Origin of the sequence: Microtetraspora niveoalba (genome assembly GCF_001570405.1) — a bacterium.
Classification (GTDB): domain Bacteria; phylum Actinomycetota; class Actinomycetes; order Streptosporangiales; family Streptosporangiaceae; genus Microtetraspora; species Microtetraspora niveoalba.
Genome location: NZ_BBYM01000008.1, coordinates 56781 through 114451, shown reverse-complemented (window position 1 = coordinate 114451; position 57671 = coordinate 56781). Strand labels below are relative to the sequence as shown.

Below are 57671 nucleotides of genomic sequence, written 5' to 3'. Positions count from 1 at the left end.
GCGGGCGCCTGCCCTGCTCCGCGAGCAGCCCGCCCAGGAGGCGCAGGCCGAGGTCGAGCATCCGGCTGCCCGGCGCGTCGGCTCCGAGGCGGATCGCGACCTCGGCCCGCGCGGCGTCCCCTCGGGGCGGGACGACCCTACGGCCGAAGGCGCGCCGCCAGAGCTGCTCCCTGCGCCGGCGGCCGAGCAGGGCGAGCAGTCCCGCCGCCGCCAGCGACGCGGCGGCGAGACAGTCCACCAGGTCGAGACCGGCGTCGTCCTCCTGCGCGTGGCGTCCGGACAGGGACGGCTCCCGGCCGCCGGGCTCGGAGCGCTCCCGGCCCGGGCGGGAGGGCTCGCCGCGGGAGGCCGCGTCGCCTTCGGCGTCGCCCGTCCTGCCGTTCTCCTTGCCGTCTTCCGTGCCGTCTTCCGCCGCGGGCCGTTCGGGCTCCGCGCGCCTCTCGCGGGACGGGTCCGACACTTCCGACGGCCGGTCCGATCGCGGGTGCTCCGCGGTGGTTTCGCCGGGTCGTTCGGGGAGGGCGGGCGGCGGCAACCGGAAATCGTCCTTTCCCGACGCCGCGTCACCGCCCGCGTCCCTCCCGGTCTCCCCGTACGGGTCACGGCCGGCGGCGCCGCGGTCCAGGTCGTCGCTCAGGTCGCCGCTCGTGTCGGACGGCATCAGGGGGTGGTGTTCCAGGGTGACCGGCCGGTCCTCGTCCACCGGGACGACCAGGACGTTCCGCGCGTCGTCCGGCATGTCGAGGACCCATCCGGGCCTGATCAGGTCGGCCATCCGCAACCGGCTGCCGTCGGGCTGCTGCTTGTGCTGGTTCAGCCGGAAGATCTCGGGATAGCGGCGGCCGTCCCCGAGGCATTTGTCGGCGATCTCCCACAGGCTCTCGTGGTGCCGCCCGTGGGGCGGCTGCACGACGTAGACCTTCTTCACCTCGCGGGCCTGAAGCGGCGGGCGGTCGCCGGGCGTGACGACGGGCGCCGACAGCGTGGCCGCCTGCGGGCGGATCGACGGGGGCGCGCCCGCTCCCGTCACGGGCCCGAGCACGGGGGCGGCCACCGCGGCCGCCGTGAACAGCAGCAACACCGCCGAGACGAGCCGGTTGGCGAGCGCCTGGGTGCCGCCGGACAGGGGCACCCGCGCGGGCATCCCCACCCGGCGGATCCCGGCGTACACCTCCACGGTCACGCAGACGAAAAGCTGCAGCCAGGCCAGCCACACCAGCAGGACGAGGATCGCGATGACCGTCTCGGGGCCGACGTCGCTCGTGAGCAGGTCGAGGTCGCGCAGCTCGGGCCGCAGCGGCGGCCCGGCCAGCCGGATCAGCGCGTACGGCACACCGCCCACGAGGGCGACGAGGGCCAGCAGAGCCGCGATCCCGGCGAGGACGTCGCGCGGCGTCCGTCGCGGCGGGATGCGGACGGGACGCCGGGAGGCGGCCCGGCGTCCCGGCCGCCGATGCTGGTGGGAGTCGGGACGCCGGAACGCCACGGGCCTCCCCTGCCCACGGTCCGCTGATCGCGCGGACCACTCCCGATCCTCACTCGACGGCCGGGCGGATCGCTCCGCCTCACCGCCCGTTGACCGCGTGGACCGCTCCCGGTCGCCACCGGGTGACGGTGTGGGCCGTTCCCGGTCGCCGGCGGGCGGACGGGTGGACCGGCTCTCGGGCGGCGCGGGATCGCGGGAGGGTGGGAACGCGGGCGGCAGAGGCGTCCGCTGCCCCGGCGAACGGCCGCCGCCGGGAGGCCGCCCCCCGTGTGGCGGGCGGCCCGCTCCCCTGGGGCGGCCCGGCGAGTCCGAGCCGCGCGGCCATGAGTTGCCGTCACCTGTCATACGTCCCCCGCGTCCCCCACGTCCGGCCCGGCGGTGGCGGTGGCCGCCGCCTCCGAGCCGCCGAATCCGAGCATCGACAGGAAGACGGCGTCCCAGCGGACGCCGACCTCGACGGTCACCTCCGCCTGCCCTCCGCCGATCTCGCACCGCCTCATCCGTACGCCCCGGTCGTCGTGGGCCGCCACGATCTCGCGCGCCCGGCCGCACACTACGCCCTCGTCGGAGAGCAGCCGGACCCGGCCGTCGGCCCGCAGCGCCTCCACGTCGATCTGGTCGGCCGCCGCACGGGCCCCCTGCTCCGCCACGTCGGCCGCCCTGAGGCGGGCGTTCATGGCCGCTCCGCCGTCCACGAGCAGCCCCGCGAGCAGGAACACGGCCACGGAGAAGACGACCACGAAGACCGACATCGACCCCCGGTCGCCCGGCCCCCGGCCTCGCGCCCCTCTCGCGACCGCCGGACCGGTCCCGGCGTGTACGGACGTCCCGCCCGGCCGGGGCCCCGACCGCCCGATGGCGTCCGCCCCGGACCGCGCACGGGTGCTCATTCCACCCTCCGGAACTGCTCCAGCGGAGCGACGGAGGTCCCCTTCATCCGCCGGGACGCGCCGAAGCCGAGGAAGTCGAGGTCCAGCTCGCACATCACGGCGACGTGGACGACTCCGCCTTCCTCCCACTCCGTGCCCGCCAGGCCGACCTGGGGGTCGCACTCGCCGGAGAGCACGGCCGCGGCGGTCTCGGCCGCCGCCGACTCGGCCTCGGCCCGGGTCCGCTGTACGGAGGCGGCGCGGGCCGCGTCCCTGGCCGCGCCGTTGACCTCCCCCTGCGCCTCGACGATCCGGCCCGCCCCCACCACGAACATGAGGAAGAGCAGGAGGACGGGCGCGAGCATCACGGTCTCCGCCGTCATCGACCCGGTGTCCGGGGGGCGGCGGCGGGCCGCGCGGGGAGGCGGAAGCCGTACGGGCCGGGTCACTGGCAGCCGTCCGAACCGTCGTCGGGGCGGAAGCACTCGACCGGGCCGCCGAAGCTCGCCGTCACGGTGAAGGCCAGCTCGGGCAGCAGCGGCACCACCTGTACGGCGCTGCCGGTGACCTCCACGCCGCGCTGGTCGCCACGCTCCCAGGCACGTGCCGTCGCGCCCTGGAGGACGCGGGGCCCGACGGCCCGCACGATCTGCTCGGCCTTGGCCTCGGCGTCGCCCTGCCAGCTTTCCGACGTCCCGGCGGCGCGGGCTATCCTGGCCCCTTCCCTGGCCGCGGCGTCGGCCACCTGCCGCCCGTGGAACCAGAGCGCGACCTGCACGACCAGCAGCACCACGGCCAGCACGACCGGCATGATCATGGCCAGCTCGATGACCGTCGCCCCGCGCTCGCCCCCATGGCCGCCATGCGGGCGGCGCCGGGCGCGCCGTGGCGAAGGCGTGGAGCGGGCCGCGCGCGCGGGCGGCGTCCTTCCGGCACGAGCACGGGCGTCGCCCGTCACTGGTCGCCTCCGGTGAAGACGCCTCCCCCGTCGCCGCCACCGCCACCACCGCCACCGCCACCTCCGAAGTTGGAGGTGATGTCGGCCTCCCTCTGGGAGACCAGGTTCTTGATGAGGGTGGCCAGGCCGAGGGCGACCCCGGCGATGATCGCCGTGATGATCACCCATTCGACGGCCGAGGCCCCCTTGCTCGGCGCGTTACGGGCGCGCTCGATCCGCACGTGCAGCATCGCGATCAAATAGGTGAGCATCTACGCCCCCAACATCTTCATGGCCGCCGGGAAACTGAGAAAGACCACGAAACCGGCGCACAACAGGAGCTGGGCGACCAGCATCGACTGGGACCGCTCCCCCGCCTTGCCCTCGACCTCGGCGAGCTCCCGCCTCCGGAGCGTGGCGGCGCGCGCCGTGAGCGAGGAGCGGACCTTGGCGCCGTCGTCGGCGACCAGGCCGAGCGCGGCGGACAGGTCGCGCAGCTCGTCCACGTTGATCTCGTCGCCGAGCTGGCCGAGCGCCTGCCACGGCGTGATGCCGACGATGCGGGCGTTGCCGAGCGCCTCGCGGATGCGTTCCATCGCCCAGTTGGCGCCCGTACCGGGGGTCCCGCCGGGGCTGCCGACGGCGACCGCCATCATCAGCGCCTCGGGGACGCCGCGGCCGCCCGCGAGGTTCATCGCGACGAGGTCGAGGAACGCGCCGACCGCGTGCCGGAAGTCGCGGCGGCGCACCCCGGCGTCGCGCCGGATCTGCATGTCGGGCAGCAGGAAGAAGACCGCGGAGGCCGCCAGCGCGGACCAGAGCGGGATGCTCAGCGACAGGCCCCACCCCATCAGCGCGAGCCAGCCCACGAGGAGGGGGAACACCAGGAGCCCTGCCGCCGCGAGCAGGACCTTCGTCGCGAGGAAGCCCTCGAAGGACTTGCCGAGCAGCGCCAGGTCGGCGCGGACGGACCGCGCCTCCCACCCCCTGGCGGCGTAGAGGCGGGCGAGCCGCAGGCCGAGGTCGCGGCGGAACGCGCTGACGTGCTCGTCGGGGGCGATGAGCGGCGCCTTCTGCTGGGCCGCTCCGGCGCGGGCCAGGTCGAGGGCGGTCAGCCGGGCGAACAGGCCGGGCCGGGGCGGGAACAGCGCGCGGAAGAGCAGGAAGAGCCCCAGCCCCAGTACGGCTCCCGCCAGCGCGGGCTCGGTCATCGCACGCCTCCCGTCCGGAGCGGATGGTCGCCCCGCTCGTCCCCGTGGTCGTCCGCGTCCCGACCGCCGTCGCGCAGGCTGCCGCCCGTGGCCGACGCGTACGGCGCGAGGATCCGGGCGGGCTTGTCGAAGCGGGCCAGCCGGCGCATCCACGCGAACCCCGCGCCGAACAGTCCCGCGACCACGACGAGGACGGCCTGGCCGAGCAGGGTGCCGTACTCGGCGACGTACGAGCGGTTGAAGACCACCAGCGCGGCGGCGAAGGCGAGTGCCGTGCCGACCACGATCTGGACGCTCTTGCGGGTGGAGCGGCGCTCGGCCTCGACCCGGCGCCGCATGTCGAGCTCCTCGCGGGCGGACACGGCCAGCGCGGACAGCACGTCGCGCAGGCCGGGACCGCGCAGCCGCGAGTTGAGGATCAGCGCCGCGACGACGAGGTCGGCGGAGGGGTCGTCGAGCTCGTCGGCGAACAGGCGCAGCGCGTCGGCGAGCGGCATGCGGGAGTGCAGCCGGTCGACGAGGGCGAGCAGATGGGGCCGGAGCATGGGCGCGGCCGCCCGGATGGAGGAGGGGATGGCCTGTTCGAGCCCGGCCGCTCCGGCGATGGTGTCGCGCAGCGACTCGGTCCACGCGGCGAGCCCTTCGAGCCGCCGCATGGCCGCCCGCTCGTCGGCCGCCCCGCCGGTGAGGCCGCGCCAGGCGAGGACGAGGAGCACGGCGCCCACGCCCATGACCGGCCACCCCGTCACCAGCAGGACGACGACTCCGGTGATCACGGCGATGGCGGTGCGGGTGGAGAGGGTCCGGAGCAGCTCGCGGCGGGCCGCCTTCCGGTCGGGCCCGGCGGGCCGGGGGCGCAGGCCGTACAGGGCGAGGAAGAGGAGGAACAGGCCGCCGCCGGTCAGCGCCCCGGCCGTCAGCACCAGCGGATCGAGCAGTCCGGCGGGCATCAGCGCCACACCTCCCGGGTGGGGTCGTAGCCGTGCGCCGCCAACTCGTCCAGGCAGGAGATCGGGGCGTGCGGGACGACGCGGTCGCCGGCGGCGGTGAAGACCTCCGAGGACAACACCCGCCCGTCGCAGCCGGTGACCTCGCGGACGCTGGAGACGAAGCGCCGGAGCGTTCCGCCGCGGTGGTAGTCGTTGCGCTTCTCGATGAAGACGACGAAGTCGATCGCGCCCGCGATCAGCATGTGGGTCGCCTCGATGGGGAGCCGCTCGTCGGCCTGCAGCGCGTACGTCGCGATGCGGTTGAAGACCTCCATCGAGGAGTTGGCGTGGATCGTGGACAGCGAGCCGTCGTTGCCCTGCGTCATCGCGTTGAGCATGGTGACGATCTCGTCGCCGAGGACCTCACCGACGATCACGCGGGAAGGGTTCATGCGCAGCGACCGCCGAACCAGCTCGGCCATGGTGATCTCGCCCCGGCCCTCGGAGTTGGGCAGGCGCTGCTCGAACGCGACCACGTTGGGGTGCAGCTCGGGGAACTGGTCGAGGCCGAGTTCGAGCGCGCGCTCGACGGTGATGAGCCGCTCGCCGGTGGGGATCTCGTTGGCGAGGGCGCGCAGGAGGGTCGTCTTCCCCGCGTTCGTCGAGCCGGCGATCATGATGTTCTTGCGCGCGGCGACGGCGGCGGCGAGGAACCGGCCCAGCTCGGGGGCGAGCGTGCCGTTGCCCACCAGGTCGCTGAGGAACACCTTGCCGAGGCGGGCCCGGCGGATGGACACGGCGGGCCGTACGGTGACGTCCATGACGGCCGACAGGCGGGACCCGTCGGGCAGGCGCAGGTCGAGCTGCGGGTTCGCGGTGTCGAACGGCCGGGACGACAGGCCGGAGTACGCCGCGAGGATCTGGATGAGCTCGATCAGCTCCTCGTCGGAGTCGGCGACGGGCTCGTGGGCGACCTCCTGGCCGTCGGCGTAGCTCACGAACACCCGGTCGCAGCCGTTGATGTCGATGTTCTCGACCTCGGGGTCGTCGAGGAACGGCTGGAGGCGGCCGACGCCGAACAGCGCGGCGTGGATGCCGGCGGCGAGCGCCTCCTCCTCTTCGGCGCTGGGCGGGGTGCGGCCGACGCCGATCTCGCCCCTCGCGTACTCCTCCAGGACCTGGGCGATCAGGGCGCGGGCGAACTGCCGCTCGTCCTCGCCGCTCATCGGGGGGATGCCGCTCGCCTGGTCGAGCCGCCGCTGGTGGGCCAGCCGGTCGCCGACCTCCTGGCGGAAGCGCTTGACCAGCGCGTGGTCGACGCCAGCCCGTTGCCCGCTCATCGGCCCGCCCCGCTGCGGTCGGCTCCGCCGCGCTCCGGCCGCGCGTCCCGCTCCCGCGGATCCCACTGGTTGTCACGCGGGTCCCGGGGGTCCCGCGGGGCGAGCAGCGCGACCAGCCGTCCGGCGAGCTCGCGCGCGGTGCGGATCAGCAGGCTGCGGTCGAGCCGCCCGCCCCACTGGCCGCGCAGCAGCTCGGCGCCCTTGGGGTCGTGCGCGAGGCCGGCGACGAAGGCGACGTCCCACGGCGCGACGATGCGCCGGACCTCCTCGACCGAGGCGCGGTACGACCGGGGGTCGGCGATCACGACCACGACGGGCCGCCCGTCCATCAGGGCCAGCCGTTCGCGCAGGTGGGCGACGTGGTCGAGGCTCGGCCGGGTGAAGAGCACGACCTGGGCGGCCTCGGCGACGAGTTCGCCCATCTGCGGGTGCCCGCCGAGGCGGCCGCAGTCGGCGAGCACGTCGGCGTGCGGCAGCGCGGCCAGCGACCGGCCGAGCGGCCCCCACAACCAGGTCAGGCCCCCGGCCTGCTCACCGTGGGTCAGCCCGGTGAGGACGTCCAGGCCGCCGACGAGCTTCTGCGTGTGCTCCTGGATCTGGTCGGCGTGCAGCCCGCGCCTGGCGACGGCGCCCAGGCTGAGCAGGCCGCGTGCGGGGTTCAGCACGCCGCCGTCCTCGGCGGGCAGCCGGTAGGCGAGGTCGCCGCCGGACGGGTCGCACTCGGCCAGCAGCACCGGGCGCGGCCAGACCGCCCCGAGGGCGGTCGCCGCGGTCGTCACTCCGGGCGCCCCCTTGTCGGCGGCGAGGACGATGAGGGCCACGTCACCCGGCTCCCGGGAGCACGACCAGCGCGATCTCGCCGCTGGAGGCGTACGCGGCGACGGCGGGCGAGACGGACGCGTCCACGACCACCGAGACCAGGCCGCCGCCGGACCTCCCGGGGGCGCCGATGCTGTGGACGCGGGCGGCGGGCGCGAGCACCCGCTGCTCGGCCGCCCCCTTGCCGCTCGCCGGTACGTAGATCACCTGGACGACGTCGCCCTTGCCCATGCCGACCGGGGCCTGTCCGGCCCGGAGCGAGAGGCCCACGATGGCCTTGCCGGGGCCGAGCTCCTCGCTCGATTTCGTGACCATGGGGGTGGTCAGCAGCGTGCCGGGGAGCAGGGTGACGGCGGCGTAGGTCTTCACCACCTCGGCCCGGTAGCGCCAGGGAACGTAGTCGATGCCGGTGTCGGCGATCTCGACCTCCTTGATGGCGGAGGCCGGGACGAGCTGCCCCGCGCCCACCCGCTGCACGATGCCCACGGCCGAGACGCGGTCGCCGCTGCGCAGGACGAGGAGCGTGGTGGCCAGCGCCCCGCCGAGGATGAGGAGGACGGCGAGCGCGGCGAGCGCGGGCTTGCGCTCGCGCGGCGGCACGGGAAGCCCCCGCGAGGCCGGTCCGGACAGCCCGGGCCGCTCGTTCGCCGGTACGCGTCCGTCGGAGGCGGGCTTGTCGCTGATCCTCATGGGTGGGGGACTCCCAAGGACGATCGCTTCCGCTACTGAAATGAGGGCCGGATTAACGGTCGCGCCTTCATCCGCAGTATTGGTCAGTTCGAATTACAGAATTGACACCATTATGGACACCAACGCGCTGCCGTGTGGCCGGAAACCGGCCTTCCATGCTTATCCGTTAGGAATACCGGTGTCAATGCCCGATTGATCGATGCTTGTTTACCATTATCACTTTCCTGTGGTTGAATTTCGTGATAAGAAGCACTCTGTCCGCATAGATCGCATCGGTCCCACATGCCGGTACGCGCCTCGGCCGTACGGCGGGGAAAGGCGTCCGGTGTTTCCAGGGGAACGAGGAGATAACCGGGGACGGCCCCGCTACGTTGTCCTTGGCGCCCCGTCCTCGGCGGAGCCCTTTTCACGCGGCGCCGCCTCCGAGGGACACTCCCCGGGAAGGGGGCCCTTTCCGGTTCCGGAGCGCCGGCCGTCCGGCTCTACCGGGAGGGTGACACCGGCTCGTCGCAGGAGTTCCGGCAGGAGCGCCGCGCGGGAGTCGGCGGCGCCGTCACCGGATCCCGGCGGGGAGTCCCGGCTCGGGCCGCTCCCGCGATCTTCTCGGCCACGAGCCGGTCCGGCGGCGCCCTGAGCGAACGGGTGACGCGACGGCGACCCGCCTTCTCCCCGGAAGGCGGCCCTTGGGAGTCTGGGAATGCGGATCATGCTCACCGTCGTGGCCGAGCACGGCCACCGCGAGGTGATGGTCGAGGGCGACGAGTCCACCACGGTCGGGGCGCTGGCCGCCGCGCTCGCCGGGCCGCCCCGCCCGTCCAACGTCGTACGGCTGCCGCCCGCGCGAGCGCCGTACGACCTGGACCGGGGGCGGCGGCGCCGGGCCGAGGGGCCGAAGCTGTGGGTGGACGGGCGGCCGCTCGACCCCGCGGCGCGGGTCTTCGGGCTGCTCCGCGACGGCGACCTGGTCGCGCTCGACGGAAACGCGGCGGCGGCGACGATGGCCGAGGAGCCGGACGGCGTGATCGAGCTGCGGGTGGCCGGCGGCCCCGGCGCGGGTTCGGTCCATCGGCTCGGTCCCGGCCTCCACACCGTGGGATCCGACCCCGGGTGCGCGATCGCCGTTCCCGATCCGGCGCTGCCGCCGCACGCGGCGACGATCCGGGTCGCGCCGGACGGGGTCGGCGTCGAGCCCGCGTACCCCGCCGCCGGGCTCGAACTGGACGGCGAGCCCGTACGCGAGGCGACCCCGTGGGCCCGCCGCCGCACCCCGCCGGGCCCCGCGAAGGCGTACGGCCGGTCCACCCGGCGCGCCGCACGCAAAGCCGGGAAAGCGAAGGAAGCCGGAAACACCGGGGACGTTCGCGGGGACGGCCGCACCGGGAGATCGGGCAGAGCCGGTCGGACGGGCGACAGCGCGACAGAGCCCCGGGGCGGGAGAGGCCGCGGGGAACGAGCGGCGGGCGGGCGCGGGACGGCGGGCACGGGCGGCGGCGACGGGGAGGCACGATCGAGGGACGCCCGCCAGGCCCTCCTGACCTGCGGCGGCTCGGTGTTCTCCATCGGACCGGTCGAGCCGCCGGACGCCCACCTGGACGCGCTCCCCGACGGCGGGCTGGCCTACAACCGGCCGCCCCGGCTCCGCTCCCCCGAACGGCTCCGGCGGCTGGAGGTGCCCGCCGAGCCGAAACGCCCGGAGGGCGCCCGGCTGCACCTGCTGGCCGCGCTGCTGCCCGCGGTGTTCGGCGTGGGCATGGCCGTGGTGTTCCGCCAGGTGTACTTCCTGCTGATCGCGCTGATGAGCCCGTTGATCATGCTGGGCCAGTGGGCGAGCGACCGCAGGCACGGCAGGAAGAAGCACCGCCAGGCCGTCCGGGCGTACCGGGAGCGGCGCGCGGTGTTCGAGGCCGAGGTGGCGGAGGCGCGCGAGGAGGACGAGGCGGCCCGCAGGGACGCCGCCCCCGACCCCGCGGAGATCCTGCTGACCGCGACCGGGCCGCGCCGCCGCCTGTGGGAGCGGCGGCTGCACGACCACGACAGCCTGCGGCTCCGGGTCGGGCTGGCCGACCTCCCGGCCGACGTCGGGTTCGTCCCGGAGCGCGGGACACCCGCCGACGCCGAGCTGCCCGAGCCGCCGCTCTCCCGGAACGTGCCGGTCGCCCTCGCGATGCGCAGGCTCGGCGTGGCGGGCGTGACCGGCCCCAGGGAGGCGGCGCTCGGCTCCGCCCGCTGGCTGGTCGGGCAGGCGGCGGCCCTGCACAGCCCCAGGGACCTGGCCGTCGTCGTGCTCTGCGCGCACGCGGACGCCGCCGAACGGTGGGGCTGGGTCCGCTGGCTCCCGCACTGCGCCGCGGAGGGGGCCTCGGGCGGCCCTTCGGGGGCGGCCGGGGACGCCGCCCTCGCCCCCGGCTCGGTCGCCCTGGTCGGGGCCGACCCCGAGGCCGCCGCCCGCCGGGTCGCCGATCTCGCCGCGCTCATCGGCGAGCGGCTCGACCCGGCCGACCCCGCCGCGCCCGGCACCGGCTCGTACGGCCCCGGCTCGTACGGCACGGGCTCGCGCGGCGGGCCGCTGTCCGGCGGCCCGGCGGGCTGGGGCGACCTCGGCCGACCGGGGAGCGCCCGGCCGGAGGAGGCGGCCGAGCCCGCGTTCGCGACCTATGACGAGCGGCCCTGCGACGTGCTGGTCGTTCTCGACGGCGCCCAGGTGCTGCGCGGCCTGCCCGGGATGCCGCAGGTGCTCAGGCAGGGCCCCCGGGCCGGGGTCTACACCGTCGCGATCGACGACGACGAGCGGCTCCTGCCGGAGGAGTGCGCGACCGTCGTGTCCTGCGAGCCGGACGGCTCGCTGCGGTTGCGCGGCGGAGGGCTGGATGCGATCGGGCCGATCCGGGCCGACCGGGTGTCGGTGTCGTGGGCCGAGCGCCTGGGCCGGGCGCTGGCCCCCCTGCGCGACGTGAGCCGGGACGACCAGACGTCGGTGTTGCCGGAGTCGGTCCGGCTCCTCGACCTGGTCGACGCCGACGGCGTCGCGGGCCGGTGGGGCCGCTCCACCCGTGCCGTCATCGGCGTGGGCCCGGACGGGCCGTTCGAGATCGACATCAGCCGGGACGGCCCGCACGCGCTGATCGCGGGGACCACGGGCGCGGGCAAGTCGGAGCTGCTCCAGACGCTGATCTGCTCGCTGGCCGTCGCCAACCGGCCCGACGAGATGACGTTCGTGCTCATCGACTACAAGGGCGGAGCCGCGTTCAAGGAGTGCGTACGGCTGCCGCACACCGTGGGCATGGTGACCGACCTGGACGGCCACCTCACCCAGCGGGCCCTGGCGTCGCTCGCGGCCGAGATCCGGCGCAGGGAGCGGCTGCTCCTCGCCGCCGGGGCCAAGGACATCGAGGACTACCAGTCGTCGCGCGATGCGCCGCTGCCCCGGCTGGTGCTGGTCATCGACGAGTTCGCGGCGATGGTGTCCGAGCTGCCCGACTTCATGGACGGCCTGGTCGACATCGCGCGGCGCGGCCGTTCGCTCGGCATCCACCTGGTCCTCGCCACCCAGCGTCCCGGCGGGGTGGTGACCGCCGACATCCAGGCGAACACGTCGCTGCGGATCGCGCTGCGGGTGACCGACGCCCGCGAGTCCGCCGACGTGATCGACGCGCCCGACGCGGCGCACATCTCCAAGGCGACACCCGGGCGCTGCTACGTGCGGTCCGGCTCCGCCCAGCCGGTCGCCGTACAGGCGGCGCGGATCGGGGGGCGCACCCCCGACGGCCGTGACGGGGCCGGGAACGGGAACGGCGGCGCCCTCCGGGTGATCGACCTGCCGTGGCGGGCGCTCGGCCACCCACTGCCCGCCGCCGCCGAAGGCGCGGCGACGTCCGGCACCGACCTCGCGCTGCTGGTGGACGCGATCGACGCGGCGGCCAGGGGCATCCCGCGCCGACCGAGCCCGTGGCTGCCCCCGCTGCCGGAGACGGTGACGCTGTCGCCCGAGCGCGGCGTGGACGGGAGGCCGCCGGAGCCGGGCGGCGTCCCGTCGCTTCCCTTCGGGCTGACCGACCTGCCGTGGCGGCAGGCCAGGGGGCCGCTCGCCCTGGACCTGGAACGCGGCGGCCACCTGCTGATCGCCGGTACGGCGCGCAGCGGGCGCTCCACCGCCCTGCGCACGATCGCGGGGTCCGTCGCCGCGTGGGCCTCCCCGGAGGACGTCCACCTGCACGCGATCGACTGCGGCTCGGGGGCGCTGCTCCCGCTGGTCGGCCTGCCCCACTGCGGCGCGGTCGTCACCCGGGACCAGCTCGACCGGGTCGAGCGGCTGCTGTCCCGGCTGCGCGAGGAGGTGGGCCGCCGCCAGCAGCTCCTCGCCGAGGCCGGGTACGCGTCCCTGGCCGAGGCCCGGGCGGCCTTCGCCGCCGGCGGCGTTTCCGATGACATGTCCGGAGGCGTTTCCGGTGACATGTCCGGAGGCGCTTCCGGTGACATGTCCGGAGGCGCTTCCGGTGACATGCCCGGCGACATGTCCGTCGGCACGGGCGGGGGCGGCACGGGCGACCGGCCGAGCCGGGCCGGGGCCGCCGGATCTGGAGGAACCGCGCGGTTCGGCGGGGCGGCCGGGGCGACGCCGGTCGGCCGGCTCCCGTGGCTGGTGTTGCTGCTCGACCGGTGGGAGGGGTACGTCGCCGCGTTCGAGAACTACGACTACGGGCGGCTGCTCGACGCGCTGCTGCAACTGCTGCGGGAGGGCCCGGCCGTGGGGCTGCGCGCGGTCGTCACCTCCGACCGCTCGGGGCTGCTCGGCCAGATCTCGACGGTGTTCGACGAGCGGCTCGTGCTGCGCCTGGCCGACCCCGCCGACTACGGGCTGGCCGGGCTGCCGGTGAAGGACCTGCCGTCCTCCCTCCCGCCGGGCCGGGCGCTGTCCCTCGGCGAGCACGGGCTGGTGGAGAGCCAGATCGCGCTGCTCGCCGACGATCCGTCCGGTCCCGCGCAGGTGGCCGCCCTGCAGGCGCTGGCCCGTACGGCTCCCGCCCGGTTCGGCGGCGATCCGGAGCGGTGGGGCACGTGGGCGTGGCGGTCCGCGCCGCCGCTCCGCGTGGACGCGCTGCCGGTGCGCGTGACCGCCGCGCAGGCGGCGGAGCTGGCCCCGGCGTTCGAGGCGCCGTCGCCGCTGTGGGTGCTGCTCGGCGTGGGCGGGGACGCGCTCGAACCGCTGGGGCTGGACCTCCTCGCCCAGGGCCCGGGGGCCGTGGTCGGCGGCCCGGCCCGCTCCGGACGCTCGTCGTGCCTGGTCACGGCGGCCCGCTCGCTGACGGGGCGCGGAACGCCGGTGCTCGTGGTCACGCCCCGCCGCAGCCCGCTGCGGGAGATGAGCGGGGCTCCCGGTGTGCTCGCCGTACTGGACGGCAACGCCAGGAACGTGGCGGGAGGCGAGCCGGACGGGTTCGGAGGGCTGCCGGGCGCGCAGGATCCGCGGACCCTGCTGGAGGGCAGGCGGGAGTACGTGGTGATCGTGGACGACGCCGAGCTGATCTCTCCGGACTCGCCGCTCGGTCTGGCCCTGGAGGAGATCCTGCGCACCGCCAGGGACGGCGAGCACGCGCTGCTGATCGCGGGGGCGACGGGTGACCTGGCGACGGCCTACCGGGGGTTCACGGCGGAGGCGCGCAAGTCCAGGACCGGTCTGCTGCTGTCGGTGCAGAGCCCCGCCGACGGCGACCTCTTCGGCGTACGGCTGCCGCGCGGCGCGGTGGGCGGCCCGCCGGGGCGGGGCCTGCTGGTCACTTCGGGAACCGTGACCCCGATCCAGGCCGCGCTCCCCGCCTGACGGGGAACGCGCCGGATCGGACCCCGCGGAATGCCGGTCCGCCAAGACCGCTTGCGGATGAAACGGGGCCGGACAGGACAGGGACCAGGCGAGACAGGGCCTGGCCGGACAGGGGCCGGGCGGAACGGCGGCGGTGCGGACCGAGGGCCGGGGCAAGACGGCGGCCTCCCCGCTCCGCCCCGGAGGGGGCCGGACGGACCGGGGAGGCCGCCGTGTGGTGGGTCGCCTGGCGTCGGACGAGCCTGGGCGCCGGATTATCTGGTGGCGGACTCGATGTTGCCGCGATAGGTGTTGATCACCCGGGACGCCTCGTTCAGCTCTTCGGACATGCGCTGGAACGCCGAACGGTAGCTCTGCCACGCCTCGTTGAAACGCTGCGCGCCGGGCCCCGTCCAGGCGGTGCCGACCTTGGCCGCCTCACGGTCCAGACTCGCCATCGTGGCGCGAACCTGGTCGGCCTGCTGAGTGAACTGGGCGGCCATGCTCTGCATCTCCGCGGGGTCGCCGCCGAGCAGGCTGTTACTCATTCAGTGGCTCCTTCGTCGACAGTTCGGGCGCCCTCACCGTAGATCACTTATCGGGCTTGTAAAGGTGTTATGCCGACTGGTTATGAAGACGGTCAGGATGATTATGAAAGGATGTGGATCATGCGAAATGTGGTGATCACCGGCGGAGCAACCGGAATCGGATATGCCCTCGCCCGCCATTTCATGAATGCCGGCGACCGGGTGACCATAACCGGAAGGCGTGAGCATGTGCTGAAGGAGGCCGCCGGGCGGCTCGGCGTCGCGTACGCCGCCTTCGACGCCGCGGACCCGGACGCGGTGACCGAGGCACTCGGGCGGCTTCCCGCGACCGTCCACGTCCTGGTGAACAACGCGGGCGGCAACACGGACCGGGCCCGTCCGGCCGCGCGGGGCCTGCGTGCGGTGGCCGAGGCGTGGCGGGCCAACCTCGACGCCAACCTCATGTCCGCCGTACTCGTGACCAGCGCGCTGATCCCCCGGCTCCCCGCGGGGGCGCGGGTGGTGAACATCGGGTCGATCGCCGCGCGCGGCACCGGTTCCGGCTCGTACGGCGCGGCCAAGGCGGCGCTCGAATCCTGGACCGCCGACCTGGCCGCGGAGCTGGGCGGCTCCGGCGGGACGGCCAACCTCGTCGCGCCCGGCCTGGTCCTGGACACCGAGTTCTTCGGGGACGGCCTGGACGAGGAGGGCATCCGCAGGCGGGTGGCGAACACGCGCAACGGCCGGGCGGGCACGCCCCGCGACGTCGCCGCGGCGGTGGGCTTCCTCGCCTCGCCCGAGGCCGGGCACGTCACCGGCCAGGTGGTCCACGTCAACGGCGGCGCGTACCTCGGCCGCTGAACCATGGGTACGAGGGGCCGCCGGACATGTCGGTCTTGAGGCCACGGGTGGACGCCAATAGTGTGGCCCGCCGGATCAAACTGCCGTGGGGGTCGGTCATGCGAGGTCTAGGTGTGGTCACCCTGGCGCTGACGACGGCGGCGGCGCCCGTCGTGCTGCCGGTCGTGTTCGCGACGCCGTCCGCGTACGCCGACGCCGCGAGGCGGGACACCTGCGCGCCGTCCAGGCAGGGCACGGTCACGCTGAGCGAGCCGTGGGCGCAGCGGCGGCTCGACTTCACCTCCGTGTGGCCCCTCACCCGGGGGCGCGGCGTGACGGTCGCGATCGTGGACAGCGGCGTGGACATCCGGCACCCGCAGCTCAAGGTGGCCCGCGCGGTCGACGTGACCGGCACGGGCGCCCAGGACTGCATGGGCCACGGCACGAGCGTGGCCGGGATCATCGCCGGAAGGGAGCGCAAGGGAAGCCCCTTCTTCGGCGTCGCCCCGGACGCCCGGCTGATCTCGGTCAAGCAGACCAACGCGGAGCGGGGGGACCCGGCGCTGCTCGCCAAGGCGATCGCGAAGGCGGCGGACCTCGGCGCCCAGGTGATCAACGTCTCGGTCAAGGCCGCCGACCGGATGGACCTGAGGAAGGCGGTTGGATACGCGCTGTCGAAGGACGCCGTGATCGTGGCCGCCGCCGGGAACGTCACCAAGGAGGACGGCACCCCCTCGCCCGCGTACCCGGCCGCCTATCCGGGCGTACTCGCCGTGGGGGCCTCGACGCAGGACGACGAGCTGGCCGAGTTCTCCAACGCGAGCACGCCGGTCGCGGTCCTCGCCCCCGGCCAGGACCTGACCAGCACCTGGCCCGGAGGCACATACCAGAACGACCTGAAGGGGACGAGCCACGCGACCGCGTACGTCTCGGGGGTGGTCGCCCTGGTCCGCGCCCGCTATCCCGAGCTGGACAACGTACGGGTGCGGCGGCGGCTGGTGCTCACCTCCGACGGCACGAAGGGCACGGGGACCGGCGCGGGCGTCGTCAACCCCCGGCTTGCCGTGACGATGATCCTGCCCTCGGAGGTCGTCGCGGTCGCGCCCCAGCAGCCTCCGACGCTCGCGGACTCGGCGATCGCGAAGGCCCCTCCGCCGGACGAGCGCACCATCGGCGTGGCCGCGGCCGTGGCGGGCGGGGCGCTCGGCGCGGCGGCGCTCGTCGTCGCGGCCGCCGTCCTCACCCCGCTGGGCCGCAGCAGGAGATGGCAGCCCGGCCGGAGCTGATCGGCCGGGCCGGAAGACATATCCCGCGCCGGCGTCACCCTGCTGACATGGGCGGCGGCGCCTTCCCTGCGAGCGTTTGTCAAATAGTCACCTAAAACCACTGATATCGGAGGGCCGTCTTTGGTTGAATGTGACTTGATCATGATTGCCCTTATTGAACTGATACAGCCCGGAAGGAAGTTCGATGGGCGAGATACACCCCTTGCTTCCTGACGATCCAGAGCAGGTAGGCGGATACGCCCTCTTCGGGCGACTCGGCGAAGGGCCCCGAGGGGTCGCCTACCTGGGACGCCCCTCTCCGGAGGCGGTCGCGTCCGTCGTCAAGCTGATGCACCCTCGGCCGTCCGCCGACGCGGAGGCGCGGGACCGGCTCGTCCAGGAGCTGACCGAGGCCAAGGGCCTCTCCGGATCGCACGCCGTGCCGCCCGTCGAGGCGGGCTGGCTGGGCGACCGGCCGTACGTGGTGCGCGGATACGTCAAGGGCGCCTCCCTCCAGGAGACCGTACGCACGGACGGGACGCTGGAGGCCGAGGCCCTGGAGCGCCTCGCCCTCGGCACCCTCACCGCTCTCACCGCGATCCACGCGGCCGGCCTGGCCCACCGCGGGATCACCCCCGACAACATCCTGATCGGCACGGACGGCCCCCGGGTGTCCGACATCGGCATGGGCGGGTCGGGCGGCGCCTACCGCGCCCCCGAGCAGGTGCGCGGAGAGCCCGGCGACGCCCGCTCGGACCTCTTCTCCTGGGCGGCGTCCATCGCGTACGCGGCGACGGGGAAGACCCCCGGCGCTCCCGACGCCCCGGAGGCCGAGGCCGCCTCCGGCACCTCGGGCGCCGTCACCGGTTCGGACAAGTCCGACGCCGAGGCCGCCTCCGCCGCTCCCGACGCCGCTGCCTCGGACGGGCCCTCGCCCGAGAGCACGGTCAACCTCCGCGAGGTCGCCGCCGCCATGGCGGAGACCCGCGCCTCGGAAACCGACGCTCAGAAGCCCACGGCGCAGGACGGACCGTCGCCCGAGACGACCGTGAACATCAGGGAGGTCACCGCCGCCCTGGCCGCCGGTGGAAGCGGCACGCCCGCTCTCGACGGCGTTCCGCAGCCGCTGCGGCGGATCCTCCTCTCCTGCCTGTCGCCCGACCCGGCCGCGCGTCCCACCGCCAGGAACGCGATGTTGCGGCTGCTCGGCGAGGACGACGCGGCCGCCACCCCGTCCACGGACGTCGCGGTGGTGGGCGGTCCGATGCCCGGGGCCCCCGTGGCCGGCGTCGTCCTGCCCGCCCAGCAGCCGTTCCCCGGACCGGACGGCGGACGGCTCTGGGGGGCGCCTCCGATGCCCGGCGGCGTGCCGTCCGCGCACGGCCCGCACCAGAACGGTCCCCTCCCGGGCGGCCCGCACCAGAACGGCCCGCACGGGAACCCGATGGCCGGTCCCGGCCAGGTCTGGCAGGGCCCGCCCGCGCAGCGCCCCGCCGCGCCGGTGTGGGGAGCGCCCCCGATGCCCAACCAGGCGCCGCCCCACTCGCAGGCCGGTGGGCCGACGCTGCAGGACCAGGGCGCTCCACGGCGCAAGGGGCCCTCCGTCGGGCTGGCCGCGTCGCTTGCCGCCGTCCTCGCGCTGTCCGTCGGCGGGGTGTGGGCGGCCGGTCACTACGCCGACTCGAAGTCGTTCGACCGTACGGCGGCCGAGGGCACGGCGGAGGGCGGGCACGCGGCAGGGGCTCCGGGAGAGGCCATCCCCTCCTCCGGAACCACCGCCAAGAAGCAGCAGCCCCAGACCCAGGTGACCGTCCCGTGGGCGAGCACCCCGGATCCGGGGGCCACGGGCGTGTTCCCGCTGACGCTGCCGACCGACTGGGTGGACGAGAGCCCCACACCCGCCGTCAGCGTGGATTCGAGGGTGCCCGACATCCCGATCTCGCCGCCGGCCGTGCCGACCTGGCAGCCGACGGCGACCTCGGCGCCGACAGCGGACGAGACGCCGACGTCGCGGCCGTCGCGCACCCGCCGGCCGAGGCCGAGCCCGTCTCCCACCACGGAGCCGCCGTCGCCCACGGAGAAGCCCACCGAGACGCGGGAACCGGCTCCGGATCCCACCACGCGGGCTCCCGAGCCGTCGCCGAGCCCGACCAGGCGGGTCGAGCCGGACCCGACTCCCACCAGGCGGCCGGACCCGACACCGACGAAGCGGCCGGACCCGGAGCCGACGAAGACGGTCGCCCCGACTCCCACCAAGAAGGTCGAGCCCGAGCCGACGAAGACGCAGGCCCCTGAGCCGAAGACCGTGGCGCCGCCTCCGGAGAAGCAGCCGGAGGCCCGCAACCCGTACACGCCGCAGCAGGTCTGCAACACCGGCGGTCACGGGTCCGGCTTCTACGTCCAGCGGTCGGCGAGCTTCGACGGGGGGACGGTGTACCAGCTCTACAGCAACGCCTCCGGATACAACTGCGTGGTCGCCATGAAGACGGCGAACGTCGGCAAGGCCAGCTCGATCTGGGCCAAGCTCGAAGTGCAGGGCGGCGGCAGCTCGGGTGACAGCGGGTCGTTCGAGTACTACGCCGGTCCGGTGATGTTGGCCGGGAAGGGCAAGTGCGTGCGCTACTCCGGCGGCAGCGGCTCCAGCAGCGGCGGAGGTGACTGGGCGAACTGCGGGTGACCCGGCCGGGAACGAACCCGGGGTTCCCGGCGGCGGACCCCTCACGGTGAACCGCCGCCGGTGACGTCCCTCGGAGCCCGTCCGGCGGATGCCGTCAGAGGCGCGGCGGCCACGACGATCGTGGCCGCCGCGCCTTCGGCCGTCCTGACCGGGTTCCACTCGCGCGCCGGCGGCCCGCCCGCGTTCCCCGGGGGATCGTGTCCCGCCCTACGCCCACGCTCCACCCCCTGATCACCCCGTACCGGGAGAACGGACTGGAATGCAGACCCGAAAGGATCTCTACCAGGCGCATCGGCTGATGACGCAGCGCCTGGGCACGGCCCTGCTGCAGGCGGAGCCGGACCTGCCGGAGGCGCCGATGCGCCGGCACACCGTGGCGTCGTTCTCCGGCGTCATGGTCGCGGTCCTCGTCATGGCGGTCTTCGGGATCTGGGGGTTGCTCAAACCGGGCGGCGCGACGAGCCTGACCGAGCCCGGCCAGTTGCTCGTCGAGGAGGAGAGCGGCGCCGTCTACGTGTACAGCGAGGCCGGCAAGACGCTGCTCCCCGTCGCCAACTACGCGTCGGCGCGCCTGCTGCTCGAAACCGCCGACGTGACCGTGCGCAACGTGTCGGCCAAGTCGCTCGCGGAGTTCGACCGCGGCCCGCTCGTGGGCATCCCCGGCGCGCCGGCCTCGCTCCCCGCGCCGGAGAAGCTCATCCGCGGCCCCTGGTCCGCCTGCGTGACGGAGGTGACCGACGCCGCCGGGTCGCGCACGTCGTACGTGACCCTGGTGGGCGGCAGGGACGTCGGCGGCCGCCGGATCGGCGACGACGCCATGGTGGTCGAGGACGGGCGGCAGGAGTGGCTGATCTGGGGCGACCAGCGGATGCGCGTCGTCGGCGACGCCGCCCGCTCGCTGGTCGGGGCGAACCCCAGGAAGGTGCCGGCCGCCTGGCTGAACTCCATCCCGGAGGGGCCCGGCTTCCGCAGCCCGGACGTCCCCGACCGCGGCCGCAGGCTGCGCGGCCCGGAGGGCACGAGCGCCGTCGTGGGCCAGGTGTTCACCGTCCCGGCGATGGCTGGGACCCCGGCCCGCTGGTACGTCCTGATGAGAGACGGGCTCGCCCCGATCTCCATCACCCAGGCGAGCCTGCTGCTCCAGGACCCCGAGAGCAAGAAGAAGGCGTACCCCAAGCGGCCGGTCACGCCCATCCCGATCGACGCGGCCACCGCGAACGGCGCGCCCGTGTCGAAGACCGACATGGCGGTCCCCGGGATGCCCACCGAGATGCCGAAGATCATCACGCCGGACCCGTCCGCGCCGTTGTGCGCGGTCTACGCCGACAGCGAGTCCGGCTCGGCCCGTGCGCAGCTCACGATCGGCAGCCGGATCGAGATCCCGGTGCCTCCGGCGAGCGGCGACCAGGAGCACTTCGACCAGGTGCTGCTCCCGCCGGGGTCGGCGGCGGTGGCCGGGGTGCTGCCCGGCGACGGCCAGCTCGCGGCGGTCCACACGTACTTCCTGGTCACCGACCAGGGGCGCCGGTTCGCGGTCGCGTCCGCCGACCTGCTCGCCAACCTGGGCTACCAGGTCTCGGACGCCGCACCGGTGCCGACGCAGATCCTCCACCTGATCCCCGAAGGTCCCGCGCTCGACCCCGCCGCCGCCAGGAAGCCCCTGCAGTACGGTCAGTGACCGGCCGGCCGCCGACGGCGCCTCCGGGCCCGGCCGTGCGTCCCACCCCGGTTCGCATCAGGCGACCGTCGGCTGGGTCCACGCGGAGTGACAGGCGCCGGGCCGGCTGGGCGCGGCCGGCCCCTCCGCCCCACGATCACGCCTCGGGCCCCCGGCGACAGCCGGGCCACGCGCGACGTGCCCGAAGCGCGAGCGTGCGGGAGCGGCTCACTTCGAGAGCCGGGCCGCGTTCACAACGTGAGCTGGCCGGGGAGCGACATCTGCTGGCTCTTGACGCCCGCCTGGGAGTCGTACTGCAGTTTCTGCTGCGACAGGTCGGGGATGTTCTCGGGCACCGCCTTCATGAGCGGGAGCATGGTGGCGATGCCGTTGCTGAACATGTTGACCGCGACAAGAGCCGCCGACAACATCAGGAGGACCTTGCGCTGGCTCCCGAAGGCGGCCTTCACCACTTCCAGGAGCGCGCTGAGCCCCTTTCGGATGACCAATCTGACAGTGACCGCCGACGCCGCGTTCCACGCTGTGTATACGCTCCACATGCCGTAGAGCATCAGAGCGGTCGCGACGGAGGACGCGAGCACGGCGAGCGCGTAGTAGATCTGGGCGCTGCAGTGCAGCGAGTCGGCCGTACTGTTGCGGCACTCCTTCATCTTCTTCAACTGCGTGATGAACTCGTCCACCGCGCTGCTGTACGCGTCGAAGGCCGACCCCGACCACTGCGGGTCCTTCCCCCCGGCATTCGGCGCCGGGGCCCCGATGGCGTCCCGCGCCTGCTTCAGCTTGTTGATCACATCATCGATCGCGCCTTGATCGGCTCGCCACTCAGAGGCCGCTTTCGACATGTCGCCGGGGTTCGACACCATCGTCCCGATGGCGATGGCGATCGTCTTGGCGGCGGGCATTCCGTACAGGAGCACGGCCGCCGCGGAGGCGGTGATGAACGCCTCATGGAACAGCCACCGGCCGGCTTCGAAGCCGACCACGCTCGTCCCCGCGTTCTTGATGCCTTCCTGCGCCAGGTCCCCGGGCAGCGGCACAGGCCCGTCGTGTTGCAGTGTCATGAGTGTCCGATCGCCGGAATGATCTCGGGTTCAGGGGTCAGTCGGTGTGGGTGATGACCGCGGGCGCGACGTCGCCGCCGTCATCCCAGTCGCTCTCGTCACCGCTCAGCAGGTTCGACTTCTCCCGGTCGCGGTCCTGGCCAGCGCCGCCCGCGGCACCGCCCATCGGGGGCATGTACGGCATGCCGCCCATGCCACTCGCGCCGCCGCCCCCCGGCGAGCGTGTCCCGGCCGCGCCGCCGGAGGTGCCGTAACCACCGGACGTCCCTCCGCCGTAGGGGCCCGCTCCCGGGCCCTCTCCGGTCCACGAATTGGCGCCGCCGGGGATCTGGACGTTCCCCGGCGTGTAGCTCGCGAGTTTCGTCGCGTCGTTCAACGGCGACGTCGGGTTGGCGCCGAGCCCGCTCAGATCCGGCGTGTTCGGGGTCAGGCCGCTGCCGTCGCGATCGAGACCGGACTGCCCCGAGCTGGAAAGGTTCGGGTCCGGGATGTTCGTCGTGGGCAGGTCGGTGTTCGGCGTGCCGGAATCGGGCAGGCCCGAGCCCGAGGGGTCCGTGCCGTCGAGGTTCGGATCCGGAAGGTTCGAGTCGGGCAGCTTCGGGCCGTCGTCGAGCCTGTCTCCGGGCCCGTTCAGTCCCAAGTCGCCGGGGCCGTCCTCGCCCAACTTGCCCAGGTCGGGGCCGCCACCCGGGCCGATGTTCTTGGGGTCGAACTGAGTCTCGGTCTTTTCGATCTTGGCTTTGGCGGCCTCGTCCGCCTGGTGATAGTTGTCGGACGCCTTGGTGAGAGCGTCCTGCCAGGAAACGAGCACCTCCGCGGCCGCCCTGAGCGACTTCACGACGTTGGTACGCGCGTTCCGGTGCAGGTCGTCCAGTCCCAGGCCGACGATCCCGAATCCCGGATACGCCACATCGATCTTGCTGGTGTTCGTGGCCGTTCCCGTCATGTGCCCCTGGAGATCGCCCGCTGCCTTGCCGGTCGCCTTCACCGCGTCCTTGCTGAACGTGGTGGCCCATGGGCTGCTGACGTCCGGCATCTCGAAGCCGGACGCCGAAGGAATGTTCGTCGCCCTGCCGGTCGTGGTCGACGCGTTCGAGCCGTCGGATGAACCCGCCATAGCCTGCCGTTCTCCGTCCTGGGTGACCGAGTGTGACCCGCCTCTTGCCTGACCGCCGCTCGCCTATCCGAGCACCGGAGGGATGGTGCCGTCGCCGCCGCCCCAGACCTCGTCGTCTTCCAGGAGGCCGGTGGAGTTCTCGATCTCCTCCTGCTCCTCGCGTCCCTGTCCGCGGGCGTGCGCGGGGGGCACCATCATGCCGTTCGCGCCCATCCGCCCGGCGCCCGTGCCGCGGCCTCCCATACGTGAGGCTCCCGAGCCCCCGCCGGCGCCGCCACCCGGGATGCCGTACGTCGGAACCATCCCCGAGGATCCGGAACCGGCGCCGCCCGGTCCCGTCCCTCCCACGTTGGGGACGCCGTAGCCTCCGGGGCCGGTCAGCGTGGTGGCCGATGGGGACAGCCCCGAGCCGTCGAACCCGGCGAGTTCCGCGTTCCCCGGCCCGGTCCCCGTGAAGCCGGTCGGTGAGCCGCCGTTCCCCTGGCCTCCGGAGGAGCCCACGAGGGGCGGGGAGATCCCTCCGGTGCCGTCGACACCGCCGGCGCCGCCGCTTCCGTCCGCGCCGAACCCCAGGTCGCCCGGGTCCAGCCCGGTGCCGTTCGTGCCGTCGAGGTTCGGCAGAGTGGGGTCATAACGCGGCAGCGATCCGTTCACATCCATCAGCGGCGCGCCCGGCAGGTCGCCTCCGGGGCCACCCGGCAGCTTCGGGTCGACGTTGACGGGGTTCACGTTGGTGGGGGTGAAATCGGGCATCGGCACTTCGTTCGGATCGGGCACGTCCTGCCGGATGTCGACCGGGAGCTGGTAGTAGTCCTGCACGATCCGCTCGTTCACCCGTTTCAGGTGGTTGAGCGCCCGGTCGTCCGCGCGCTTCATCCCCCAGAAGGGAACGGCGTCGGCCCAGTCCATGTCGTGGTCCGAGCGGGAGTCCTCAAAGCGCTTGGCCACGACGTTCCGCTGCGCGTAGACGAGGGTGTCGGCATAGCTCTGGAGCGCCGTGCCCGTCTGGCCCATCTTCCCGGCGAGTTCGCGCACGCTCGCGTGCAGACTGCGGAGCTGCTTCTGCATCTCGACCGCCACCGGGCCCTTGCAGTGCTTGTCCAGCTCGGTCGCCGACCCCTTGATGTCCGCCGCGTACTTTTCCAGCAGGTCGCGGGCCGCGGAGTAATAGAGTCCGGCCCGCCGCACATTGTCCGGATTGGCGCCGTCGATCCACTTGCGGATCTTGTCCATGTTGCCGCCCTGGAACACGGACTGCCAGAAGCCGGTGGCCAGAGGGACGAACGTCTCCGGGGCCCGCCCCTCTCGCAGAGGCAGCGGTATCGGTTCCTTCTTGCTCATCGTTGCCTCCGTCAGGCCTGCTGGGCAGCGGTGGACTGGTTGGCCTGCTCCGCGCCGTCGTAACTCTTGGCCGTCTCTTCCAGCGTGTCGGCGACGCTGTCGCTCTGCTCGATGACGTTCTGGTAGAGGCCGCCGGCGCCGGCGTCGCCGATCAACATCGAGAACGCCATGCTGGTCGACCGGAAGAACGCGGACGCGGTCGGCCATTCGCCCGTGTCCGTGAGGCCCAGGGCGCACTCGCGCCGCAGGTCCGGCAGCGATCCCGCGCCGGGCGGCGGCCCCGGCAACGACCCGGCCTCCCCCTGGGCGTTCAGCGACTGACGCGGCTGGATCTGGGTCGGTGTGCTCAGGGCCTCCAGGGCCTTGCGCAGGTCACCGGCGATCCGTTTGATCTCCTTACGGTTGAGTTCCGGGACTCCGGACCCGCTCGCGTCGTTCTCCGCGGTCAGACCAGGCCAGTTCGGGTCGTACTCGAGCGCCATGCGCACCATCCTGCTCTGGTAGGGGTCAGCGGATCACCGGCGGAATGACGCGATTGCTGGTGTCCCAGGCGTCGCGTTCCTCGTTCAGCCAGGTGCTCCTCTCCTGACTTTCCCGGTCGCCGGCGGCGCCGGCCCCGCTCATCGGCATGAACGGCATCGACGACCCCGCCGGTCCCTTGGGTGCCACGAGCCCCGGCTCACCGGAGACCTGCACGCCCGATCCCGGCCCGCCCAGGATCGACGGGACGCCCGGCGCGACGGTGCCGGGTCCGGTCACCACGCCGCCGGTCACGCGCGGATCGACCGGGATGAGACGACCGGCCGTGTCGCCGATGACCGGATTCGTGGTCGGCATGTCCCGGACACCGGCCGTCTCGGTGCTCTGCCTGTCGCTTCCCGCCGGGTCGTCCTGTCCGATGACGGAGGGGGCGGTGCCGTCGCCCGTACTCGTCTCGGGGGCCGGAGCGCTGCCCGTCCCGGGATCGGAGCCGGGGTCGGAGCCGGTCCCGGGGGCGCCGGGGTCACCCGCGCCGCCTGACGGGTCGGTCGCACCGCCGCCCGTTTCCGGGGATCCGGGGTTTCCCGAGCCGTCGGAACCGCCGGTGTGACCGCCTCCCGCGCCGGAGCCGTCCGTTCCGTGGGACCCCCCGCCGCCCGAGCCCGAGCCCGCCCGCGACGAGCCGCCCGTACCGCCCGAGCCACCGGTGCCGCCCGAACCCCCGGTGCCCTCGGAACCGCCTCTCGACGTGCCGCTCCCGCCCGAGCCCGACGACCCGTCGCCGTAGTCCACCGGCCGCGGCGGGGGCGACTCGCCGGCCGGGGGCGACACCTTCGGCAGCTCGTACGTCACATCAGAAGGGATGTGCGCGGCGTAGACCTCGACGATCTTCGTGTTCAGCTCGTCGAGCACTCTCCTGGCATTGTTGTCCGCGAACGTCTTGGCCACCAGATAGGTGCCCTCGGTCTTGATGCCGTTGTAATTGGAACGCAGGAGGCTGGGGGGAGTGCCCGTCCGGCCGCCGATGACTCCGTCCGTGTTCTGCCCCGGCAGGGTCGGGCTCTGGGTGCCCGTGGTGTCCGTCAAGGACAGGCGCGTGTTGGACGGGAACTGGTTGGACGACTGGAACGGATCGGTCCCCGAGAAGACCAGAGGTGAGTCCTGCTGGGGGTAGCACCCGGGCAGTTCTTTTTGCAGGTTGCCGTGGATCTGCTCGATCTCGGTCTTCGCCTTGGGGAGATGGACCTCGCCGTACAGCCTGAGCGCCTGGCCCATCCCCCGCATCTTCATGGCGAGTTCCTCGCCCGCCGCTGTGAGGAACCGCAGCGCCTTCTGGACCTCGGCGGCGGCCGGCCCCTTCCACGCCTCGGCGAGCCGCTGTGCGCGCGACTGCATCGCGTCCGTCATCAGTTCGACGTTGGAGGCGGCGTGCGTGTAGGCGAATCCGGCGTCGCTCACCATCGCCGGCGAGCTCTTCCGCAACCACTCCGCGATCTGGTCCGTGTCGGTGGGAGAGGTCACCGGGGCGGCCGTGGGGGCCTCTCCCGTCTTGATGCTGAGAGTCTGTCTGTCGATGTCCACGGCGGCCCCCTATCAGGCGCTCCCGTCGCCCTCGTTCGCGCGGTTCGTCTTGGCGTACTCGTCGGCGTGGGCTTCCATCGCGAGCACCACGGACTTGTACGCCTCGGCGAACCGCCGGTAAGCGTCCAGGAATGCCCTGCCGCCCCTGGTCGCAGTACTGGCGAGCGCCCTCGCGTCCGCCCATTCACCGATCTGTTCGGCCCCGATCTTCTCCACGCCGCTCTGCTCGATGCTCTTCAGCGAGCCGGTCGTGTAGCCCTCGTCGAAGGCCTCACCCTCGACGCCGGCCAGGTACTCCTTCAACTCTCCGGCGATCGTCCTGATCGTGGCGACGTTGTAGTGCAGAGGGACGTCACCGTCCAGGCCCGGCCATTTCGGGTCGAGCGGGAGCGTGCCGCCTCCGTCGCCGTCCACGGCGTCCTTCTGCGTCATGTCACTCCCATCACGAGCCGGCGAGGCCCGTCACCGAGCCGTACGCGGAACCGAACGCGGAAGGGCCGTCCCGGCCGTCGAGAACGGGGACGGCCCGGGAGGACCCGTACGGGCGCCGGCTCAGCCGTTCACCCACATGCTCTTGTTCCTGTGCTCGGCGGCCCGGTAGTTCTCGGTCGCGATCTGGATGGCCCGCTGGATCTCGTCCAGCTGGCTCCTCATCTTGACGGCGGAGGCGTCCCACTTCCGCTGGTGCTCCCGGAAGAACGCCTCCGCGCCGTCGTCGCCGTCCCAGTGGCCGGCGAGGTCCTGCTGGAGCTTGGTGAGCAGGTCGGCCGTGGCCTGCTCGAAGGACTTGAGGATGTTGACGATGTCACCCTGGGCCAGTTCCATGTGGCCGAAGTTGACCTTGGTGAAGTCGAGTTCAGCGGACACAGCGCTCTCCGTTCCTGCCTGACCGGCTTTCGGTCACTTGATGTCGACGTTGATCAGCGACTCGACACGGCCCACGCCGGCCTGGACGTCCTGGTCGGCGGCGTCGTAGACGATGGCGTTGACGCCCATCGTCTGCGCGATCGACTCGAGGTCCTCCCGGACCACCCGCATGCTGTCGTCCCAGGCCGTCATCGCCCGCCTGAAGACCGCGGCCGCCGGGCCGATCCATCCCGTGGCCAGCAGGCCGTTCGCCGTTGTCTCGACACCCGCGCGAAGGCCCTCGATGTACTGGGCCGTGTCGACGACATGGCCGGACGCGATCTTGATCTGGGCGGGGCTCGCACCGAAGAACTGCGACATTCCGTCACCTCCGTGACATGTGGCCGGACTGGCCCTGGATGCTCCCGGCATCAAGGACGCGTCGTACGGATATCACCAGACCGCATCGTATGCCTCAAGATCTGCCTAGATAACATGCATGTACATTACGGATGAGTAAACTTTGATCAACATGTTCGGTCACATGCTGTCTTCGAGGCGCCGCCGGATGCGGTCGAGGTCGGCCATCACATCGTCGAACGTCTGGTTGTAGAGGCCCTCGGCTTCCTTGATCTTGTCCATCACCGCGTCGGGGTCCTTGAGAAGCCCCATCGGGTTGTCCTCCTTGCCGAAGACCTGCTCGGACGCCTCCTCCACCTGCCGCTGCATGTCCTCGGACGCCGCTTTGATCGTCTCCTTGATCTTCTCGGCGAGCTCGCCCGAGCTGAGCCGCATCGCCTTGGGGTGCAGCTCCAGCTCGCGCAGACCGTCGCCGGCGTACTCCACGGTGACCAGGCGGTCCTCGTCCTGCGCCCGGCCGACCAGGTCGGACATGACCTGCTCGAACCGCCGCATCTGCTCGATCTGCTGATCGCCGCGCCGCATGAGCTGGTCGATGTCAATGTTCGCGAAGTCGCCGAAACCCGTCATCCGTCGCCCCATCTCCGGTACCGGCGGCCGTCTGCGTGCCAGAAATCACATATGGCCGCATTTCGAGGGCAACGTACCTCATCGCCCCTCGATTTCACTGACTTTTCCGGTCATACGACGTCCCCCGAGTAGCGCGAAATCACCAGCGACCAGGCCGAACCCGGAACCGGAGAGCGCCGGGGTCGGCGGGAGCCGCCCGAATCGGAACGCGATCAGCCGGAGCCGTGGCGGAACCGCTCCAGGCGGGCCGTCCGGCCCTCCATCGAGTCGAGGAAGGAGTCCTGGATCGCCTCCAGCCTCCGCCGCGCGCGGTCGATGTCCAGCGCCCGGTCGGCGGGGCGGCCCGGGCCGCCGGACTCCCTCCCATCGCCGGACGCGTCCGCGAACGCGCCACCCAGAGGCTCCTCCAGCGCCGGGCCGAGCACCTCGGCGGTCCTTTCCCGGGCGTCCTCCTGCGCCGCCCGTACGGCGCTGACCACCGCCTCGGCCAGGCCCTCGCTGTCCTGCCGCATCACCCGGGGATCGAACCGGACGTCCCTGATCCGGCCCTCGCCGTCCACGATGGCGCGGATCATGCCGCCGGCGGCCTCTCCCTCCCCGGTCACCTCGCCCAGCCGTCCCAGGGCCTCGGTCAGATCGCGGAGGGTGCGTTCCGCCTCCCGGGAGATCCGGTCGATCTCCTCCGTACGCACCGCCGCGGGATCGAAGTCGAACATCCCTGCCCCCTCGTGATCGTGTCGCCCGCGAGTCGATCACCGAACGGTGAACCAGCCGCCAGCCCGGGGTAGCCGGGCCCCCAACCCGGCATGAACAAACACCTCCCACCTGCGCGAACGCTTCCGCCGCCGTGGCCGTCGTGACGATCACGGTGATATGGAGATCACATGTCTCCCAACGCGCCCACGCCGCCGGCACCGCCCCGACGGGCCGGCAGCGGGTCGAACTCCAACCAGGACCGGTACGTCACCTCGGACGGCATCAAGAAGCTCCGGAACCGGCTCGCCGACGACGTCATCCCCCAGTTCGAAAAGCGCAGGAGCCAGGTGGACGAGACCGCCCTCGGCCCCTGGGACCTCGGCGTCTCGGGCAGCGCGATCATCCTGCCCACGTACGAGGCCGCCGTGGTCAGGGCGCGCGGCCATCTGGACGACGCCATCGGCACGGCCCGGAAATGGATGGAGCAGCTCGGCATCGCCGCCGCCAACTGGCGCGACGCCGAGGACGCGAGCACCGTCAAGTACGTCTGACGGCCGCCCGCCACCGGGCCACGCCGCCGAGCGGCCTCCCGTACATACGGCGGGGGACGGTGGGCCGGGCCGGGGTGTCCGACAGCCACCCGCCATCGGGCCACGCCGAGCACCGTTCCCTACGTACCGGGGACGGGCGCGAAGGGCCGCCTCCGCCGCCGGCCGGATCAGGGCCGACGCGTTCCCGCTCTGGGAACCCCGGCGCCTGGGGCGAGGACCCTCCCGCAGAACCGGATTGAACACCCGATATCGACACAAAAGACGCAAGGAAGGCGGAACATGGGCAAGCACGCGGCCCCCAAGGCGGTCTCCAACCTCAGGAGGGCGCAGCTCCTCGCGGGCGGCGGCCTGCTCGCGCTGACGTTGGTGGAGACCCTCCTGGTCGACGACGAGGCGATCATCCACGCGGCCAACAACTGGCTCGCGCTCGCCCGCGAGCTGGACGGCGGTCCCAAACGGCTCATCGCGCTCATGCTGGCCGAGTCGAGGGAGACCTGGATCGCCGACGACCACACCGTGTTCGAGGACGCCGCCGTGACCTTCCAGTCGGAGCTGGAGGTGCTGCGGGGCACGCTCACCGACACCGCCGGGCTGCTCGACGAGATCGGGGCCACCTTCCGCGACTTCGGCTGGGCCGTGTTCGCGTTCTCGGTCACGCTTCTCGCCACGACGATCTCCGCGGCGGCGCTGACCTTCACCCCGGCGGGCCCCCAGGCCCGGCTCTTCCTGCGCGCGCTCATGCAGGCGGCCGACAAGATCCTCGCCGCCTGGGGCAAGGCCCTGCTCGCCTATCTCAGCGCCGCGGCGGTCATCATCGGCTACCTGTGGCGCAAGGAGATCCAGATGGGGCACGTGGAGCCCACCGGCGCCGTCGCCATCGACTTCACGCAGGCGACGATCGACGTGGACCGCGCCCCGACCTTCAAGAAGCCCGGCCCCCCGGGGACGCCGCCGCCCACCGCCGGCTTCGACTGGATCGCCCCCAAGCGCGACGTGCCCCTGCCCTACGGCCAGTGAGCCCGTACGCAGTGAGCCCGTACGCAGTGAGCCCGGACGCAGTGAGCCCGTACGCAGTGAGCCCGGACGGGGTCAGCCGGACAGGCCGCGGATCCAGGCGTAGACCTCCAGCACGCCCAGCGCGAGCGGGAACAGGCCGGCGGTCAGCACGACGTCGACGATGTCCCCGGCCCGTCCCCAGAACGGCGACGGGCGGCCGGTCGGCAACCACAGGCCGAGACCGGCCGGGATCGCCGCCGCCCACACGAGCCCGATCACGAGCGCGACCGACCAGACGCCGTCGGCCCGCGCACTCAGCGCGAGCACGAGCAGGACGAGCCCGGCCAGCGCGGGCACCGTCAGCCAGAGCCGCTGGGCGACGCCGTGGAAGACCCGCGTGCGCAGGATCAGGGTCAGCGAGAGCGCCAGCGACATCACCGGCGCGATCCACCCCTCGTCGAACACGAGCAACGCCTGGGCGGCGAGCACGGACAGGCCGATCCCCGCGACGATCCCGGTGGCGTAGCGCTGCGCCTGGCCGGTCCGCTCCAGGATGGACGCGCTGTCCACCCGCTCGTTGTCCGCGCGCAGCTCCTCGGCCGTGGTGGGCATCGAGGGCAGCGGCATCCGGGCGAGCCGGAACGACAACGACGGGACGAACGGGCTGCACGCCAGCAGGAGCGAGACGGCGACCGCGGCGACCCCCACCGCCGGCACATCGAACACCATGACGACGGCGGCGCTCACCGTCCCGGCGATCGACGCGATCGCGGTGCCGAGGAACCCGGGCACGCCGTCGGCCACCGCGGCCCCGCCCACCGCGGCGACGAACGCGGTGCAGGCGAACGCGGCGAGCAGGTGCGGCGCGCCGAGCCCCGCGAGCCCGGACGGCCCCGCCGGAGCGAGCAACCCGGCCAGGAACCCGTACGGCAGGGCCGCGTAGCCGAGCGCGGCTCCCGCGCCGGCGTGGCCGAGCGCCCGGGACATGGAGGCGGCGGCTACGAGCAGGAGGAGGGCGAGCACGCCCGCGACCACGGCGACCACGCCCGGGGCGGCTCCGGACAGCGCGAGCGTGGGAGCCCCGGCGACGAGGAGCGCGCAGGAGGCGCCCACCCCGAGCAGGCGGGTGTGCCTGCCGCTCCAGGGATGCCTGCCCTCCTTGACGCCGGTCGCGACCACGTCGGCGACGTCGTCAAACATCGCCGGGGGCAGCACGAGCTCGCGCGGGCGGAGATAGAGGACCTCCCCGTCGAGGACGCCGAGCGCCCCGAGGCTCTGCCCGATGTCGAAGGGGGTGCCGCCGAGCCGCTGCAGGATCCAGCCGGGGGCGGCGGCGTGTTCTCCGTCCACCTCGCCGAGCGCGCGCAGCAGGCCGGGCATGACGTGCGGCAGCGGGATGTCCGACGGCAGAGCGAGGTCGGCTCTCTTGTGCGGGCCGACGATCGTGACGTGGCAGAGCGCCGGCAACCGGGCGCCCGCCGCGGCCAGGGCCCCTTGCGGCATCGGCTCGTGGGCGGCCAGGGATGTCACTGCCGTACTCCCTCCGCGTGCGGAACAGCGAACAACGCGAACATAGCGCGCTTACTTTCCTCCACTCGGACGTAAACCGCATCTGGTAAGAAAAAGATCCACACGATCAGGAGGCCGTCGAGGGTGAGCATCGTCATCGTGCGCCGTCCCGAGAGGCGCCCCAGCCCGAAACCCCCGCGCGGTGAGATCCTGCTGGAGCCCCCGCCGGAGGTGCCGGAGGTGCAGCCGCAGGGCCTCGGCGGTGTACTCACCTACCTGCCGATGCTGGCGGGCGCCGCGGCCATGGGGCTGATGTTCACCGCCGGGGGCAACTCCAACCCGATCATGTACGTGTCGAGCGGCCTGTTCGCCCTGTCCATGGTGGGCATGAGCGTGGGGCAGATGGGCCGCCAGGCCGGCGAGCGCAAGAACCGGATGAACGGCCTGCGCCGCGACTACTTCCGCTACCTCTCCCAGGTGCGCAAGCGCGTACGGCGGGCCGCGAAGCAGCAGCGCGAGGCCCTCGAATGGAGCGGCCCCGCCCCGGACTCGCTGTGGTGGCTGGCGATGGGCCCGCGCCTGTGGGAGCGGCGGCCCCGTGACGACGACTTCGGCACGGTACGGCTCGGGACGGGTGTGCAGAAGCTCGCGATCCAGCTCATCCCGCCGGACTCCAAGCCGGTCGAGGACCTGGACGCGTTGTCGGCGGGCGCGCTGCGCAGGTTCGTCCGGGCGCACTCCACCGTGTCGAAGCTCCCGGTGGCCGTCGCCCTGCACTCCTTCGCGCGGATCCGGCTGACCGGCGACCCCGTCGCCGTACGCGAGCTGGTCCGGGCCATGGTCGCGCAGATGGCGGTGTTCCACTCGCCCGACGACATGCGGATCATGGTGTGCGCGGGCCCGGAGTGGATGGCCCAGTGGGAGTGGGTCAAGTGGCTGCCCCACGCGCTGCACCCGGAGGAGACCGACGCCGCCGGCCAGGTGCGGCTGATGACCGAGAACCTCGCCGATCTGGACCGGCTCGTCGGCGGCGAGCTGAAGGAGCGCGCCAGGTTCAAGCCGGGCGGCGCCGCCGACGCCCTGCCGTACCACGTCCTGATCATCGACGGCGGGCGGGTGCCGATCGACTCGCAGCTCGGGACGGACGCCATCCAGGGCGTCACGGTGATCGACCTGTCCGCCTCGGCGGGCGCCGTCGAGGAGCAGAGCACGCTGCGGCTGGACGTGCGGCCGGACGGCTTCTTCATGGTCAAGCTGGATCACGCGGGCAAGGAGAGCAGGACCCGCCTCGGCGACCCGGACGGGCTCGACTTCCTCAGGACGGAGGGACTGGCCAGGCAGCTCGCCCCGCTGCGCGCGTCCACGGCCAAGGGCAGGGAGTCGCAGGACGTCCTCGCCGCGAACACCTCGCTCACCGACCTGCTCGGCGTCGGCGACGCCGCCCACATCGACCCCGCCGTCACCTGGCGGCCCCGGGCCGGGCGCAACCGCCTCCGCGTCCCGATCGGGCTCGGCGCGGACGGTCGCGTGGTCGAGCTGGACATCAAGGAGTCGGCCCAGGGCGGCATGGGGCCGCACGGCCTGGTGATCGGCGCCACCGGATCCGGCAAGAGCGAGCTGCTGCGGACCCTGGTGCTCGGCCTGGCGCTCACCCACTCGTCGGAGATCCTCAACTTCGTGCTCGTCGACTTCAAGGGCGGCGCCACGTTCCTCGGCCTGGAGGACCTCTCCCACGTCTCCGCGGTCATCACCAACCTGGAGGACGAGCTGCCGCTCGTCGACCGTATGCACGACGCCCTGCACGGCGAGATGGTGCGCCGCCAGGAGCTGCTGCGCGCGGCGGGCAACTACGCCTCGCTGCGCGACTACGAGCGGGCCAGGGAGCAGGGGGCCGACCTCGCGCCGCTGCCCACGCTCTTCGTCGTCCTCGACGAGTTCAGCGAGCTGCTCACCGCCAAGCCCGAGTTCATCGACCTGTTCGTCATGATCGGGCGGCTCGGCCGGTCGCTCGGCGTGCACCTGCTGCTCGCCTCCCAGCGCCTGGAAGAGGGGCGGCTGCGCGGCCTCGACACCCACCTGTCGTACCGGATCGGCCTGCGCACCTTCTCCGCGATGGAGAGCCGGGTCGTGCTCGGGGTGGCCGACGCCTACGAGCTGCCGTCCGCCCCCGGCAACGGCTACCTGAAGTTCGACACCACCGGGATGACCCGGTTCAAGGCGGCCTACGTCTCCGGCGCGTACGAGGCGAGCGCCGGGCAGCCGGTCGCGGCGGACGGCAGCGCCCCGACGCCCCGGGTCGTCGAGTACGGCCCGGCGTACACACCCGGCCCGGAGGCCGAGAAGCCGCGAGAGGAGCCGGACGGCGACGCGCCCGCCGACGCCGACGCGCCGGAGGCCCCGCGGCAGCAGAGCAGCCTGCTCGACGTCGTGGTGGCCAGGATGAAGGACAAGGGGCCGGCCGCCCACCGCATCTGGCTACCGCCCCTCGGCGCCCCGCCCAGCCTCGCCCACCTGCTCCCGCCGCTGTCGGTCACCCCCGAGCTGGGGCTGTCCACGGCGGGCTGGCAGGGGCGCGGACGGCTGCACGCCGTGATCGGCGTCATCGACCGGCCGTTCGAGCAGCGCCGCGACCCGTTCTGGCTGGACCTGTCCGGCGCGGCCGGGCACGTCGGCGTCGCGGGCGGCACGCAGAGCGGCAAGAGCACCGTGCTGCGCACGCTGGTCACCAGCATGGCCCTCACCCACACCCCGCGCGAGGTCCAGTTCTACCTGCTGGACTTCGGCGGCGGCTCGCTCGCCTCGCTCGACGGGCTGCCGCACGTCGGCGGCGTGGCCAGCCGCCTCGACGCCGACCGGGTCCGCCGTACGGTGGCCGAGATCTCCACGCTCCTGCAGCAGCGGGAACGCGAGTTCGCCGAGCAGGGCATCGACTCGATCACCGCCTACCGGCGGCGGCTCGCCGAAGGCGGATTCCAGGGCGACGGGTGGGGAGACGTCTTCCTGGTGGTGGACGGCTGGCTCACCATCCGGCAGGACTTCGACTCGCTCGAACCCGTGATCACCGATCTGGCCGCGCGCGGCCTCGGGTACGGCATCCACGTCGTCGCCGCCACCAACAAGTGGTCGGAGTTCCGGCCCGGCATCAGGGACCTGTTCGGCACCCGCATCGAGCTCAAGCTGGGCGACGCGTACGAGTCCGAGATCAACCGCAAGAAGTCGCTGGCCGTCCCCGAGGGCGTGCCGGGGCGCGGCCTGACCAGGGACGGGCTGCACTTCCTGTCCGCGCTGCCCAGGATCGACGGCGGCCAGACCGCCGACGACCTGCCCGACGGCGTGCGCGCCCTCGTCCAGTCGGTGCGGGACGCCTGGAAGGGACGGCCCGCCCCCGCCGTACGGCTGCTGCCGTCCGTGCTGCCCGCCGAGACGTTGCCCACGATCGCGGAGACCGGTCTCCGGATCCCGATCGGCATCGACGAGAACACGCTCTCGCCGGTGATGCTCGACTTCGACACCGACCCGCACTTCGTCGTGGTCGGCGACACCGAGAGCGGCAAGACCAACCTGCTGCGGCTGGTGACCGAGAGCCTGGTGGCCCGGCGCACCCCGCAGGAGGCGATGATGATCGTCATCGACTATCGGCGTTCGCTGCTCGACAGCGCCGTGACCGACCACCGCATCGGCTACGCGGCGTCCGGGCCGGCGGCGGCCGAGCTGATCAACGACGCGCGGAACGCGCTGCACAAACGGCTGCCGCCCGCCGACCTCACGCCCGAGCAGCTCAGGGCGCGCAACTGGTGGCGCGGGTCCGACCTCTACATCGTGGTGGACAACTACGAGCTGGTCGCCACCTCGTCCAACCCTCTGCTGCCCCTGGCCGAGTTGCTGCCGCAGGCCCGCGACATCGGCCTGCACCTGGTGATGTCCCGGGCGATGGGCGGTCTCGGCCGCGCCATGTTCGACCCGCTCATCCAGCGGATCAAGGACATGGCCAGCCCGGCGGTCGTGCTGTCCGGCAACCGGGACGAGGGCTTCCTCTTCGGCAACGTGCGCGCGCACCCGCTGCCGCCCGGCCGCGGCTACCACGTGGACAGAAAGTACGGCAACCGCCTCATGCAGACGGCCTTCCTCCCGCCGCAGCAGCCCCCGGAGGCGGGCTGATGGCCCGCGGCGTTCGCACCCGCCCCCTGACTGGCGTCGACCTCCCCTCCGCACGGATCAGGGGCGGCCTCGGGCGGGGCCGCGCCATGAGCCCCTCCGCCCAGGCCGGGAGCGACGGCGGACGGGGCCGCACCGTGACCCCCTGTGGACGGACCTCGGGCGACGGCGGGCGGGGCCGCCGGTGAGCCTCCACCTGCCCTCCGGGCTCATCCTGGCCATGGGGCTCGTCGGCTACACCTGGCCCGCCGCGGACGAGGACAGGCTCGCCGCGTCCGGGCGCGCCTGGCTCCGCCACGCCGACATCCTGCACGGGGGTTCCCAGGCCGCCCTCGATCTCGTCCTGCGCGTCACCACCCGCAACAGCGGCCTGGACGTCGCCGCCATGGCCGACCACTGGACCTCCGCCGACGGCCCCTCGGCCCACGGCAAGAACGCCGTCACCGCCACCCGCCTCATCGGCGCCGCCTGTCTCGCCGGGGCCGCCCTCGTCGCCGCGTTCAAGTTCGGCATCATCACCGCGCTGGCCCGCCTCGCCGTACGCGTCGCCCGCGCCCTGGCGACGGCGAGCGTCAGCCTCGGGACGTCCCTGGCCACCATCCCCCTGTACGCCGCCGCCACCCGCATCGCCATCCGCGGGCTCATGCGCGCCACCGTCAACCGGTTCAAGCGCATCGTCGGCGCGCTGCTGGAACGCGCCCGCGCGCTGCTGGCGAAGATCACCCCAATGAGCCTGCGCATGCGGCTCGCCACGCGGCCGGACCCGCTCCGCGCGGCGGTCGACCGGAGCGTGAACGTCAAGGCCATCACCCCGTCCCCCGTGTGGCGGACGGACCGGCTCATCCTCCGCCGAGCGGACGACCGGCACCCGGACCAGGTCTTCGGCCCCGGCTTCCATCCGCGCAACCCGCGCAACACCGACCTGGAGTCCCATCTCAGGTTCGAGGAGTCGGCGTTCGTCAGCACCACCCGGCTGGACAACCCGATGGACATCTTCCCGACGCGATACCTGTACGACGTGGACGCGCCGGGAGGGATCGACATCGTGGAGACCATGGGCAGCGCCCTGCGCACCGCGCACCAGCGTGAGGTGGCGTTCCCGGGCGGCATCGAGGGCCGGTTCATCAAGGGGGCACGGCCGTACGACGAGGCGACCGGCACATTCGGGGACTACATCCCCAACCCCGGCTACCGGCCCTGAGTCAGACCGCCGCCACGCCGGAAGCGCCGGGAGGAGTTCCTGGAGTGTCTGGAGTGCCCGGAGCGCCGGGGCGAGGCGGGTCGGCGGGGTCACCGGGAACGTCGGGGACGGCGGCGGCAGCGGCCTGCTCGCCCGCCTCCTCCGCCACGACGTGGTTGACGGACATCGTCCGCACGACGGTCCCCGCGTCCCTGATGCCGTCGGCGAGCACCGCGTACGCCTCCAGAGCCTCCCGCGTGATCGCCCCGTAGATCGGGCCGATCATGCTGCCCAGCTCGTCCTCGCCCCAGGGATCCAGCCGCCCGGTCGCCTCGGCCCCGAAGACCTGGGTCTCCGCCGCCATCCGCTCCCCCACGTTCACGAGCCCCTCGGCCGCGGTACGCAGGTCCGTGTGCGACACCTCGATCCCGCGCCCCGTCATATCCCTTTCTCCTTTTCCTCGGTGTGGCGCCGGATCAGCGCCCTCATGAACGGGCCGTCCGCCCGGCGCTGCGCGTCGGCGAAGGCGCGCATCGCCTCGCTGACCTCCGCCGGCAGCATCCCCTCGGGCACGGGCTCGTCGGCCGTCTCCCATACAGGATGGGCGAGTGCCGAGTCCACCGGGAGAATCATCGCCAGTGAGGGGTCGGCGGGGATCCGGCTGTCGGGAGGAACGATCAGCCCGGTGGGGCCGACGGCGACGAGGACCGTCCCGTCGGACTGTCTCGCGATTATCCTGGCCATGATCTCACTCACTCCCGGTCGCGTTGAGATAGCCCCACGGAATGCCCGCGGCGTCGAGAGCCCGCTGTACGTCCTGGGGTGGCAGTCCCTCGAACATGACGTGCTCGATGTCCGTGACCGCCACACCACCATGGATCTGCGCTTCCACGTACGCCCTCTCCCAGAACGACGGGTGGGCGTAGTCGCGTCCGGTGCCCCGCAGTGTGTGGGCGATATACGGCATGTCCGCGCCACGTGGAAAGGCACCGAAGGATTCGGCACGAGGATCGGTGAGCAGGCTGGGCATCGTTCCCTCGCGCTCCTTGAGCGAGTCGCCCATGCACACGGTCGTCCGCGCCCGGACCTCGGGCCTGAGGGTGACCTGGGCATCACCGTAGTGCTCGATGCGTCCGCCCAGGACCGTGTACCTGTTGGCGCCGGCATCGGCCAGAACGTTGACGAAGCCGTAGATCGGCCGGGTCTCCGGGGGAAGATCCACAGGATATCCGAACCACATCTGCTCGAAGCCGGCCCGTATCGACGGTTCGTACACACCTCTCGATCGTCCGACCTCGAACTGCGACTTGAATCGGCCGTCTTCGAGCACCTTCAGGAGGTTCTCAGCCGAAATGCGCACCGCCACCGGCCTGTCATCCAGTAGTCGCGCCAACTCGTCCCGCATGACCTCCCTGGCCGCGGCCACCGACACTCCCTCCTCCTCCGCGACGAGTTCGATGCTCTTTCGCACCTGCGCGTGGTGCTCATAGAAAGCATGCTCCGCCTCATCGGAGACGACCCTCACCATCTGGTCGAGGAGGTCGTTGAGCTGGAACGAAAGCGCATCGGCCTCCTGGTGTCTGCCCAACTGGACGAGCCGGTCGCGGGCGGCCTCCAACTCCAGGATCTCCGCGTACTTGGCGATGATCGCCTCATCGGGCGCCTCACGCATGAGCGGTCCCGCGCGGGATTCTCCGTGGTCGGCTCGGGCGAGGCCGTCGGCAGACGGCCCCGCCGGGTCGGTGTGCGCCCCACCGGCCGTGTCGGACTCGGCGAGTCCCGCACCGGTCGCGCCGTCGGCCTGCCGGGCACCGGTGCCACCGTCGGCGCTGTCCGTGTGAGCACCGGCGGCGGCCGAATCCGCCCGCGCCGGGCCAGTGTCGGGGCGCGCGACCCCGCTCCCGGCGGGCTCCGTACGCGCCTCGCCCGCGGTTCCCCCGTCGGCGCGTCCCGCGCTCGCGGAGGGGTGCGCCCCGTCGCGCGCCGCCGTCCCCTGCTCCTTCGGCGCGGCCGGTGCGTCGCCATCGTGGAGCGGGCGATTGATCAGGGCGTCGATGCGGGATCCCGATGCGGCGGGGGCGTCCATCCGGCCGGAGGGCGGTGCGTCGGCGCTCCTCGCCGCGCCGGGCGGCGCTTCCGCACGCCCCTGCTGGCCGGCGCGACCGGTCCGCGACCCGGCTCCGCCCTCGCCCGTCGGCCGAGAGGCCCCCTCCGGCCGCGCCACGCCGTCCGCCCGTGAAGCCTCCGCCCGTGGAGCGTCGGCCCGTGGAGCGTCGGCCCGCACCGCGCCCTCCGGCCGTACCGGGTCGCGGGGTGGGATCACCGCGCCGCCGTCGAAGCGTGCGGCACCCTCGGAGCGGCCGGAGCCATCACCACGGGCGGCGCCCTCGCCGCGTGCCGCGCCCTCGGCGCCCGCCGCGTCACCGGCCCGCGCCGGCCCCCCGTCCGATACGGCGTGGGCCAGCGACGTGCCTCCCGCCCCGCCGTCCGGCGGGCGTGGAACCGGGTCCGGCGACACGCCGCCCGGCAACCCCGAGGGATCTTCCGCTCCCGTCCGTACGGAGAGGTCGGCCGGCCCGCCGGGAAGGCGGGCGGGATCGACCCCCGGCCCGGCGGGCACGTCGGCCGTCCAGGCGGAGGAGGTGGGCCCGGACGACGACGGCCTCCGCCACGATGGGTCCCAGCCGGCCCAGTGCGCGTCCGCTCCTCCCAGCAGGCCCGCGGTGCCGCCCTTGAGGACCGTCTCCCAGTCGAACTGGCCGGAGGCGGCCAGCGACACCGCCGTGGCCGCCGTGTTCGCCACGCCGGACTGCGCCATGAGCCCCCACACCGACCTGCTGGACGCCGCGAGGACCTTCTCGTACAGCGACATCTCGGCCGGGGTCAGCCCCATCCGCAGTCCGGGGGTGGAGAGCCGGGACAGGCCGCCGGGCAGGGCCGTGAGGAACGCGCCGGTCAGCGCGCCCGTTCCGGCGGACGCGAGGACCTGGTCCCAGTCCACCTCGTCGCGGCGGGACTGGCTGAGCTGCACCCCCAGGTCCATCCCGGCCACGATGGCTCCGAAGAGCCCGACGTTGATGAGGAGCCGCCGCGCGATCTGGACGACCGTCATGCGGGCCAGGGTGACCCGGGGACCGATCAGCGCGAAGGAGATCCCTCCCCACGGTCCCATCGCCGCTATCAGCAGCCATGCGAGCTGCGCGATGAAGAGGCAGATCGCGACCCGGATCATCCGCTTGGCGTACTGCACCTGCACGCCGAGCCGGTTGAAGGCGATGGCCGCGGCGACGAGCCGTTCGACGAGGTCGGCCTCACGTCCTCCGTAGACGCGTTTGACGTGCTCGGCGAACGCCTTGAGCGCGTCGCCGTCCCATCCCTCGCCCAGCCTCGCCCCGGCGCCGCCTCGGGCCTGTCCCGCCGGGCCGCCTCGGCGCAGGCGTCGGCGAGCCGGAAGCATCCAGCCTCGTCCCCTTTCGGCCAGTCCATCCCGACGACCCAGCCGACCCACGGCTTGGCCCAGTCGGGGACGATGATCCCGTCGATGTCCACGCCGCGTCACACGGTGGGGTCGCCGGCCCGCTCGGCCTCGGCGTAGTTGGCGGCGTTCGCCTTGAGGCGCTCACGCACACTCTCGACCTCGGCGATGTACGCCTCGAAGGCGTCGAAGACCCCCTTCTTCATCTGGGGGAGGTTCTTCCGCAACTCCGCGCCGTACTGGTCGTCGCCGAGGGGGTTCCCCTCGCGCTGGAACACCGCGTCGAGCGCCCTGCACACCTCACGCAGGAAGTCGCGCTCCTCTCCGACGACCTGGGCCTGCCGCTGGAGATCCGTCCAGCGGGCGTAGTAGCCGCCGCCGGGCGTCGTCACCCGTCCTCTTTCCGCGGCAGGTCGACGGGCTGGGGCAGGAACGACGAGAGGTCCACGCCCTCCCCGAACAGCTCCTCGTACGGCAGGCCCTCCGGCACGAGCGGCGCCATCAGCTCCCGGGTCCCCTCCGCGATCTCGGCGGAACCCTTCGCGATCAGCTCCATGATCGAGCGGGACAGCTCTGACGGCGACAACTTGCGGTAGACCCGGGGGTCGAACTCGATGCCGCGCACCTCGCCGCGAGAGCCGATCGTCACCGTGACCATCCCGTCCTCCGACCGGCAGGTCGCGGACAGCTCGCTCAGCCTGCCGTACGTCTCGCGGAGCCGTACGGCCTGCCTGTTGTACTCCTCGGCGAGCCCCTCGATCATCGCCTGGTACTCGTCGCTCATCGGCGATCACTTCCGGGGTGGCCGAGGCCGGTCACGGATCGTCGACACCGCACGCACCCTTCACGGATCATGAACAAAAGGTGGCATCACTCGGAAATCCCCGTCAACGACGGCCGCTGCCCGAATCTGACAGCCGAGGTCACCGAGCCGGAGACGTGCGCCAGCGGCGATGGCCTGGGGCGACCGACCGCGGAGAGCACCTCGGCCGCGACCTGCCGCCCGACGATCTCTCTACTATGCTCCGATTCATCGGCTTTGTCGCGATATCGGGAGGAGTCGACGGCATGGCGGGTCTCGATTTCCACTTCGAAGCGCTGGAGCAGTGCCGCACCGCGGTGCGCGAGGTCGCGGAGAAGTTCGGCGCTCCGGCCGTCGCCCAGGCCCCCGTCGAGACCGTACCGGCCAGGGCGTTCGGCACGCTGAGCGGCGCGAGCGGCCTGGCCGGCGCGATCAACGGCATCGACACCACGCTCTCCGCCGAACTCGGCCGGATCTCCGGCCTGCTCGACGACGTCGGCGACTCCCTGACGACCGTGAAGAACAACATCCGCCGGGTGAACACGGCGGGCGAGCGGGACGGGGAGCGGCTGCTGGAGGCGTGACGCCCTTCCCGGCGCCGGACCTCGGACTCCACGTCCCGACCAAGGAGCTTCGATGAGCACACCGCACCCCGTGAACACGTTCCCCGGCTCCCGGACGAGGAGGACCCGCCGATGAGCGCTCCGGGCGACACGCCACTGCCCCGGCTCGACTCGATATCGAGAGGCGGCGAGCTGTCGGCGCTCCTCGGCAAGGTGAGCGGGCAGCCGGACGTGATCCGGGGCGTGGCGAAGCGCTGGCGCGGCACGATGAAACTGGTGGGCGAGCAGATCGGCTCGCTCGCGGGCGCGGTGGGCAGGGTGGACGACGCGTGGCAGGGCGCGTCCGCCGACGCGTTCGTCACCTACATGGGCAAGTACGGCCCGGCCGCCACCGAGCTGAACGACGCGCTGGAGAAGGCCGTCACCGCCCTCGACAAGGCGGCGGACGAGCTGGAGAAGGCCCGCGCCGACATCCACGCGATCTGCGAAGGGGTCATCCGCGACGCGGAGCAGTACGCGAAGGACAACCCGGACGCGACCGCCGCGGACGCGGACGCCTATGAGGGCTCACTGGTCGAGACGGCGCTCCCCACGGCGAGCAAGCGCGTGGAGGACGCCGACGAGAAGGTGAACGCGGCCCTGAGGGCCGTCAACGAGCTGAGCGAGCACGGGATGACACTGCTCGCGGGCATCAAGAAGCCGGGGAACGACGAGTTCGTCCCCGTCTCCGCGACCTCCGGCACCGGATGGGTGCGCACCCCCGGCTACACCCCCTGGGCCGCGTCCGACACGCCGACGGTGCTCGCCGCCTTCGGCGGCGGCGGTTCCGGCGGCTACGGCCCGAGCGGGCCGCCGCCGGCCGGGGGAGGTCCCGCCGCCCCCGCCCAGGTCAGGGCGTGGATCGACGAGGCGGTCGCGATCCTCAAGGCGCAGGGGTACCCGGTGTCGAAGATGAACGTCGACGACATCTGGATGATCATCCAGCACGAGTCCGGTGGGAACCCGCGCGTCGTCAACACATGGGACTCCAACGCCGCCAAGGGGACGCCGTCCAAGGGCCTCATGCAGACGATCGACCCCACCTTCAACACGTGGTCGCTGCCCGGGCACAAGGACATCTACAACCCCGTGGACAACATCATCGCGGGCGTCCGGTACGCCATCGCCCGATACGGATCCGTCTCCGCCGTCCCCGGCGTGGTCGGTGTGAAGACCGGAGCCGGCTACCAGGGGTACTAGTGCCTTCCCGGCGATCCCTGCCCCATCGCCCAGGGTGGCACCTCGCGGCCGTACGCGGCCGGCCCCGGCCGATCCCCCATGGGAGCCACCCGATGACCACGTCACGGCCGCCGAGTCGGGCCGGGACCACCGCCACCGGACATGCGTGCATCGCGTTGCCCACGTCAGAACACGGCCTGACCGCCGGACACCGTCGAACCCCGGCACTACCGGGTGGCGAGATCCGCCTCGACATTGCCTGCCATGACCGACAGGATCCGTACGGTTTCCGCGTACTGCTCGGGGGTCAGGTCCTTGAGCACCGCTGCGCGGGTCGCGTCGACACGTGCCGCGATGTGCGCGTGAGCGGCGCGTCCCTCGTCGGAGAGGGCGAGGAGGTTCCTCTGGGAGCGGCCGGGCCGTGTCCAGCCGCGGGCGGTGACGTCCTCCAGAACCCTCTCCAGGTCCGGCTCACCCTGCGTCCAGAAGGGGGCGAGGGCCGCTGCCAGCTCGTCGCGGGTCGCTTCCCCACGGGCGAGGGTGTTGAGGATCTGCCAGTGCCGGCGTCCGAGACCGAGGTCGGCGAGGGTCGCGTCGAACTGCTTCTCCAGCAGGTTGTGCAGGTGCTTGAGCCAGTAGCCGATGGGCTTGGGCGCGTCCACGGACCCTCCACGTCACATGTAAAATTACATCTAGTTGTCTTTGATTATGTAGTGAGGGATTGTGGTGGGCAAGCCGAGTACCGATGTGGCAGACATCGAAACGGCCGTCGTCGCCTTGCGCCGCAGCCGGCAGCGCCGCGCGCTGGCGGGGCTGGCGAAGCATCGCGGCGAGCACGCCGGGCTGCCCGACGCGGTCTTCGAGCTACTCGACGTGGTCGAGGCGGCCGAAGGCCAGGACTCGGCACTGACCGTTACCGAGGCCGCGGCCCTGCTCGGCGTCGACCAGCCCAGGTCAAGCCGACTCGCCTCGCAGGCCCTCCAGGCCGGGCTGCTGCGACGTCAGGCCGACCAGCACGACGGCCGCAGATCGCTGCTGGCCCTCACCCCCGAGGGGCGGGACGTGCTCGCACGGATTCGGACATTCCGCTGCGGGATCATCGCCGAGGCAACGGCCGGCTGGACTGACGACGACCGAGCCGCCTTTGCCCACCTCTTGACCCGCTTTGTACGGGACTTCTCTGCGATCACACAACACTGACGCCGGCATCACCTTGTCCGCGGCGTATGTAGCGGGTGTCCCGGACCCGGTGCCGGGCAGGGGCGGTCGAGGGGCAGGGACCTTTCAGGCGGCCGCCCCGGTCGGCCGCGGTCACGCGGGCGACACGGACGGCTCGCCGCAGCCGGTGACCATTTCGATCCCGGGTTCCTCCCCGAAGTGGGGCCGGGGGCGGGCGACCGGGCGGCGCCTCGCCCGGACCGCACGCCACGGCCAGATGGCGGAACGCGGGCTGGAACGGTTTCACGAACGGATACGGTTTCGCCCGACAGGAACAATTACGCATCACGGTTCGTCCTGAAGGGCGAAGGAGGCTTACGCCGTGACCATCACCCATCCGCTGGGCCGCGTGGGGGCCGCCGTTGCGGCGGTCCTCGTCGGCCTGTTCACGCTGCTCGCCTGGAGCCCGGCAGCGTACGCCGCCGCCGCTCCGCCCGATGTCAGCGCGGTCCTCGCCCATTGGAAGGACCAGAAGGATCCGCTGTACGTTCAGGACGGATCCCCGCTGTCCTCCGGGGACCAGTCCGGCATCCGTGACGCGCTGAAGAACGCGGACAGCAAGATCTACGCGGTCGCCCTGCCCGACGGGACGATCACCACCGGCTCGGAGGCGGGCGCCTACATCACCGCCCTGGGCAACGCCCTGGCGAGGGAGGGCCGCCCGAAGGCCACCGTCGCCGTCATCGACGGGACGAACCTCTTCGCCGGGTCGAGTGCCCTCGGCAAGAGGTCCCAGGGCCTCGCCGGCGAGCTCGCCAACCGGGCCGCCGCGAACAACCAGGGCAAGCCCGTCGAGGTCATGCAGGACTTCGTCAACCGCGTCGACGCCGTGGCCAAATCCGGCAAGCCCAAGGACGGGCTCGGAGACGGCAGCGTCGCGGGCGGCACCGGCGGTGGCGGTGGCACCGGCCTGCTGGTCATTCTCGGCATCGCCGTCGTGGGAGGTGGCGCTTTGTGGGTGTTCTCTCGCCGTGCCAAGCGCAAGCGCGAGGAGAAGGAGGCGGCCGAGCTCGCCGCCGTCAAGCAGACGGTCGAGGAGGACGTCACCAAGTTCGGCGAGGAGATCACCGCGCTGGACATCGACGTCAAGATGTTGCCGCAGTCCGAGACCTCGGGTGACTGGCAGCGGGCGCTCGACTCGTACGAGCGGGCCAAGAACGAGCTGGCGGCCGTCAAGCGGGCCGACGAGCTGCGCACGGTGACCTCGACGCTGGAGGACGGGCGGTACGCCCTGGCCTGCGTCAAGGCCCGCGTGAACAACCAGCCCCTCCCCGAGCGGCTGCCCCCGTGCTTCTTCAACCCGCAGCACGGCCCGTCCGCGCGCAACGTCCGCTGGGCTCCTCCCGGCGGCGCGCCGCGCGAGGTCCCGGCCTGCGCGGCGGACGCCGAGGCGGTCGAGCGGGGCTTCGACCCGCAGATGCGCGAGGTCATGGTCGACGGGCAGCGCCGCCCCTACTGGGACGCCGGCCCCGCCTACCAGCCGTACGCCTACGGCTACTACGGCGGTTTCGGCGGCGGCGACATGCTGACCGGCATGCTGGTGGGCACCATGCTCGGCAGCGCGTTCGGCGGCTTCGGCCACGGCGGTTACGGCCACGGCTACGCGGACGGCCTCGCCGCGGGCAACGCGGACTCCGGCGGTGACTGGGGCGGCGGAGGCGACTTCGGCGGCGGCGGAGGCGACTTCGGCGGCGGTGACTGGGGTGGCGGAGGCGACTTCGGCGGCGGTGACTGGGGTGGCGGCGACTTCGGCGGCGGTGACTGGTGACGCCAGTCACCGGCCCGGCCGTTCGCTGATCACCCGCAGGTCGACGGGCCGCCCGCTTCGCGGCAGGCCACCGGAGCACCCGGAGGCCGCCCGGCAACCGGCTTGGTGACCGCCGGTGGGCGTGCCGCCCGGTCTTGATCATGGCTCCACCAGGTGACCCCGTACCTTCAGGTGCGGGGTCACCGGCTTTTCCGGCACTTTGGGGCGCTCTCGGAACAGATCAGGCGTGTGCCCTACCTTCGCCGCGAGAGACTTGAGGGCATTCTCTGGAGGTTTGCGAGGAGGCTCCGTTGCGTCGCTTTCGAGCGTTGGCCGTCGTGCTCGCCGCCGTGGCCGCCGCGCTCCCCGTCTCACTCGGCGCGGGAGCGGCCCCGGCCGAGGCGCGGTCGGCGGGCTGCACGCCGGGCAGCGGACCGGACCTGCGCGGCGAGGACTTCACCGACTCCGACGACATCCCGTACGACCTGCGCTGCGCGAACCTGACCGGCGCGTACCTCGACGGCGCCGACCTCTCCAGCCGGGACCTGCGCGGGGTGATCCTGCGCGACGCGTCGCTCAGGGACGCCGATCTGACCCTCGCCCACGCCGAGGGCACGGACCTGCGCGGAGCCGACCTCAGCGGCGCGGACCTCGGCCAGTTCCACGGCAAGCAGGCGAAGCTGCGCGGCGCGAACCTCAAGGACGCCTACGCGGGCCAGGCGGATCTGACGCGCGCCGACCTCACCGGCGCCATCCTGGCCCGGACGGAGCTGACCCAGGCCGACCTCACCGGCACCACCTTCGTCGGGGCCGACCTGAGCAAGGCGATCGTCGGGCAGGTGAAGGCGCGGACCGCCGACTTCACCCGGGCCACGATGCGCGGCGCCAAGCTCACCCAGGCGCACCTGGAGAGCGCCGTGTTCGCCGCCGCTGACCTCGGCGGGGCGTCGCTCGGCCAGGCCTGGATGGACGGCGCCGACCTGACGGGGGCGAACGTCGAGGGCGCGTCCTTCGGCCAGGCGAGGGACGTGAACCTCGCCGGCTCGCGCGGGACACCCGCCGACGCCCCCGCCACCTCTTCCTCGCCCACCCCGAGCGGCGACCGGAGCTCCGAGACCGACCGGGCCATCGCCACCGATCCCGTACGGACGACGACGGGCCTGTTCCTGGTCGTCGTCAGCGGCATCGGACTCGCGCTCACGCTGCTCTTCTGGGCGCTCGCCCACCGGCGCAGGAAGCGGGACGCCGCCGCCTTCGAGCTGGAGCGCCAGGCGGTCGCCGACGATCTCACCCGGTTCGGCGACGAGATCAGCACGATGGACGCGGAGCTGGGCCTGAGCGACGACGGGGCTCCGACCGAGCCGGGCGACCGGCGGGAGTGGCGCTCCGCGCTCGACGCGTACGAGGCGGCCAGGCACGTGCTCACGCTGGCGCGCACCCCGCACGAGTTGCAGGGCGCGGCCTCGGCCGTGGAGCACGGGAGGGCGTCGCTGCGCCGCGTCAGGACGCGGCTGTCAGATCACGGTGGTCAGCGGTGACATGAGGCGGCGGGCCGCCTCCGTGATCGACCCCGACAACGAGGGGTAGACGGCGAACGTCTGCGCGAGCTGGTCGACGGTCAGCCGGTGCTGCACCGCGACCGACAGTGCGAGGACGAGCTCGGACGCGCGGGACGCCACGATCACGCCACCGAGCACGATGCCGGTGTTGGGGCGGCAGAAGAGCTTGACGAAACCGTCGTTGAAGCCCTGCATCTTGGCCCTGGCGTTGGTGGCCAGCGGCAGCTTGACGACGTTGGCCTCGATCTCGCCGGACTCGATCTGCCGCTGCGACACACCGACGGCCGCGATCTCCGGGTCGGTGAAGATGTTGGCGGCGACGGTGGCCAGGCGGATCGGCTGCACGGCCTCGCCCAGGGCGTGCCACACGGCGATCCGGCCCTGCATGGCGGCGACGGAGGCCAGCATGAGCACGCCGGTGCAGTCGCCCGCCGCGTACACGCCGGGCGCCGAGGTCCTGGAGACCTTGTCGACCTCGATGAAGCCGCCCCGGTCGAGCCGGACGCCGGCCTCCTCCAGACCGATGCCGGAGGTGTTGGGGATCATGCCGACGGTCATCAGGCAGTGGCTGCCCTCGGCGGTCCTGCCGTCCTCCAGCGTGACGACCACGCCGTGCTCGGTGCGCTTGACGGAGGCGGCGCGGGACCGGCCCATGACGTTCATGCCGCGGCGCCGGTAGACCTCTTCGAGCACCTCGGCGGCGTCCGCGTCCTCGTTCGGCATCATCCGGTCCCGGGAGGAGACCAGGGTCACCTCGGAGCCGAGCGAGCGGTACGCCCCGGCGAACTCGGCCCCGGTCACACCGGAGCCGACGACGATCAGGTGCTCGGGCAGATCCTGCAGCTCGTAGAGCTGCCGCCAGGTGAGGATGCGCTCGCCGTCCGGCTCGGCGCCCGGGAGCACGCGGGGGTGCGCGCCGGTCGCGACGATGACGACGTCGGCCCGGATAGTCCGGTCCCCCGCCCGTACGACCTGCGGGTCCACGAGGCGGCCCTTGGCGCGGATGACCTCCACGCCCTCGGCGGCCAGCCGCGCGGCGATGTCCGCCGACTGCGCCTGCGCCAGCTCCTTGACACGTTTGTTCACGAGCGGCATCTCGACCATGACGCCGCCGGTGTCGCCGTCCGCCCCACCGTCGAAGTGGACGCCGACCGAGGCCGCGTCCAGCAGCGCCTGCTTACGGACCGAGGTGGCGATCAGCGTCTTGGACGGCACGCAGTCGGTCAGCACGCACGCGCCACCGGGCCCGTCCTGCTCGACGACGGTGACCTGTGCTCCCAGTTGGGCGGCGACGAGGGCCGCCTCGTAGCCGCCGGGGCCGCCACCGATGATCACGATCCTTGTCACGTGGCCTATTCTCCCGCATCATCCCGCTAGTCAGGGATGAGGGGGATGCGTAAGGGTTCGACTACGCCGGGAACCCCCGTATTTCCCGGGAGTCAGCGGGTCCTGCGCCATGGCCGTCCGGCGGCGCGCCTCGTGGTTTAGGCTTCGTGCCGTGCCTGTCTACGCGGCCTACAGCAGCAACATGGATCCCAAGCAGATGGCCGAGCGCGCCCCGCATTCGCCGATGCGCGGCATCGGTTGGCTATCGGGCTGGCGGCTGACCTTCGGCGGCGAGGACGTCGCCTGGGAGGGCGCGCTCGCCACGATCGTCGAGGACTCCGGCGACCAGGTCTTCGTCGTCCTGTACGACGTCCCCGAGTGGGACGAGGCGTCGCTCGACAAGTGGACCGGCACGGAGCTGGGCTTCTACCGCAAGGTCCGGGTCCGCGTCGCGACGCTCGACGGCGACGTCCTGGCCTGGACGTACGTCCTCGACTCCTACGAGGGCGGCCTGCCGTCGGCCCGCCATCTCGGCATCATCGCGGACGCGGCGGAGAAGGCCGGGGCGCCGGACGACTACGTCACCCACCTTCGGACCCGCCCCTGCAAGTCCCTGGGCGACTGACCCGGCGGCTTCCCGTCCGATCTCGCCGGGTTTGGCAGATATCGCCAGATCTCATCGTGTTCCGGCGGGCGCGCCGGATTCTGGCGGGGATGGTTCATCCGCTTCTGTACGCTCGGTGAACGTGACCAATGACGCTTACGCGCTGGCGGCAGAGGCCGCGGCCACCCTGAAGAACCTCACCGGCATCGGCTCCTTCGACGTCGCCCTCGTCATGGGGTCGGGCTGGGTCCCGGCCGCGGACGCGATCGGCGAGACCGTCACCGAGTTCCCCGTGACGAAACTGCCCGGGTTCGCCCCTCCCGCCGTCGCCGGGCACGCGGGCACCATCCGCGCGATCAGGACGACGTCCGGGCGCAACGCCCTGGTCCTGCTCGGCCGTACGCACCTCTACGAGGGCCGGGGCGTCGAGCCGGTCGTGCACGGCGTCCGCACGGCGGTCGCCGCCGGAGTGCGCACCGTGGTGCTCACGAACGCCGCGGGCGGCCTGCGTCCCGAGACCCAGAACGTGGGCGACCCCGTCCTGATCAGCGACCACATCAACCTGACCGGGGACAACCCCATCACCGGGGCGAAGTTCGTCGACCTCACCTCCGTCTACTCCCCCCGGCTGCGCGACCTCGCCCGCGAGGTGGACCCGTCCCTCTCCGAGGGTGTCTACGTCGCCTTCCGCGGTCCGACGTACGAGACCCCGGCGGAGATCCGGATGCTGCGCGCGCTGGGCGGCGACCTGGTCGGCATGTCCACCGTCCTGGAGGCCATCGCGGCCCGCGAGGCCGGGGCCGACGTGCTCGGCATCTCCCTCGTGACCAACCCGGGCGCCGGCCTGGTGGGCGAGCCGCTCAACCACGAGGAGGTCCTGGAGGTGGGCCGCGCCACCGCCGCCCGGATGGGCGTGCTGCTGGCCAAGGTCGTCGACAAGCTGTAGGGGCATCGATGAGCGATCTCGTACGGCGGGCGCGGGAGTGGCTGGCCCAGGACCCCGACCCGGAGACCCGGGCCGAGCTGGAGGCGATCCTCGCCCGGGACGACGACGACGAACTGGCCTCGCGGTTCGGCGCGCGGCTGGAGTTCGGCACGGCGGGCCTGCGCGGCGAGCTGGGCGCGGGCCCGGCGCGGATGAACCGGGTGACCGTGATGCGCGCCGCCGCCGGCCTGGCCCGCGTCCTCGGCCCCGGCGGGCATGTCGTGATCGGCTACGACGCACGGCGTAACTCGGACGTCTTCGCCAGGGACACCGCGGCCGTACTGACCGGCGCGGGCCTTCGGGCGTCCGTCATGGACGGCAGGTGGCCGACGCCCGTCCTGGCCTTCGCCGTACGCCATCTGGGCGCGGACGCGGGCGTCATGGTCACCGCCTCGCACAACCCGCCCCGCGACAACGGCTACAAGGTCTACTGGGGGGACGGGGCGCAGATCGTGCCGCCGGTCGACGCGGAGATCTCGCGGGCGATCGACGCGGTCGGCCGGGTGGACGAGCTGCCGCTCGGCTACTCGTGGGAGGTCCTCACGCACGAGGCGATCGTCGCCCCCTATCTGCGGGCGCTGGCCGGCCACATCCCGGTGGGCGACGCCCGGGACGTCCGCGTCGCGTACACGCCGTTGCACGGGGTCGGCGCGGAGACCCTCGCCGAGGCGTTCCTGGGCCTGGGCTTCGCGGCCCCGGAGATGGTCGCCGCGCAGCGCGACCCCGACCCCGATTTCCCGACCGTCGCCTTCCCCAACCCGGAGGAGCCGGGGGCGATGGACCTCGCGCTCGGCCTCGCCGAGGAGATCGGGGCGGACATCGTCCTGGCCAACGACCCGGACGCCGACCGGTGCGCGGTCGGAGCGCGGCTCCCCGGCGGCGGTTATCGGATGCTCACCGGCGACGAGCTCGGCTGCCTGCTGGCCGAGCACGTGCTGGCCGCCACCTCGGGAGACGACCGCCTGGTCGCGACGACCATCGTCTCGTCCTCGCTCCTGGGCAAGATCGCCGCCGCGCACGGCGTCCGGTACGCGGAGACGTTGACCGGCTTCAAATGGATCATGAAGGCGGGTCCCGGCCTGGTCTTCGGCTACGAGGAGGCGCTGGGCTACAGCGTCGGCTCCGAGGCCGGCCTGCCCGTCCACGACAAGGACGGCATCGGGGCGGCGCTCGCGGTCGCCGGTCTGGCGGCGCGGGCCCGGCGGGACGGCCGGACGCTGCTCGACCTGCTCGACGACCAGGCCCGCCGGTACGGCCTGCACGCCACCGGCCAGCTCTCCGTACGGGTCGAGGATCTCGCGGTCATCGCGCGGGCGATGGCGGGCCTGCGCGCGGCGCCGCCGGCCAAGCTCGGCGGCCGCGAGGTCGAGTCCGCCGAGGACCTGGCCGCCGGCCTGTCCGGGTTGCCGCCGACCGACGGCCTGCGGTACCGGCTGGCCGGGGGCGCCCGCGTGGTCGTCCGGCCGAGCGGCACCGAGCCGAAGCTCAAGTGCTATCTGGAGGTGGTCGTCCCGGTCACGGGACCCGCGTCCGGCGACGTCGAGCGGGCACGCGCGGCCGCGGCCGCCGACCTGGCCGCCCTCAAGGCGGACCTCGCCGCGGCCGTCGGCGGCTGAGCGCGCGGCGGACCGCGGGGCCGCGCCGTCAGGCGAGCACGATGGTCACCACGACGAGGGCCACCGCGGCCGCGAGCCCGGCGATCGACACGGGCGACCAGGACACCCTGGTCGCCCCCGACGTGTCCCGCTTGCGCAGCACGGCCATCTCCGAGAGCTGCTGGGCCACCCAGTCGGCGTGGGTGCGGCCGAGCGCCGCCGCCTCGTGCGGGCGCTGCTCGGACGCCTGCTTCCTGGTCGCCCGGCGTGCGGCCTTCGCCCGCTCGCGGGCGCTCGGCTGCGGGCTCCAGCAGCGGACGGTCGTGTCACCGGCCACGATCACGATGGCGTTGGACACCTGCACCTCGTCCAGATCGCTCCACGGCACGTACGCGGTGCGGAACGGGTTGCGGATCCGGACGCCGCCCTCCTCGGGAATGATCGCCGGGCGCAGCGCGAGCAGGCCCACGAACACCGTGATGACGCCGAGCACCGCGCCCGCGATCAGCGCGGACGGCATGCTGCCGCGGACGATCAGATCCCAGGCGTTCCAGGCGGCGAAGATGATCCACGCCCACCCGAAGACCCACGCCAGCTTGGAACGGAAAACCTGTTTCATATCTGCCACTTGAGTCCGGCGAAGCCCGGCTTGATCACACCGTTGATCAGCGCGAGCCTCTCGTCGAAGGGGATGAACGCCGACTTCATCGCGTTGACCGTGAACCACTGCAGGTCGTCCCAGTCGTAGCCGAAGGCGTCCACCAGCTTGGCGAACTCCCCGGACACGCTGGTCGCGCTCATCAGCCGGTTGTCGGTGTTGACCGTGACCCGGAAGTGCAGGCGGCGCAGCAGCCCGATCGGGTGCTCCGCGATGGACGGCGCGGCGCCGGTCTGCAGGTTCGACGTCGGGCACATCTCCAGCGGGATGCGCTTGTCCCGTACGTATGCGGCCAGCCTGCCGAGCTTGGCCTCTCCGTCACCGGAGAGCGCGATGTCGTCGATGATCCGCACGCCGTGGCCGAGCCGGTCGGCTCCGCACCACTGGATCGCCTGCCAGATCGACGGCAGCCCGAACGCCTCGCCGGCGTGGATGGTGAAGTGCGCGTTCTCGCGCTGGAGGTATTCGAAGGCGTCGAGGTGGCGGGTGGGCGGGTGGCCCGCCTCGGCTCCCGCGATGTCGAACCCGACCACGCCCACGTCGCGGTAGCGGACGGCCAACTCGGCGATCTCCATGGAGCGGGCCTGGTGCCGCATCGCGGTCAGCAGCGTGCCGACCCTGATCCTCGGGGTGCCGTCGGGGCCGAGTGAGCCGAGGCGGAAGCCCTCGATGACCGCCTCGACGACCTCGTCGAGCGAGAGGCCGCCCAGAGTGTGTTGCTCGGGCGCGTACCTGACCTCGGCGTAGACGACGCCGTCGTCGGCGAGGTCCTCGGCGCACTCGGCGGCCACCCTGACCAGCGCCTCGCGGGTCTGCATGACCCCGACCGTGTGGTCGAACGTCTCCAGGTAGCGTTCGAGCGACCCCGAGTCGGACGCCTCCTGGAACCAGGTGGCGAGGTTGGCGGAGTCGGTGGAGGGCAGCCTGCCGTACCCGGTGTCGCGGGCGAGGTCGATGATCGTCTCGGTGCGCAGGCCGCCGTCGAGGTGGTCGTGGAGCAGGACCTTGGGCGCGCGGCGGATCTGCTCCGGCGTCGGCCCGTTCACGCGTGCTCTCCGCCCGGCCGCCGCGACGCCCTCGCAGGGGCCGAGCCGTGCCGCTCGCTGATCTTTCCGCTCATGCCCCGGCTCCGATCCGACCGCCGCGTCGCTCGCTCATGGCTGTTCGTCACTCCTCCGCGCCCGGCAGCGCACGGCCCGCCGGACGCTGCGTCACTCATCTCGGCATCCTATGCCACCTGCGGAAACGCCGATCATGCACTGTTTGCCGATTATGCGTCGTCGCGGTTGGCAGTCTCGGGCGAGAACGCCGGGAGGCAGACGGCGACGTACTCCGCCCCGGCGGGCCCGGAGCGGTAGCGGATCTTCTCCCCCGGCTCGCTGACGAACGCCTGACCTGCGCCGACCTCGGTGGCGCCGCCCTCGTGCTCCACGATCACCGACCCCTTGAGCACCAGCGTGTACTCGCCGAACCGCGGGGTCTGCGGCGGCTCCTCCCAGCCGGGAGGAGCCTGCATGTGCGCGATCGAGACCTGTTCGTCGCCGCTGTTGACCCGTCCCACGTACTCGTCGATGATCTTCCCGCCCGGGACCGGGATGCGGGTGGCCGCGTCGATCTTCCGTACCATGCGTCCAGTTTGTCAGTGAGCGACGTCGATCACGATCCGGGACGGTCCCGATTGCGGCAGCACCCGGAACCCGGCCTTGCGGGCGAGGACCAGGCCGACGCTCACGATGCCCTCGAAGTCGCCGTTGTTCACGATGTGACGGACGTTCGGCAGGTTCGCCGCGACCTGGCGGGCCCCCTTCCAGGTGGAGGCGCCCGCGTTGTCGTGCGCGAACGCCGGGGTGATGCGCACCTGCAGGTACGCCCCGCCGGAGAGGCCGACGGGGTCGCCGGACGCGTCGTGGATGAGCTTGTCGGTCCAGGCGACGGAGTAGCCGGTCATCGGACCGGAGAGGTCGATCACGACCCGGTCGAAGCCCGTGTGCTTCGCGAACCTGACCCCGGTCACCTTGGGCGGCTTGGCCGGATTGCGGGAGACCTTGATCGGCTTGGTGCCGGTGGGCGGGGCGGGCTCCCCCGGCTTGGCCGCGACCCCGTTGGCCGCGGGCGTCCCGCTGCCGGCGGAGGCCCCTGCGCCGGTGGAGGTCCCGCCGGTGGAGGTCCCGGTGGTGGAGGTCCCGGCGACGGGCGTCCCCTCCCGCCCGGTTCCGGTTCCGGTCCCCGAGGAGGTGACCTGGGCGACGGTGTCCCCGGCGCCGCCGCCGCTCGCCGCGCTCCCGCAGGCGATGGTGGCGGCGATCGGCACGAGGGCGAGGGCCAGGGCGCGCGACGTCTTCATGGCGGTCTCTCCTTTCGAACGTTCCACAACGATCAGGTGCGATGTGTGCCACCCCTATAGACGTGCTCTTCCGGTCCGGGGTTCGGATCTCCGTTAATCTGGCCGCCGTACCGGGTCTCACATTGCGAAATATCCGCATCTATTCGCCCAGCACAGTGGAGGGCAGCGATGAGCGCCAGGGGCGATCTGGGCAGGCTGCAGGGTTTCGACGCGTTCGTCGCCGACCATGCCCAGCCGCTGGCCCGTGCGGCCCTCCTGTTGACCGGCGACCCGGACGCCGCCCGTGCCCTCGTGGTCGGCGTCCTGACCAGGATCGTGCTCCGCTGGCCCACCGTACGCTGGGCCGACCCCGCCGGCTCGGCCCGCCAGGCGCTGTTCACGTCCTTCCTCACCCGCTACGGCGGGAAGAGTCCCACGCGCCGTAACAGTGGCGGGGGGAGAAGGCCCTCGGGCCGGGGCCCCGAGGAAATGGGCTTCGCCGTCGACGGCGGAAGGCCGCCGGGCCGGACCCCCGCCCTCCTGGCGGTCGTCGACGCCGGGACGGCGACGCTGCGGGAGGCGCTGGCCGCGCTGCCGCCGTGGCGCCGCGCACTGCTCGTCGCGCGGTTCCACGAGGGGATGTCGGAGGCCGACGCGGCGATCCTGTGCCGTACCACGCCCGACAGGGCGCGGGCCGAGATCAAGGCGGCGGGCGCGGAGTTGCGCGCCCGCGTCCCGGACCTCGCCGAGGTCCCCGCGTCGTCTCCCGGCGCGGACCCGGCGGAGCCCTCCACGCCCTCACCCGCGGACCCGCCTGGGGAGCCCGAGACGGATCGGGCCACGACCTGGGCCCCTCCGACGCCGGAGCCCGAGCGGATCGGCTTCTTCCCCGAGCCCACCTGGAGCTCGGAACAGGCTTGGAGCCCGGAGCAGGCGTGGAGCCCGGAGCCGGTCTGGATCGCACCGCCGCCGGTACGCCCCTGGGCGGGCGGGCCCACCACGCGGGACACCGCCGACGACGCGCTCCGCCGGGCGCTGAACGCCCTCGCCTCGCGGATGCCGCCCGTGGGCGACGTCTTCCCCGAGGTCGCCGGAATCGCGCGGCGGCGGCGCTCCAGCCGCGGCGCCCTCATCGCCAGTGTGTGCGTGACGCTGGCCGCCCTCGTGATCGTGCCCGTCGTCGTCGGGGCGACCATCCTCGTCGGCGCGATCGACGAGGCGTCGGGCCGCGGCCTCCCGGACCGCGTCACAGAGGATCCGTACGGCACGGCGCCCGAGGACGACCCGGCCGGAGGCGGCCCGTCCACGCTCCCGTCCACCGTGGACGCGCCCATCCGCTACGCCTACCGGGCACGCTGCGCGGAGGGCTCGACGGAGGAGGGCCCGTGCTACGAGTGGCGCGTGGTCACCGTCGAGGGACAGCAGTACGTGATCTTCGACGCGGGAGGCGCCGGCGGCCCGGGCGGCGACCGGTTGCTCGCGATCACGCCGGACGGGAACCACATCGCGTACTACAACTCCAGCTGGTCGGACTTCGTCGTCATCGATCGGCGGCACTCGGTGCCGGAGAGCGGCGACCTCGTCGACGTCGGGCAGCGGCTCACCAAGGACACGTCGCTGGCGGTGTCGCCGTCGGGCCGGTGGGTGGCGGCGGGTTTCGGCACGCGCGGGCGGGCCGCGCCGACCCGGGTGCGCGACTTCGACACCCGGCGCAAGTGGACGTTGCCGCGCAGGCTCCACGTCCTCGCGGTCGCGGACGACGGCACGGTCACCGGGACGACCAGTGGCAACGTCCGGAACACGGGCACGGAGCTGGTGCGGATGCGCCCGAACGGCCGGATCGTGAGCCGGATGCGGCTGGACGACCGGCTGCTCGCGTCCGACGGACCGGTGGCCGCCGTCTCGTCCCCGGACGGGCGCACCCTGGCGGTGATCATCGAGATCGAGCGCCCCGGGAAGGCCGCCGCCGTACTGGTGGAGACCGTGGACGCGGTCGCGGGCCGGGCCCCGGAGCGCTGCACGGCGTCCCT

The 57671-nt window shown here is 72.9% G+C and carries 51 protein-coding genes (2 of these 51 cut by a window edge); 18 read left to right on the top strand and 33 right to left on the bottom strand.

Going from position 1 to position 57671, the window contains the following annotated elements:
• The 10 genes from AWQ70_RS08435 to AWQ70_RS08390 form a co-directional block, all read right to left on the bottom strand.
• A protein-coding gene (locus tag AWQ70_RS08435) for an AfsR/SARP family transcriptional regulator (RefSeq protein WP_245646845.1) crosses the window boundary here: on the bottom strand, positions 1–1486 show its 5' portion. 1586 nt of this gene lie to the left of the window's left edge; only the first 1486 of its 3072 coding nucleotides appear in the window; it begins with the start codon at positions 1484–1486; its stop codon lies beyond the left edge, outside the window.
• A 341-nt stretch (positions 1487–1827) separates the two neighbouring features.
• On the bottom strand, positions 1828–2376 hold the full coding sequence (locus tag AWQ70_RS08430) for a pilus assembly protein TadG-related protein (protein WP_245646844.1): 549 nt from the start codon (positions 2374–2376) through the stop codon (positions 1828–1830).
• Positions 2373–2738 (bottom strand): TadE/TadG family type IV pilus assembly protein, encoded by a 366-nt coding sequence (locus AWQ70_RS08425; RefSeq protein WP_067172468.1) that lies wholly within the window; start codon positions 2736–2738, stop codon positions 2373–2375. Before AWQ70_RS08425 ends, AWQ70_RS08430 begins: the two co-directional genes overlap by 4 nt.
• A 62-nt stretch (positions 2739–2800) precedes the next feature.
• On the bottom strand, positions 2801–3184 hold the full coding sequence (locus AWQ70_RS08420) for a TadE/TadG family type IV pilus assembly protein (protein WP_281196866.1): 384 nt from the start codon (positions 3182–3184) through the stop codon (positions 2801–2803).
• Positions 3185–3309: 125 nt separating this feature from the next.
• Positions 3310–3564, bottom strand: a complete 255-nt coding sequence (locus AWQ70_RS08415) for a hypothetical protein (RefSeq protein WP_067172464.1) — start codon at positions 3562–3564, stop codon at positions 3310–3312.
• Entirely contained in the window at positions 3565–4503 is a 939-nt protein-coding gene (locus AWQ70_RS08410) for a type II secretion system F family protein (protein ID WP_067172462.1), read from the bottom strand. It abuts the gene before it with no gap.
• A complete protein-coding gene (locus AWQ70_RS08405; protein WP_157529948.1) occupies positions 4500–5453 on the bottom strand; it encodes a type II secretion system F family protein in 954 nt (317 codons plus the stop codon). The genes AWQ70_RS08410 and AWQ70_RS08405 overlap by 4 nt, the downstream gene beginning before the upstream one ends.
• Positions 5453–6772, bottom strand: a complete 1320-nt coding sequence (locus AWQ70_RS08400) for a TadA family conjugal transfer-associated ATPase (protein ID WP_067172725.1) — start codon at positions 6770–6772, stop codon at positions 5453–5455. The genes AWQ70_RS08405 and AWQ70_RS08400 overlap by 1 nt, the downstream gene beginning before the upstream one ends.
• Complete coding sequence (locus AWQ70_RS08395; RefSeq protein WP_245646843.1) at positions 6769–7593, bottom strand: CpaE/TadZ family protein; 825 nt, start codon at positions 7591–7593, stop codon at positions 6769–6771. The genes AWQ70_RS08400 and AWQ70_RS08395 overlap by 4 nt, the downstream gene beginning before the upstream one ends.
• Position 7594: 1 nt before the next feature.
• Positions 7595–8281, bottom strand: a complete 687-nt coding sequence (locus AWQ70_RS08390; protein WP_067172460.1) for a hypothetical protein — start codon at positions 8279–8281, stop codon at positions 7595–7597.
• Positions 8282–8978: 697 nt separating this feature from the next.
• Here AWQ70_RS08390 and AWQ70_RS08385 point away from each other — a divergent pair.
• Complete coding sequence (locus AWQ70_RS08385) at positions 8979–14099, top strand: FtsK/SpoIIIE domain-containing protein (protein WP_067172458.1); 5121 nt, start codon at positions 8979–8981, stop codon at positions 14097–14099.
• Positions 14100–14353: 254 nt separating this feature from the next.
• Here the strand turns inward: AWQ70_RS08385 and AWQ70_RS08380 are convergent, their stop codons facing one another.
• The gene (locus AWQ70_RS08380; protein WP_067172457.1) at positions 14354–14626 is read right to left on the bottom strand and encodes a WXG100 family type VII secretion target; all 273 of its coding nucleotides are present in this window, start codon (positions 14624–14626) and stop codon (positions 14354–14356) included.
• A 120-nt stretch (positions 14627–14746) separates the two neighbouring features.
• Between AWQ70_RS08380 and AWQ70_RS08375 the strand changes: the two genes are divergently transcribed.
• The 4 genes from AWQ70_RS08375 (at position 14747) to eccB (ending at position 21065) form a co-directional block, all read left to right on the top strand.
• Positions 14747–15466 carry an SDR family NAD(P)-dependent oxidoreductase gene (locus AWQ70_RS08375; protein ID WP_067172722.1) on the top strand — a complete coding sequence of 240 codons (720 nt, stop codon included), beginning with the start codon at positions 14747–14749 and terminating at the stop codon, positions 15464–15466.
• 98 nt (positions 15467–15564) lie between these two features.
• Complete coding sequence (mycP, locus tag AWQ70_RS08370) at positions 15565–16731, top strand: type VII secretion-associated serine protease mycosin (protein ID WP_067172719.1); 1167 nt, start codon at positions 15565–15567, stop codon at positions 16729–16731.
• 184 nt (positions 16732–16915) lie between these two features.
• On the top strand, positions 16916–19387 hold the full coding sequence (locus AWQ70_RS08365; RefSeq protein ID WP_067172455.1) for a serine/threonine-protein kinase: 2472 nt from the start codon (positions 16916–16918) through the stop codon (positions 19385–19387).
• Between the two features lie 259 nt (positions 19388–19646).
• Complete coding sequence (gene eccB, locus AWQ70_RS08360; RefSeq protein WP_067172453.1) at positions 19647–21065, top strand: type VII secretion protein EccB; 1419 nt, start codon at positions 19647–19649, stop codon at positions 21063–21065.
• Positions 21066–21295: 230 nt separating this feature from the next.
• Here the strand turns inward: eccB and AWQ70_RS08355 are convergent, their stop codons facing one another.
• From AWQ70_RS08355 to AWQ70_RS08310, 10 genes are all read right to left on the bottom strand, one after another.
• On the bottom strand, positions 21296–22126 hold the full coding sequence (locus tag AWQ70_RS08355) for a WXG100 family type VII secretion target (protein WP_157529947.1): 831 nt from the start codon (positions 22124–22126) through the stop codon (positions 21296–21298).
• Positions 22127–22163: 37 nt separating this feature from the next.
• Positions 22164–23243, bottom strand: coding sequence for a hypothetical protein (locus tag AWQ70_RS08350; RefSeq protein ID WP_067172449.1), 1080 nt, complete (start codon positions 23241–23243; stop codon positions 22164–22166).
• A gap of 63 nt (positions 23244–23306) precedes the next feature.
• Positions 23307–24584, bottom strand: coding sequence for a hypothetical protein (locus AWQ70_RS08345; protein ID WP_067172447.1), 1278 nt, complete (start codon positions 24582–24584; stop codon positions 23307–23309).
• 11 nt (positions 24585–24595) lie between these two features.
• Complete coding sequence (locus AWQ70_RS08340) at positions 24596–25066, bottom strand: hypothetical protein (RefSeq protein ID WP_067172445.1); 471 nt, start codon at positions 25064–25066, stop codon at positions 24596–24598.
• A 25-nt stretch (positions 25067–25091) separates the two neighbouring features.
• A complete protein-coding gene (locus AWQ70_RS08335) occupies positions 25092–26645 on the bottom strand; it encodes a WXG100 family type VII secretion target (protein ID WP_067172443.1) in 1554 nt (517 codons plus the stop codon).
• 12 nt (positions 26646–26657) lie between these two features.
• Complete coding sequence (locus AWQ70_RS08330) at positions 26658–27077, bottom strand: hypothetical protein (protein WP_067172441.1); 420 nt, start codon at positions 27075–27077, stop codon at positions 26658–26660.
• Between the two features lie 120 nt (positions 27078–27197).
• Entirely contained in the window at positions 27198–27512 is a 315-nt protein-coding gene (locus AWQ70_RS08325) for a WXG100 family type VII secretion target (protein ID WP_067172439.1), read from the bottom strand.
• A 33-nt stretch (positions 27513–27545) separates the two neighbouring features.
• Positions 27546–27872 (bottom strand): WXG100 family type VII secretion target, encoded by a 327-nt coding sequence (locus AWQ70_RS08320; RefSeq protein WP_067172437.1) that lies wholly within the window; start codon positions 27870–27872, stop codon positions 27546–27548.
• Between the two features lie 159 nt (positions 27873–28031).
• Positions 28032–28481 carry a YbaB/EbfC family nucleoid-associated protein gene (locus AWQ70_RS08315; protein WP_067172435.1) on the bottom strand — a complete coding sequence of 150 codons (450 nt, stop codon included), beginning with the start codon at positions 28479–28481 and terminating at the stop codon, positions 28032–28034.
• A gap of 212 nt (positions 28482–28693) precedes the next feature.
• Positions 28694–29197, bottom strand: coding sequence for a YbaB/EbfC family nucleoid-associated protein (locus AWQ70_RS08310; RefSeq protein WP_067172433.1), 504 nt, complete (start codon positions 29195–29197; stop codon positions 28694–28696).
• A 168-nt stretch (positions 29198–29365) separates the two neighbouring features.
• On the opposite strand from AWQ70_RS08310, the gene AWQ70_RS08305 reads away from it, so the two are divergent.
• Positions 29366–29728 carry a hypothetical protein gene (locus AWQ70_RS08305; protein WP_067172431.1) on the top strand — a complete coding sequence of 121 codons (363 nt, stop codon included), beginning with the start codon at positions 29366–29368 and terminating at the stop codon, positions 29726–29728.
• Positions 29729–30007: 279 nt separating this feature from the next.
• Positions 30008–30745 carry a hypothetical protein gene (locus AWQ70_RS08300; RefSeq protein WP_067172430.1) on the top strand — a complete coding sequence of 246 codons (738 nt, stop codon included), beginning with the start codon at positions 30008–30010 and terminating at the stop codon, positions 30743–30745.
• A gap of 72 nt (positions 30746–30817) precedes the next feature.
• Here AWQ70_RS08300 and eccD read toward each other — a convergent pair whose 3' ends face one another.
• Positions 30818–32254, bottom strand: coding sequence for a type VII secretion integral membrane protein EccD (gene eccD, locus AWQ70_RS08295; RefSeq protein ID WP_084516658.1), 1437 nt, complete (start codon positions 32252–32254; stop codon positions 30818–30820).
• A 123-nt stretch (positions 32255–32377) separates the two neighbouring features.
• On the opposite strand from eccD, the gene eccCa reads away from it, so the two are divergent.
• Together eccCa and AWQ70_RS08285 are read left to right on the top strand one after the other, a co-directional pair.
• Positions 32378–36391 carry a type VII secretion protein EccCa gene (gene eccCa / locus AWQ70_RS08290; protein WP_067172428.1) on the top strand — a complete coding sequence of 1338 codons (4014 nt, stop codon included), beginning with the start codon at positions 32378–32380 and terminating at the stop codon, positions 36389–36391.
• A gap of 181 nt (positions 36392–36572) precedes the next feature.
• On the top strand, positions 36573–37589 hold the full coding sequence (locus AWQ70_RS08285) for a scabin-related ADP-ribosyltransferase (protein ID WP_067172426.1): 1017 nt from the start codon (positions 36573–36575) through the stop codon (positions 37587–37589).
• Between the two features lies 1 nt (position 37590).
• Here the strand turns inward: AWQ70_RS08285 and AWQ70_RS08280 are convergent, their stop codons facing one another.
• The 5 genes from AWQ70_RS08280 to AWQ70_RS08260 form a co-directional block, all read right to left on the bottom strand.
• On the bottom strand, positions 37591–38010 hold the full coding sequence (locus tag AWQ70_RS08280) for a hypothetical protein (RefSeq protein WP_067172424.1): 420 nt from the start codon (positions 38008–38010) through the stop codon (positions 37591–37593).
• Positions 38007–38312 (bottom strand): hypothetical protein, encoded by a 306-nt coding sequence (locus AWQ70_RS08275; protein ID WP_157529945.1) that lies wholly within the window; start codon positions 38310–38312, stop codon positions 38007–38009. The genes AWQ70_RS08280 and AWQ70_RS08275 overlap by 4 nt, the downstream gene beginning before the upstream one ends.
• A 4-nt stretch (positions 38313–38316) precedes the next feature.
• The gene (locus tag AWQ70_RS08270; RefSeq protein WP_067172421.1) at positions 38317–41025 is read right to left on the bottom strand and encodes a DUF3626 domain-containing protein; all 2709 of its coding nucleotides are present in this window, start codon (positions 41023–41025) and stop codon (positions 38317–38319) included.
• 98 nt (positions 41026–41123) lie between these two features.
• On the bottom strand, positions 41124–41435 hold the full coding sequence (locus AWQ70_RS08265) for a hypothetical protein (RefSeq protein ID WP_067172419.1): 312 nt from the start codon (positions 41433–41435) through the stop codon (positions 41124–41126).
• Positions 41432–41827, bottom strand: coding sequence for a YbaB/EbfC family nucleoid-associated protein (locus AWQ70_RS08260; RefSeq protein ID WP_067172417.1), 396 nt, complete (start codon positions 41825–41827; stop codon positions 41432–41434). Before AWQ70_RS08260 ends, AWQ70_RS08265 begins: the two co-directional genes overlap by 4 nt.
• A gap of 284 nt (positions 41828–42111) precedes the next feature.
• On the opposite strand from AWQ70_RS08260, the gene AWQ70_RS08255 reads away from it, so the two are divergent.
• Positions 42112–42429 carry a hypothetical protein gene (locus tag AWQ70_RS08255; protein WP_067172415.1) on the top strand — a complete coding sequence of 106 codons (318 nt, stop codon included), beginning with the start codon at positions 42112–42114 and terminating at the stop codon, positions 42427–42429.
• A gap of 111 nt (positions 42430–42540) precedes the next feature.
• Positions 42541–43647 carry a WXG100 family type VII secretion target gene (locus tag AWQ70_RS08250; RefSeq protein ID WP_067172413.1) on the top strand — a complete coding sequence of 369 codons (1107 nt, stop codon included), beginning with the start codon at positions 42541–42543 and terminating at the stop codon, positions 43645–43647.
• A 206-nt stretch (positions 43648–43853) separates the two neighbouring features.
• Here AWQ70_RS08250 and AWQ70_RS08245 read toward each other — a convergent pair whose 3' ends face one another.
• Complete coding sequence (locus tag AWQ70_RS08245) at positions 43854–44288, bottom strand: winged helix DNA-binding protein (protein WP_067172411.1); 435 nt, start codon at positions 44286–44288, stop codon at positions 43854–43856.
• A gap of 64 nt (positions 44289–44352) precedes the next feature.
• On the opposite strand from AWQ70_RS08245, the gene AWQ70_RS08240 reads away from it, so the two are divergent.
• The 3 genes from AWQ70_RS08240 to AWQ70_RS08230 all read left to right on the top strand — a co-directional run bounded on the left by AWQ70_RS08240 (position 44353) and on the right by AWQ70_RS08230 (position 48129).
• Positions 44353–44826, top strand: a complete 474-nt coding sequence (locus AWQ70_RS08240; RefSeq protein WP_067172712.1) for a MarR family winged helix-turn-helix transcriptional regulator — start codon at positions 44353–44355, stop codon at positions 44824–44826.
• Between the two features lie 340 nt (positions 44827–45166).
• On the top strand, positions 45167–46612 hold the full coding sequence (locus AWQ70_RS08235) for a hypothetical protein (protein WP_067172410.1): 1446 nt from the start codon (positions 45167–45169) through the stop codon (positions 46610–46612).
• 290 nt (positions 46613–46902) lie between these two features.
• Positions 46903–48129 (top strand): pentapeptide repeat-containing protein, encoded by a 1227-nt coding sequence (locus AWQ70_RS08230; RefSeq protein WP_157529944.1) that lies wholly within the window; start codon positions 46903–46905, stop codon positions 48127–48129.
• Here AWQ70_RS08230 and AWQ70_RS08225 read toward each other — a convergent pair.
• The gene (locus AWQ70_RS08225) at positions 48106–49497 is read right to left on the bottom strand and encodes an NAD(P)H-quinone dehydrogenase (protein WP_067172406.1); all 1392 of its coding nucleotides are present in this window, start codon (positions 49495–49497) and stop codon (positions 48106–48108) included. The genes AWQ70_RS08230 and AWQ70_RS08225 overlap by 24 nt on opposite strands.
• A 151-nt stretch (positions 49498–49648) precedes the next feature.
• On the opposite strand from AWQ70_RS08225, the gene AWQ70_RS08220 reads away from it, so the two are divergent.
• From AWQ70_RS08220 to AWQ70_RS08210, 3 genes are all read left to right on the top strand, one after another.
• Positions 49649–50101, top strand: coding sequence for a gamma-glutamylcyclotransferase family protein (locus AWQ70_RS08220; RefSeq protein ID WP_067172404.1), 453 nt, complete (start codon positions 49649–49651; stop codon positions 50099–50101).
• A 121-nt stretch (positions 50102–50222) separates the two neighbouring features.
• Complete coding sequence (locus tag AWQ70_RS08215) at positions 50223–51026, top strand: purine-nucleoside phosphorylase (protein ID WP_067172710.1); 804 nt, start codon at positions 50223–50225, stop codon at positions 51024–51026.
• Between the two features lie 8 nt (positions 51027–51034).
• Positions 51035–52681, top strand: coding sequence for a phospho-sugar mutase (locus AWQ70_RS08210; RefSeq protein WP_067172402.1), 1647 nt, complete (start codon positions 51035–51037; stop codon positions 52679–52681).
• Between the two features lie 28 nt (positions 52682–52709).
• Here AWQ70_RS08210 and AWQ70_RS08205 read toward each other — a convergent pair whose 3' ends face one another.
• The 4 genes from AWQ70_RS08205 to AWQ70_RS37420 form a co-directional block, all read right to left on the bottom strand.
• Positions 52710–53279 (bottom strand): PH domain-containing protein, encoded by a 570-nt coding sequence (locus AWQ70_RS08205; RefSeq protein WP_067172400.1) that lies wholly within the window; start codon positions 53277–53279, stop codon positions 52710–52712.
• Positions 53276–54364, bottom strand: coding sequence for an adenosine deaminase (locus AWQ70_RS08200; protein ID WP_067172398.1), 1089 nt, complete (start codon positions 54362–54364; stop codon positions 53276–53278). The genes AWQ70_RS08205 and AWQ70_RS08200 overlap by 4 nt, the downstream gene beginning before the upstream one ends.
• A 224-nt stretch (positions 54365–54588) precedes the next feature.
• Entirely contained in the window at positions 54589–54945 is a 357-nt protein-coding gene (locus AWQ70_RS08195; RefSeq protein WP_067172396.1) for a cupin domain-containing protein, read from the bottom strand.
• A 12-nt stretch (positions 54946–54957) separates the two neighbouring features.
• Complete coding sequence (locus AWQ70_RS37420; protein ID WP_084516657.1) at positions 54958–55662, bottom strand: AMIN-like domain-containing (lipo)protein; 705 nt, start codon at positions 55660–55662, stop codon at positions 54958–54960.
• 168 nt (positions 55663–55830) lie between these two features.
• Between AWQ70_RS37420 and AWQ70_RS08185 the strand changes: the two genes are divergently transcribed.
• Positions 55831–57671, top strand: the 5' portion of a protein-coding gene (locus tag AWQ70_RS08185; RefSeq protein ID WP_067172394.1) for a hypothetical protein. The gene runs 202 nt beyond the window's last position; only the first 1841 of its 2043 coding nucleotides appear in the window; its start codon is at positions 55831–55833; the stop codon falls past the right edge of the window.

Bases quoted from the DNA above. Each gene is read 5' to 3' on its own strand.
- mycP (WP_067172719.1), top strand. From the start codon at position 15,565: ATGCGAGGTCTAGGTGTGGTCACCCTGGCGCTGACGACGGCGGCGGCG.
- AWQ70_RS08205 (WP_067172400.1), bottom strand. From the start codon at position 53,279: ATGAAACAGGTTTTCCGTTCCAAGCTGGCGTGGGTCTTCGGGTGGGCG.
- AWQ70_RS08365 (WP_067172455.1), top strand. From the start codon at position 16,916: ATGGGCGAGATACACCCCTTGCTTCCTGACGATCCAGAGCAGGTAGGC.
- AWQ70_RS08330 (WP_067172441.1), bottom strand. From the start codon at position 27,077: ATGACGCAGAAGGACGCCGTGGACGGCGACGGAGGCGGCACGCTCCCG.
- eccB (WP_067172453.1), top strand. From the start codon at position 19,647: ATGCAGACCCGAAAGGATCTCTACCAGGCGCATCGGCTGATGACGCAG.
- AWQ70_RS08310 (WP_067172433.1), bottom strand. From the start codon at position 29,197: ATGTTCGACTTCGATCCCGCGGCGGTGCGTACGGAGGAGATCGACCGG.
- AWQ70_RS08260 (WP_067172417.1), bottom strand. From the start codon at position 41,827: ATGAGCGACGAGTACCAGGCGATGATCGAGGGGCTCGCCGAGGAGTAC.
- AWQ70_RS08270 (WP_067172421.1), bottom strand. From the start codon at position 41,025: ATGCTTCCGGCTCGCCGACGCCTGCGCCGAGGCGGCCCGGCGGGACAG.
- AWQ70_RS08400 (WP_067172725.1), bottom strand. From the start codon at position 6,772: ATGAGCGGGCAACGGGCTGGCGTCGACCACGCGCTGGTCAAGCGCTTC.
- AWQ70_RS08275 (WP_157529945.1), bottom strand. From the start codon at position 38,312: ATGGCCAGGATAATCGCGAGACAGTCCGACGGGACGGTCCTCGTCGCC.
- AWQ70_RS08390 (WP_067172460.1), bottom strand. From the start codon at position 8,281: ATGAGGATCAGCGACAAGCCCGCCTCCGACGGACGCGTACCGGCGAAC.
- AWQ70_RS08340 (WP_067172445.1), bottom strand. From the start codon at position 25,066: ATGGCGCTCGAGTACGACCCGAACTGGCCTGGTCTGACCGCGGAGAAC.
- AWQ70_RS08315 (WP_067172435.1), bottom strand. From the start codon at position 28,481: ATGACGGGTTTCGGCGACTTCGCGAACATTGACATCGACCAGCTCATG.
- AWQ70_RS08375 (WP_067172722.1), top strand. From the start codon at position 14,747: ATGCGAAATGTGGTGATCACCGGCGGAGCAACCGGAATCGGATATGCC.
- AWQ70_RS08410 (WP_067172462.1), bottom strand. From the start codon at position 4,503: ATGACCGAGCCCGCGCTGGCGGGAGCCGTACTGGGGCTGGGGCTCTTC.
- AWQ70_RS08415 (WP_067172464.1), bottom strand. From the start codon at position 3,564: ATGCTCACCTATTTGATCGCGATGCTGCACGTGCGGATCGAGCGCGCC.
- AWQ70_RS08210 (WP_067172402.1), top strand. From the start codon at position 51,035: ATGAGCGATCTCGTACGGCGGGCGCGGGAGTGGCTGGCCCAGGACCCC.
- AWQ70_RS08250 (WP_067172413.1), top strand. From the start codon at position 42,541: ATGAGCGCTCCGGGCGACACGCCACTGCCCCGGCTCGACTCGATATCG.
- AWQ70_RS08280 (WP_067172424.1), bottom strand. From the start codon at position 38,010: ATGACGGGGCGCGGGATCGAGGTGTCGCACACGGACCTGCGTACCGCG.
- AWQ70_RS08320 (WP_067172437.1), bottom strand. From the start codon at position 27,872: ATGTCGCAGTTCTTCGGTGCGAGCCCCGCCCAGATCAAGATCGCGTCC.
- AWQ70_RS08350 (WP_067172449.1), bottom strand. From the start codon at position 23,243: ATGGCGGGTTCATCCGACGGCTCGAACGCGTCGACCACGACCGGCAGG.
- AWQ70_RS08255 (WP_067172415.1), top strand. From the start codon at position 42,112: ATGGCGGGTCTCGATTTCCACTTCGAAGCGCTGGAGCAGTGCCGCACC.
- AWQ70_RS08405 (WP_157529948.1), bottom strand. From the start codon at position 5,453: ATGCCCGCCGGACTGCTCGATCCGCTGGTGCTGACGGCCGGGGCGCTG.
- AWQ70_RS08300 (WP_067172430.1), top strand. From the start codon at position 30,008: ATGGGCAAGCACGCGGCCCCCAAGGCGGTCTCCAACCTCAGGAGGGCG.
- AWQ70_RS37420 (WP_084516657.1), bottom strand. From the start codon at position 55,662: ATGAAGACGTCGCGCGCCCTGGCCCTCGCCCTCGTGCCGATCGCCGCC.
- AWQ70_RS08385 (WP_067172458.1), top strand. From the start codon at position 8,979: ATGCGGATCATGCTCACCGTCGTGGCCGAGCACGGCCACCGCGAGGTG.
- AWQ70_RS08345 (WP_067172447.1), bottom strand. From the start codon at position 24,584: ATGAGCAAGAAGGAACCGATACCGCTGCCTCTGCGAGAGGGGCGGGCC.
- AWQ70_RS08380 (WP_067172457.1), bottom strand. From the start codon at position 14,626: ATGAGTAACAGCCTGCTCGGCGGCGACCCCGCGGAGATGCAGAGCATG.
- AWQ70_RS08195 (WP_067172396.1), bottom strand. From the start codon at position 54,945: ATGGTACGGAAGATCGACGCGGCCACCCGCATCCCGGTCCCGGGCGGG.
- AWQ70_RS08305 (WP_067172431.1), top strand. From the start codon at position 29,366: ATGTCTCCCAACGCGCCCACGCCGCCGGCACCGCCCCGACGGGCCGGC.
- AWQ70_RS08355 (WP_157529947.1), bottom strand. From the start codon at position 22,126: ATGACACTGCAACACGACGGGCCTGTGCCGCTGCCCGGGGACCTGGCG.
- AWQ70_RS08425 (WP_067172468.1), bottom strand. From the start codon at position 2,738: ATGACGGCGGAGACCGTGATGCTCGCGCCCGTCCTCCTGCTCTTCCTC.
- AWQ70_RS08430 (WP_245646844.1), bottom strand. From the start codon at position 2,376: ATGAGCACCCGTGCGCGGTCCGGGGCGGACGCCATCGGGCGGTCGGGG.